The 57,671-nt window shown below is 40.1% G+C and carries 48 protein-coding genes and 2 pseudogenes (2 of these 50 cut by a window edge); 39 read left to right on the forward strand and 11 right to left on the reverse strand.

Features of this window, described 5'->3' with window-relative positions:
- Nucleotides 1–450 carry the end of a UDP-glucose--hexose-1-phosphate uridylyltransferase gene (galT, locus tag BLW54_RS15755; RefSeq protein WP_074735749.1) on the forward strand. Its footprint begins 1,062 nt before the window's first position, so the window shows 450 of its 1,512 coding nt (coding positions 1,063–1,512); the start codon falls outside the window, past its left edge; its stop codon occupies nt 448–450.
- 759 nt (nt 451–1,209) lie between these two features.
- Here galT and BLW54_RS15760 read toward each other — a convergent pair.
- Nucleotides 1,210–1,392 carry a hypothetical protein gene (locus BLW54_RS15760; RefSeq protein ID WP_074735751.1) on the reverse strand — a complete coding sequence of 61 codons (183 nt, stop codon included), beginning with the start codon at nt 1,390–1,392 and terminating at the stop codon, nt 1,210–1,212.
- Nucleotides 1,393–1,845: 453 nt separating this feature from the next.
- Between BLW54_RS15760 and BLW54_RS15765 the strand changes: the two genes are divergently transcribed.
- From BLW54_RS15765 to BLW54_RS15780, 5 genes and pseudogenes are all read left to right on the forward strand, one after another.
- The gene (locus BLW54_RS15765) at nt 1,846–2,859 is read left to right on the forward strand and encodes a DUF3231 family protein (RefSeq protein WP_074735753.1); all 1,014 of its coding nucleotides are present in this window, start codon (nt 1,846–1,848) and stop codon (nt 2,857–2,859) included.
- Nucleotides 2,840–3,327, forward strand: a pseudogene (locus BLW54_RS15770) (hypothetical protein). Before BLW54_RS15765 ends, BLW54_RS15770 begins: the two are co-directional and overlap by 20 nt.
- Nucleotides 3,328–3,661: 334 nt before the next feature.
- Nucleotides 3,662–4,093 (forward strand): hypothetical protein, encoded by a 432-nt coding sequence (locus BLW54_RS15775; protein WP_074735755.1) that lies wholly within the window; start codon nt 3,662–3,664, stop codon nt 4,091–4,093.
- Between the two features lie 498 nt (nt 4,094–4,591).
- Entirely contained in the window at nt 4,592–4,714 is a 123-nt protein-coding gene (gene tnpA, locus BLW54_RS21210; protein ID WP_279626562.1) for an IS66 family insertion sequence element accessory protein TnpA, read from the forward strand.
- Between the two features lie 1,089 nt (nt 4,715–5,803).
- Complete coding sequence (locus BLW54_RS15780) at nt 5,804–6,025, forward strand: YczF family membrane protein (RefSeq protein WP_035508074.1); 222 nt, start codon at nt 5,804–5,806, stop codon at nt 6,023–6,025.
- Here the strand turns inward: BLW54_RS15780 and BLW54_RS15785 are convergent.
- From BLW54_RS15785 to BLW54_RS15800, 4 genes are all read right to left on the reverse strand, one after another.
- Nucleotides 6,022–7,116, reverse strand: coding sequence for a GerAB/ArcD/ProY family transporter (locus BLW54_RS15785; protein ID WP_074735756.1), 1,095 nt, complete (start codon nt 7,114–7,116; stop codon nt 6,022–6,024). The genes BLW54_RS15780 and BLW54_RS15785 overlap by 4 nt on opposite strands.
- Nucleotides 7,117–7,204: 88 nt before the next feature.
- Complete coding sequence (locus tag BLW54_RS15790) at nt 7,205–8,410, reverse strand: Ger(x)C family spore germination protein (RefSeq protein WP_074735757.1); 1,206 nt, start codon at nt 8,408–8,410, stop codon at nt 7,205–7,207.
- Nucleotides 8,411–10,030, reverse strand: coding sequence for a spore germination protein (locus tag BLW54_RS15795; RefSeq protein ID WP_074735758.1), 1,620 nt, complete (start codon nt 10,028–10,030; stop codon nt 8,411–8,413).
- A 372-nt stretch (nt 10,031–10,402) separates the two neighbouring features.
- Nucleotides 10,403–11,521 (reverse strand): oxidoreductase, encoded by a 1,119-nt coding sequence (locus BLW54_RS15800; protein WP_341853315.1) that lies wholly within the window; start codon nt 11,519–11,521, stop codon nt 10,403–10,405.
- A 399-nt stretch (nt 11,522–11,920) separates the two neighbouring features.
- On the opposite strand from BLW54_RS15800, the gene BLW54_RS15805 reads away from it, so the two are divergent.
- The 15 genes from BLW54_RS15805 (at nt 11,921) to BLW54_RS15885 (ending at nt 30,034) form a co-directional block, all read left to right on the forward strand.
- Nucleotides 11,921–12,376 carry a DUF420 domain-containing protein gene (locus tag BLW54_RS15805; protein WP_035508728.1) on the forward strand — a complete coding sequence of 152 codons (456 nt, stop codon included), beginning with the start codon at nt 11,921–11,923 and terminating at the stop codon, nt 12,374–12,376.
- 76 nt (nt 12,377–12,452) lie between these two features.
- Nucleotides 12,453–14,024 carry a spore germination protein gene (locus BLW54_RS15810; RefSeq protein ID WP_074735765.1) on the forward strand — a complete coding sequence of 524 codons (1,572 nt, stop codon included), beginning with the start codon at nt 12,453–12,455 and terminating at the stop codon, nt 14,022–14,024.
- On the forward strand, nt 14,005–15,297 hold the full coding sequence (locus BLW54_RS15815; RefSeq protein ID WP_074735767.1) for a Ger(x)C family spore germination protein: 1,293 nt from the start codon (nt 14,005–14,007) through the stop codon (nt 15,295–15,297). Before BLW54_RS15810 ends, BLW54_RS15815 begins: the two co-directional genes overlap by 20 nt.
- Nucleotides 15,298–15,533: 236 nt before the next feature.
- Nucleotides 15,534–16,175, forward strand: a complete 642-nt coding sequence (locus BLW54_RS15825; RefSeq protein WP_074735771.1) for a GerAB/ArcD/ProY family transporter — start codon at nt 15,534–15,536, stop codon at nt 16,173–16,175.
- Nucleotides 16,147–16,635, forward strand: a complete 489-nt coding sequence (locus BLW54_RS15830; RefSeq protein ID WP_074735773.1) for a GerAB/ArcD/ProY family transporter — start codon at nt 16,147–16,149, stop codon at nt 16,633–16,635. Before BLW54_RS15825 ends, BLW54_RS15830 begins: the two co-directional genes overlap by 29 nt.
- A gap of 445 nt (nt 16,636–17,080) precedes the next feature.
- Nucleotides 17,081–18,076 carry a polysaccharide deacetylase family protein gene (locus tag BLW54_RS15840; RefSeq protein ID WP_083391563.1) on the forward strand — a complete coding sequence of 332 codons (996 nt, stop codon included), beginning with the start codon at nt 17,081–17,083 and terminating at the stop codon, nt 18,074–18,076.
- Between the two features lie 114 nt (nt 18,077–18,190).
- Nucleotides 18,191–19,588: a glycosyltransferase family 2 protein gene (locus BLW54_RS15845; RefSeq protein WP_074735775.1), complete on the forward strand. Its 1,398-nt coding sequence runs from the start codon at nt 18,191–18,193 to the stop codon at nt 19,586–19,588.
- A gap of 59 nt (nt 19,589–19,647) precedes the next feature.
- Nucleotides 19,648–21,174, forward strand: coding sequence for a DUF1510 family protein (locus tag BLW54_RS15850; RefSeq protein ID WP_074735778.1), 1,527 nt, complete (start codon nt 19,648–19,650; stop codon nt 21,172–21,174).
- 323 nt (nt 21,175–21,497) lie between these two features.
- On the forward strand, nt 21,498–22,865 hold the full coding sequence (locus tag BLW54_RS15855) for a sodium/glutamate symporter (RefSeq protein WP_074735780.1): 1,368 nt from the start codon (nt 21,498–21,500) through the stop codon (nt 22,863–22,865).
- Nucleotides 22,866–22,885: 20 nt separating this feature from the next.
- Nucleotides 22,886–23,596, forward strand: coding sequence for a FadR/GntR family transcriptional regulator (locus tag BLW54_RS15860; RefSeq protein WP_074735782.1), 711 nt, complete (start codon nt 22,886–22,888; stop codon nt 23,594–23,596).
- 20 nt (nt 23,597–23,616) lie between these two features.
- The gene (locus BLW54_RS15865; protein WP_035508090.1) at nt 23,617–24,516 is read left to right on the forward strand and encodes an alpha/beta hydrolase; all 900 of its coding nucleotides are present in this window, start codon (nt 23,617–23,619) and stop codon (nt 24,514–24,516) included.
- Nucleotides 24,500–25,399, forward strand: coding sequence for a DUF6282 family protein (locus BLW54_RS15870; protein WP_074735784.1), 900 nt, complete (start codon nt 24,500–24,502; stop codon nt 25,397–25,399). The genes BLW54_RS15865 and BLW54_RS15870 overlap by 17 nt, the downstream gene beginning before the upstream one ends.
- 42 nt (nt 25,400–25,441) lie before the next feature.
- Nucleotides 25,442–26,833, forward strand: coding sequence for an FAD-binding oxidoreductase (locus tag BLW54_RS15875; RefSeq protein WP_208598927.1), 1,392 nt, complete (start codon nt 25,442–25,444; stop codon nt 26,831–26,833).
- Nucleotides 26,826–28,124 (forward strand): (Fe-S)-binding protein, encoded by a 1,299-nt coding sequence (locus BLW54_RS15880; protein ID WP_074735786.1) that lies wholly within the window; start codon nt 26,826–26,828, stop codon nt 28,122–28,124. The genes BLW54_RS15875 and BLW54_RS15880 overlap by 8 nt, the downstream gene beginning before the upstream one ends.
- Before the next feature lie 32 nt (nt 28,125–28,156).
- Complete coding sequence (locus tag BLW54_RS15885; RefSeq protein WP_244153532.1) at nt 28,157–30,034, forward strand: nitrilase-related carbon-nitrogen hydrolase; 1,878 nt, start codon at nt 28,157–28,159, stop codon at nt 30,032–30,034.
- Between the two features lie 249 nt (nt 30,035–30,283).
- Here BLW54_RS15885 and BLW54_RS15890 read toward each other — a convergent pair whose 3' ends face one another.
- Nucleotides 30,284–31,354: an N-acetylmuramoyl-L-alanine amidase family protein gene (locus BLW54_RS15890; RefSeq protein WP_074735787.1), complete on the reverse strand. Its 1,071-nt coding sequence runs from the start codon at nt 31,352–31,354 to the stop codon at nt 30,284–30,286.
- 1,202 nt (nt 31,355–32,556) lie between these two features.
- Here BLW54_RS15890 and BLW54_RS15895 point away from each other — a divergent pair.
- On the forward strand, nt 32,557–33,315 hold the full coding sequence (locus BLW54_RS15895; RefSeq protein ID WP_074735788.1) for a helix-turn-helix transcriptional regulator: 759 nt from the start codon (nt 32,557–32,559) through the stop codon (nt 33,313–33,315).
- 121 nt (nt 33,316–33,436) lie between these two features.
- Here BLW54_RS15895 and BLW54_RS15900 read toward each other — a convergent pair.
- Nucleotides 33,437–33,677 (reverse strand): annotated as a pseudogene (locus BLW54_RS15900) (tautomerase family protein); the annotation flags it as partial.
- Nucleotides 33,678–33,949: 272 nt separating this feature from the next.
- On the opposite strand from BLW54_RS15900, the gene BLW54_RS15905 reads away from it, so the two are divergent.
- The 14 genes from BLW54_RS15905 to iolE all read left to right on the forward strand — a co-directional run bounded on the left by BLW54_RS15905 (nt 33,950) and on the right by iolE (nt 49,370).
- Nucleotides 33,950–34,702: a DeoR/GlpR family DNA-binding transcription regulator gene (locus BLW54_RS15905; protein WP_035508105.1), complete on the forward strand. Its 753-nt coding sequence runs from the start codon at nt 33,950–33,952 to the stop codon at nt 34,700–34,702.
- 228 nt (nt 34,703–34,930) lie between these two features.
- The gene (gene iolB, locus BLW54_RS15910) at nt 34,931–35,749 is read left to right on the forward strand and encodes a 5-deoxy-glucuronate isomerase (protein WP_074735789.1); all 819 of its coding nucleotides are present in this window, start codon (nt 34,931–34,933) and stop codon (nt 35,747–35,749) included.
- 46 nt (nt 35,750–35,795) lie between these two features.
- A complete protein-coding gene (gene iolD, locus BLW54_RS15915; RefSeq protein ID WP_074735791.1) occupies nt 35,796–37,709 on the forward strand; it encodes a 3D-(3,5/4)-trihydroxycyclohexane-1,2-dione acylhydrolase (decyclizing) in 1,914 nt (637 codons plus the stop codon).
- A gap of 131 nt (nt 37,710–37,840) precedes the next feature.
- Nucleotides 37,841–39,253 (forward strand): sugar porter family MFS transporter, encoded by a 1,413-nt coding sequence (locus BLW54_RS15920; protein ID WP_074735797.1) that lies wholly within the window; start codon nt 37,841–37,843, stop codon nt 39,251–39,253.
- Nucleotides 39,254–39,274: 21 nt separating this feature from the next.
- Complete coding sequence (gene iolG, locus BLW54_RS15925; protein ID WP_035508112.1) at nt 39,275–40,309, forward strand: bifunctional inositol 2-dehydrogenase/D-chiro-inositol 1-dehydrogenase; 1,035 nt, start codon at nt 39,275–39,277, stop codon at nt 40,307–40,309.
- 122 nt (nt 40,310–40,431) lie between these two features.
- Complete coding sequence (locus BLW54_RS15930) at nt 40,432–41,295, forward strand: sugar phosphate isomerase/epimerase family protein (RefSeq protein WP_074735799.1); 864 nt, start codon at nt 40,432–40,434, stop codon at nt 41,293–41,295.
- Nucleotides 41,296–41,458: 163 nt separating this feature from the next.
- Nucleotides 41,459–42,301 (forward strand): sugar phosphate isomerase/epimerase family protein, encoded by an 843-nt coding sequence (locus BLW54_RS15935; protein WP_074735801.1) that lies wholly within the window; start codon nt 41,459–41,461, stop codon nt 42,299–42,301.
- 18 nt (nt 42,302–42,319) lie between these two features.
- A complete protein-coding gene (gene fba / locus BLW54_RS15940) occupies nt 42,320–43,198 on the forward strand; it encodes a class II fructose-1,6-bisphosphate aldolase (protein WP_074735803.1) in 879 nt (292 codons plus the stop codon).
- 73 nt (nt 43,199–43,271) lie between these two features.
- Complete coding sequence (locus BLW54_RS15945) at nt 43,272–44,210, forward strand: aldo/keto reductase (RefSeq protein WP_074735805.1); 939 nt, start codon at nt 43,272–43,274, stop codon at nt 44,208–44,210.
- A gap of 83 nt (nt 44,211–44,293) precedes the next feature.
- A complete protein-coding gene (locus tag BLW54_RS20275) occupies nt 44,294–44,644 on the forward strand; it encodes a hypothetical protein (protein ID WP_083391564.1) in 351 nt (116 codons plus the stop codon).
- 62 nt (nt 44,645–44,706) lie between these two features.
- Nucleotides 44,707–45,663 (forward strand): hypothetical protein, encoded by a 957-nt coding sequence (locus BLW54_RS15950; RefSeq protein WP_083391565.1) that lies wholly within the window; start codon nt 44,707–44,709, stop codon nt 45,661–45,663.
- A gap of 200 nt (nt 45,664–45,863) precedes the next feature.
- Entirely contained in the window at nt 45,864–46,865 is a 1,002-nt protein-coding gene (gene iolC, locus BLW54_RS15955; protein WP_051744108.1) for a 5-dehydro-2-deoxygluconokinase, read from the forward strand.
- A 62-nt stretch (nt 46,866–46,927) separates the two neighbouring features.
- The gene (locus BLW54_RS15960) at nt 46,928–48,394 is read left to right on the forward strand and encodes a CoA-acylating methylmalonate-semialdehyde dehydrogenase (RefSeq protein ID WP_074735808.1); all 1,467 of its coding nucleotides are present in this window, start codon (nt 46,928–46,930) and stop codon (nt 48,392–48,394) included.
- A gap of 82 nt (nt 48,395–48,476) precedes the next feature.
- On the forward strand, nt 48,477–49,370 hold the full coding sequence (iolE, locus tag BLW54_RS15965; RefSeq protein WP_074735810.1) for a myo-inosose-2 dehydratase: 894 nt from the start codon (nt 48,477–48,479) through the stop codon (nt 49,368–49,370).
- A gap of 314 nt (nt 49,371–49,684) precedes the next feature.
- Here the strand turns inward: iolE and BLW54_RS15975 are convergent, their stop codons facing one another.
- The 4 genes from BLW54_RS15975 to BLW54_RS15990 all read right to left on the reverse strand — a co-directional run bounded on the left by BLW54_RS15975 (nt 49,685) and on the right by BLW54_RS15990 (nt 54,030).
- Nucleotides 49,685–51,085 (reverse strand): YjiH family protein, encoded by a 1,401-nt coding sequence (locus BLW54_RS15975; RefSeq protein ID WP_074735814.1) that lies wholly within the window; start codon nt 51,083–51,085, stop codon nt 49,685–49,687.
- A gap of 111 nt (nt 51,086–51,196) precedes the next feature.
- Nucleotides 51,197–51,451 (reverse strand): biotin/lipoyl attachment domain-containing protein, encoded by a 255-nt coding sequence (locus BLW54_RS15980; protein WP_074735816.1) that lies wholly within the window; start codon nt 51,449–51,451, stop codon nt 51,197–51,199.
- Nucleotides 51,452–51,498: 47 nt separating this feature from the next.
- Nucleotides 51,499–52,791 carry a Glu/Leu/Phe/Val family dehydrogenase gene (locus BLW54_RS15985; RefSeq protein ID WP_074735818.1) on the reverse strand — a complete coding sequence of 431 codons (1,293 nt, stop codon included), beginning with the start codon at nt 52,789–52,791 and terminating at the stop codon, nt 51,499–51,501.
- A gap of 36 nt (nt 52,792–52,827) precedes the next feature.
- Nucleotides 52,828–54,030, reverse strand: coding sequence for an ornithine--oxo-acid transaminase (locus tag BLW54_RS15990; RefSeq protein WP_074735820.1), 1,203 nt, complete (start codon nt 54,028–54,030; stop codon nt 52,828–52,830).
- Between the two features lie 218 nt (nt 54,031–54,248).
- On the opposite strand from BLW54_RS15990, the gene BLW54_RS15995 reads away from it, so the two are divergent.
- The 3 genes from BLW54_RS15995 to nirB all read left to right on the forward strand — a co-directional run.
- Nucleotides 54,249–55,649: a sigma-54 interaction domain-containing protein gene (locus BLW54_RS15995; protein ID WP_392387204.1), complete on the forward strand. Its 1,401-nt coding sequence runs from the start codon at nt 54,249–54,251 to the stop codon at nt 55,647–55,649.
- A gap of 412 nt (nt 55,650–56,061) precedes the next feature.
- Nucleotides 56,062–57,114 (forward strand): M14 family metallopeptidase, encoded by a 1,053-nt coding sequence (locus tag BLW54_RS16000; RefSeq protein ID WP_074735822.1) that lies wholly within the window; start codon nt 56,062–56,064, stop codon nt 57,112–57,114.
- Nucleotides 57,115–57,456: 342 nt separating this feature from the next.
- A protein-coding gene (gene nirB / locus BLW54_RS16005) for a nitrite reductase large subunit NirB (protein WP_074735824.1) crosses the window boundary here: on the forward strand, nt 57,457–57,671 show its 5' end (the start). 2,155 nt of this gene lie beyond the right edge of the window; only the first 215 of its 2,370 coding nucleotides appear in the window; it begins with the start codon at nt 57,457–57,459; the stop codon falls past the right edge of the window.

The raw sequence follows: 57,671 nt of genomic DNA on the forward strand, positions 1-57,671 counted from the left end.
AATACAATTACACCGATCGCTCGTTACCGAAAAGGTCATTATGAGTTGGATCTTGTATTGAGAAACAACCGCACGAGTGAGGAGCATCCGATGGGTATATTCCATCCTCATGAAGAAGTTCATCATATAAAAAAAGAGAACATCGGCTTAATTGAAGTTATGGGACTTGCCGTCTTACCAGGGCGTTTAATCGATGAAATGGAACAGCTCACCGAGTATATCCTTGCTGCTCAACTGGATACATATGCCCTTGAAGATGAGCACACAGCAAAACACGTGTCATGGGCAAAAAAAATCGATTGGAATCTATCGTCAGAAAAGGACTTATGGAATGATGTACAACATCAAATAGGCAAACGCTTTTCCACGGTGTTGGAACATGCAGGAGTCTTTAAAAGGAACCAAGAGGGCCAAGCAGCCTTCCAGCGTTTTATTGAACAAATAGGATAAGGCTACGAAAGTTCCAAATAAATAATAACCAAAAGACCACCTCATTTTCTGGTTGTCTTGAGGTGGTCTTGTTTCCTCGCCCGATATCAGGCCTGAAATATTGTTATAGTAGTAAGTGAGATAGATACCTCAGATTAGCCAGAGGGGACCACTTTGAGTTCATTGAACTTTTGGGGGCTTTAATTTTATGATGGAATAATACCCCTTGTTTTTCAGTAATTGGAATACCTCTTCGTGAATATGTTGTCTTATATAACTGCTATGGCCGGCTTTCGGTGGTACTTCCGCTGGATAATGACTGGATTTTGTTTATTAAACTGATATCTTATTTTTTATTAATTAGTTAATACAGTGAATGGGCGGCATGATGTGATAATATTTATAGCTCTTTAAGGGTTTATTACCTTGGGGATTGAGAAGACTCATATTTATTGAATTTGATACTTCCGCGGAAAAAGTTTCTGTTGTATATAATATTATGGCATAGCTTAATTGATTTAGTTTTAAAGGTTTTTGTTAAAGTTTTGGATATGCTATTGGAATTTTTGTACATTTGTGAAATAATTCTTTGTAGCAAGTGATCTCCCCTTAAAAATAATCCATTTGCTAAACAAAAAGACTCTGTGGTGATCGAAGCATCCGTTGTCTAAAAGATACCTTAAAAGTATTACTTGGCCATCAAAGATAAAGACGTAAGAGGCAAAAAGGATATAAAGTTTGAAGGTAGGCCCCGGGTTAAGACTGGGGCCTTTTCTTTGTTTAATGAGTTGTGAATGATTTACCTCCAATCATTTTTTCTTCCAATCGATCAATTTTGCTCTGTAGGATGCCAGAATATCCAGCCATATCTAAATATAACTCCAATAATTCATTATCCATATCGTTATGATGCTTCCTTAAAATTGCTCCCCATTCTTCTAACTTGGTCATAAGGTCTTCCAAATTGAACACTCCTTTTCTTTTTCACCTTGTTATTCGACAAGTAGTCTAAAAGTCCTTCGTAAAAATTGTAAAATAAATTACTTATTTACTTTGTAATAATATAGGAACGAACGTTTGTGATAGAGGTGTAATTAATGGATGGATGTAATCGGGATTGAGGGACTATTAAATGGACCTCGTTAATAAAAGAACAGTAGGGGATTGCCCTTTTTAATTATCACGTATTATTTTCTTTCTTCAAGTTTTAATCAAGATTTCCATACAGTTTTTTGTATATACCTACACTTTTTCAATCCACATAGGAATTTTCCTTCTTAACATCAAAATCAAATATTAGTTCACTATACTTGATTTGACTAAATTTCAAATCGACAACACTAAATAGATTTACATATATAGTTATTTATTGGAGAAACTGAAGGTTAAGGAATATCCTATTTTGGAGGGATGAAAATGGATTCTACTCAACCATACGATATCAAATTAACATCGGCGGAGATAACAAATTTATGGGCTACATACATGAATGACAGTGGTACCATCTGCCATTTAAAATATTACCTAAATACAGTGGAAGATACGGAAATTAAATCTGTAATTCAATATGCATTAGACATTTCACAATTGCACGTTAACACAATAACCGAGATATTTACTCGGGAAGGTTACCCTGTTCCTCATGGTTTTAAATTAAATGAAGATGTTGATGTGACTGCACCAAGGTTGTTTTCTGATACTTATTATTTAAATAACGTTAATCAATTGGGAAAGATTAGTTTAAATGCATATAGCATGGCTTTACCTGTTGCAGTAAGAGAAGATGTTTATAGCTTTTTTAGTCAATGTTTAAGTGAATCAGATGCCCTTATCAAACAAACGAATGATATATTATTGGCAAAGGGTCTGTTTATCAGGTCACCATATCTCCCAATACCTGAATCATATGATTTTGTAGAACAGAAAAGTTTTTTGGCAGGCTTTTTTGGAGAAAAAAGACCCCTTACAGGTACCGAAATTACAAACCTATATACCAACTTTCAAAGGAACGCATTAGGGGCAGCCACCCTGATTGGCTATAGCCAAGTTGCCCAGGATGAAGAAGTAAAACAGTTTCTATTAAGAGGAAAGGAAATGGCAAATAAGCATTGTGAAATATTTGGTTCACTCTTAAAGCAAAGTGATTTACCCTGTCCTATGACATGGGACACAGAGGCTACTGACTCTACTACGTACACTTTTTCTGACAGGAAAATGATGTTTTATACAACAAGTTTAATTGCACTTAGTGTAGGATACTACGGAGGAAGCATGTCCATGAGTCCAAGAAGGGATATTGGCGTTATGTATAGCAGATTAGTTGCGGAAATATTAAAATACGCTGATGACGGGGCTAAAATCATGATTAAAAATGGGTGGATGGAAGAACCGCCACGGGCATTAGACCGTGATGAACTATCCAAAAAATGAAATAGTAGAGGAAAAAAGCAAAGTTCTTGAAGCAATTTTTTGGAGTGTTGCATTGCCTGGCTTTGCACAAATCCTAAACGGAAAGATATTAAAGGGTTTCGTGTTTATTGTTTTGGAAATTTTCATTAATGTTAAATCAAACTTTAATGAAGTTATTTATTTAAGTTTTCATGGAAGAATTGAGGAAGCCATTGTACAAACAGATTATCAGTGGCTAATGTTTTATCCCTGCTTGTACATGTTTGCAGTGTGGGATGCACATAAAGATGCTGGTGGTGGAAAAGAACCCTTTTCATTATGCCATTTGTATTTTCTGCATTTTTTTTAACAGTTGGTTTAATATTTTCATCAACGTTTAAAATTGGTGGGCTTCTTTTAGGTTCAGTGTGGCTACCTATAATTTTTTTGCCTGTTGGGATAGTGTTAGGGTGTTTAATTAAGTCAATCTTGCTAAAGATTGTTAAATAAATTGGATGTTTTTGCTTATTAGTGAACGATACAGACTACATTAAAAATCCACTAACTTAAATTTAGTGAAAAAGAATTAGTTAATAATGTTTATTTCTCAGAATATCACGGGTATACAAATAAAGACACAGGATTGGATTGGGGGCTTTCATGCCCCCTTTTGTTATGATTAAGATTGTTCTTCCCCCTAGTTTCATTATAAACACTACCTTCGTTCTGAATGACAAGAACGCCTTTATTGGGGATGCTTTCATAGCTTATAATAATGTTAAATAGAAAGAAACCACCTTAGCTTCTTTTTAGATATAATTTATTTTTTTAAGGGTGTTAAATTGTGACTCATGAGTTTCCAAGAACTAAAGAAGATAAACTATTGAACAAGTATTTTGAAGACGAGGGAGGTCATTTATTTTTAGAGGTCCCTGTTGGATCTAATAGAAGAAATCATATTTGGCCAAAGGGATCAAAGACAAGAAGATTTGATGGCGTGATCTTTCCTAATGATAAGAGTAAAATATATAATTATAGGAATTATGAGCACACATTTAATTCATTAATTACTTCTAATTATGAATTAGAAGTAATAGAGGTTAAGAACAGGCTCAATAGGTTAGTAATAGGTCAAATTATAGCTGGATATGATATGTTCAAAAGAGAGTATGCGGATAAACTCATCAATTGTAGGATAATATGTTCTGAAGGTGATCCGGCTCTTGAGTGGGTATGTGAACAGAGAAATATCAAAGTAAGTATCTATGAGAATTAGAGAAGCTGTTATGGGAAGCCAATTTTAATTCTTAATTGTGTATCCCTGAAGATTATATTGTGAATAAAATAAACACACCTACTGAACGTGGCACTATCGAGGATATGCAATTACTAGCGGTGTCACGTTAACATTTTTATGAACTATCGGGGGCAACCCTGCTGGGAGTGTGCTTAACCCAGGGCCTTGGAATTTTACTTACAGCCTTAATAGTTTTAGCTTTAATAAGATACTTTAGCTATCTGTTGGTTTCAACTTTTAAGGGAGAGATGCGTATGATAAATATCGCTTATCAAGTAAAATTAACTGCTTCATCAGTACTTGAAACATTATGGGCTGTAGGAGTTAGTTACTTGGTCGGGACTAGCTTGTCCCCGATAGTTCATAAAGAATATTTATATTAAATATCGAAAAAATGTAAGCGCCAAATATTGCCCACCTTCTAACCTTCAAAAGTCTATGAGATACTAACCTCATAACTTTTTAGGAGGAGTGTTGATGACTAAACAGGACAAAAAATCGCTTTGGGAAGACCGATTGGTTCACTTTCATGAATCAGGTCAAACGGCTAAGGAATGGTGTTCAGAGCATCAAATTAATATTCATACCTTCCGGTACTGAAAAAGAAGATACAGGCGCCCCTTCATCAAGATTCTTCGTGGGTAGCTGTAGAAGTAGAAGACATTTCCCGACGCTCATCAGTACATATTTCGATCGGACGAGCGACGAAAGCGTCCGAGGATATCCATCCTGATCATCTAGCCAACGTGCTGAAAGTGGTTCAAGCGACATGTTGAATGATGCCTCTGTTGAAAAGGTATATCTAGCACAGGGTTGTATAGATTTATGAAAGTCGATTGATGGGCTAGCGATCCTGGTTCAGGAACCTTTGACTACATTACATGAATACCCGATACTCCTTCAATTGGTAATATATAATGAAGAAACTCAAGTAATTAAGAATATGTTCCTTTGGGGCAGAAATGGGGCAGAATTTCATAATTATTGCCCCATTTCTATTTGGATCCATCAGATTTAATCCCCAAAGAGCTTAATTTGCTGGTATTACAACCTTACTTGTAAAGTTTTATCATATGCACTCCAACAGCCTTCTAAGCTGTTGGTCTTTTTTTGACGGCATTCTAAACCAATTCGTCAAGGAGAATGTGACTTTTAAAAAGTCACAAGAAAAGTAACGAGGGAAAATAATCACTCGATGTGTATGGTGGAGTGATTGTGGTTTTGCTTCATTAATAAATTCTAAGTGGAGATACTTGTGAGGTTTTAGAACCTCACAGAAAACCTCACGAATCGGAAAAGTTCTCTGAAATTACACGAACATATGTTCCCTTTTTTGCCTGTGTGGTTAACTCGAATTTAAGGTGAATCACGGAGGTGAAAAGTGGGGGAAAACTCTTTCAAGTATGGGCGGCATGATGTAAGGTTTCTCTTACACTTCGCCCCTTATATAACAAAGCTATCAAACGAAAGAGGACTACTACCTTTATTGGAAAGTAGTCTTTTTTTTTTCATCCTTTAATCTTAATGATTGTTTCCTTTAGCAGGATAATGTGGCTGAGGGAGGTGCCGAAATTAGATAATGATAAGGCTGGAAGGGAATTTACTGAGTCGTACCAACATCATATATGGTTCAAAGGGATAGGATCTTATCCATATACACATACTAGGAAAAAACGAAGGTGTGTCTCCATGAAAATTATTCTTATCTTCCTTTTTATAAGTATTGGCATGGCCTTGATTAATTACGGAATAGACCTATTATTGGTGAACGATACAAAAGTAGCGACCACCAACCTTTTCAATCCTTTTTGGGTGATGAAACCTTTTGAGTACTTACTTTTAATTCTCTTGATTTTATTGGCTATAGCCGTCCTCATCATTCGAGCCATTAAAAATAGGAACAAAGCTTAATTTGATTTAATGTGTCTGCGAATCAGGGCGATCGCGAGCAGGATGAATGGGATCCCCACTTGAAAAGGAAGGTGTATATAATAGGGGACGAGTTCCACCCCTTTTTTAATGTGATCGACTGAATTACTGGCCACACTCATGGATGATAATAAAACCACGATACTTAGTGGAAAGATTAATGATGTATATTTTTTAACTTTAAATAATTCTGTAGCGCTTACGAGAGCGGCATAAAAAAAGATGGCGATCTTAAAAAAACCTCCAATGATGAGCGTCAACACTACGGCAACATCCAGCCGTTGAAATAGCCCTGCCATATCAATCAAACCGATGGCCGATAATAATGGGAAGGCGGATCGGCTGGCTACATAAATTCCGAGGACTGCTATATCCATAGCTACCACCCAGGTTAGCAAGATGCCGCCAAAACTCATAGCTGATAAACCAGCCCTCAAGCATAATCGGGGCTGGTTCAAATAAGGGAGCAGCATGGTAAAAACAATGATTTCTCCAAAAGGAAAGGTAGCGGTGAGAGGGAGGATACTCAACACAGGCTTCCATCCATTTTCCAAAATGGGACGTAATTGGTTGATATCAATCTGTCCTGAGCCAAGTACTAAAGTTGTTCCTACCACCCCGACCATCATCAAAATAACAAAGAAAAATTCTCCTGTTCTTGCTAACACTTCTAACCCGTGCCACAGTACAAAAGCGACCGAAAGGATCATGATGGTGTTTATTACGAAAATCGGAGTATAGATATACGTCGATGCGGTCAATAGTTCGCCAAAGTCACGTAAATCTCTTACTGCGATATATAGAAAGTAAAACAAGTACAGGACTCCAAGGACCGTTCCTGCATATTTGCCGAGAATTTTTTTCCCATATCCGATTAAGGAAAGGTCAGGGTATAGACGATAAAGAACAAAATATACTACAAAAAGGAGTAGACCGATGATCATCCCCAATAGGACTGTCAGCCAGGCGTCTTTTTTAGCACCGAGTCCCGGGTTGATCACGATTGCTGTTCCCAGCTCAAACAAAAGCATTAATACAAACAACTGCCAACCGCTGATTTTGGCTTTTTCCACGACGCCAGCACCTCCCTTAGTAGTTGATTCGATATGTTTTGAAAAAAAGCGTCTGGGGTGATGACTATCATTAATTCACCCACCCCTATTATTTTTTTTCTAAAATTAAAGGTTTTGTCCTTAACCCTGTACCACGAATGAAAAATTCAACATTGACCTCGACATCCATCTCACTGAAGGTGCTTGACCAGTCTTCCTTCATTTTTTTCCACTCTTTTGGATGCTTCTGATTCAATGTTTCACCGAATCCAAAAACGTCGGTTTCTTCTTCTTGAAGGGTCTTTACAGAGGTATTAACTTCTTCTTCTATGGCTTTGGCAAGTTTTTTATTTAGTTCAATAATGACGTTAGGGTCGGTAAGGTCGACCGGGCATGTGACCTCTTGCAAAGACCCTTCACTTTTAATGTTGACTGTGATTTTCGGTTCACCTTTTTTTATAGTCGGCTTCAGTTTGGTATTGACATTTCGTACTTCAACAGCTAATATTCCTTCGTTTTCCTTACAGGTAGACGTGACCACTGTCTTTTGGATATTATTTCTAACCCAGGAAACCCCTCGAGCTTCCTTGTCCTCCAGCCACCCTTTCAGCTTTCCATCCTGGAAAATGGCTAATCCATTGATTTCAATATAAGTGGACGGTGCTGCTTGTTCATTTATGCTTGAATGTTGACCCTCTTGCATATCCCCGACGAGGGCTATTCCGCTCAATGAGACTTCCTTGCTTTTAGTTGTTAGGGTTTGAATCAAATCATTGATATTTTGATCAGGAGTCTCCCCCCACACTTCCGCTGTTTTTTTTGAAGCTTCCTGAATCTTCATGGCCGGGATTTTTTCTATGGGATTAAGAATACTTAAAATGGATTGTGCGGGACTGCCTCTGGAAATGAGAACAGTTGCTGTTGAACGAAATCCATAAAACCTTTCCGTGAAATCCATTACTTCAAAAAGTCCTTCATCCTCTGCTAAGCTTTCCCCGATGATAAGCACAACCATATGCGAGAAACTAAGCTTACGAGGTACTTCTTTTGATATCTTCCGTATCGTCTCAAATAAAGTCTGCCCCTTATCTCTGTATGTAGTGACCGCTGTGCCTTTAGAAGATTGAGACATTTCTCCACCACTTACTTGCTCTGGGTTCACAATCTGGAAAGAAACATCATATAAGCCATCCTCGGTTTTATCGATCCCCATTCCCATGACTAGGGCTACATCCTCCAATTCATTCTGATCCCAGCAGCCCGTTAAAAGAATCAGCACCAAGAACAGCCATATGAATCCTATCCTCTGTCTCATCTAATCACCCTTTTCATTCTTTGAGTAAGAGTCAGCAGGATCAGACGGAACTGGCTTTTGACTTTTGGCTTGCCGTTGAACATTTTGCTGGTTGATCAAACGCGGGCGGGAATTCATTGACCATAAAGGCTGGCGAATAATGGAATCTTTGATATCCGACCAAATAAACGGTGCAAAAGGACTTAAATAAGGAATCCCAAGAGAGCGGAGGCTGCTCATATGAGCGATGAGAATAAACAAAGCCATAAGTACACCGTACAAACCGAAGCTTCCAGCTATGATCATCAACGAAAAACGAAGGATACGCGGAGCTACCGCGATGTTGTAAGAAGGGACTGCAAAGCTTGCGATTCCTGTAAGTGCGACGACAATAATAGTCGTAGCCGAAACAATCCCCGCTTGAACGGCAGCCTGTCCAAGCACAAGTCCACCAACAATAGAAACCGCTTGCCCCACGGCTCGCGGCATACGAAGCCCAGCTTCCCGTATGATTTCAAAAGTGAACTCCATGAGCAGTACCTCCATAAAAAGTGGAAATGGTACACCTTCTTGTTGGGCGGCCAAGCTAACTAAGAGAGGCGTAGGGATCATTTGTGGATGAAAAGTCGTCAATGCAATGTAGAGAGATGGCGTCAGCAAAGAAATGGTAAAAGAAATCACTCGCAATAACCGTAAAAATGAGCTGATGACAAAGTTTTGATAATAATCGGATGGGGTTTGAAAAAACTGTATGAATAGGGCAGGTGCCACTAATACAAAAGGGGTACCATCCACTATAATCGCAATTCGCCCTTCCATAAGGTTGCCTACTACGGAATCCGGACGCTCGGTATTATAAATAGTCGGAAAGAGTGTTAAGGAGGTATCCTGAATATACTGTTCAATATAACCGGAATCGATTATATCATCGACTTCAATCTTGTTCAGACGTGTTTTGATTTCACGTAACACTTTCTCACTAGCTATTCCTTTCATATACATGACGGCGACATCGGTCTTGCTTATACTTCCGACTTGCATGGTTTCAAATCGTAAATCCGGGCTTTTTAGATAACGTCGGATCAAGGCCACATTTGTACCAATGGATTCTGTAAACGCAACCTTCGGACCACGAATTATTAGTTGAGTGCTGGGCTCATTGACACCTCGCGTTTCTCCACCTTTTGTATCCCCAGTGATTGCTTCATCATAACCATCTACTAAAATGACCGTGTAACCGGACAAAACAGCTAATAACAATTTATCCCACTCTGAAACTACGGTGACTTTTTCAACCGAATGGGCATGACCTTTAATAAAATCAAAACTATTGACTACACTTGATTCCTGGGTCATCTTTTCAATAGAAGCTTCAACTTTCAATGCCCCCGAAACAAATTCATTCACGTTTTTTTCATTTACTAACCCACTTATATAAATCGCTGCAGTTTTTATTAAAGGTTCTCCGCCCATCTCAAAATGGCGAATAACTAAATCACTGCTATCGCCTAGGTCCTGCTTCAAATGATTTATATTCACTAATAAGTTTTTATCCAGAGAATTTTTACCTTCATTAGAGGTTTCTTGCTCTTTTCTCTTTCTTCCTTGCATTCTTTCCTTAAATCTATTCCAAATATTCATCGGGACCCCTCACCACAAGACTTATTGTTTCTATCATGGCCAGGGGAAATGACTTATAAACGTATGGTCTGTTACTATGCTAGTGATAGGGGGAAAGGCTAAACTTCGGAGAACCGTCGAGTTCACAATTAACCTAGGGGATACTTCACGCAATTAACAACTATTTAGATGACAATGTTATCTAAATCATAATGGAATATGACAGAAGGATGTTGGATAGGACTTTAGCTTTCTAAAGAACTTTTACTTTTACAAAAAATAAAATGATCTTATTCATCATTCGCCTAAATGCGAATGAAATGGCAAGAAAGAATAAAAAGGTACTTCTCAACTAGGAGAAGTACCTTTTTGATTTTGCTTATAAATGCCTGATTATTGGACGATCTCCATTTGTAACTCCAAGTCTTTTACTTTTGCTTGAGGCAAGAGGATTTTCTCAAAGTTAAAGTCATTCAGCTCCATCCCTTTTTTTACCTTATTAGGTAAGTCTGGGTTGGCTAAAGCGCTTGTCCCTAAGGAGATGAAATCTGCATACTCATCCTTTAATAATTTTTCAGCCTTATCAGGATCCCCTAATTTACCATTCGCAATGACAGGAAGTTTTCCATAGTCTCTTGCAGCCTGAGCCAACGTTCGTGAATCCTCTCCGAATGCAGGATGTGTCGCGTCTCCATCGGTGACGTGAATATAGTCTAAAGAAGTCTCGCCAAGTTGGGAGAAGATATATTCTGCTTCTTTTTCCCCTTCCGCCCATTTATGGTCTGGGTCAGCCACTTTAATTTGTGAGATACGAATACCGACAATGTAATCTGAACCTACGGCTTCTCGGATATTTTGAATAATCTCAAGAATAATTCGTAATCTGTTTTCTTTAGAGCCACCATATGGGTCTTCCCGATGATTTAGATAGTCTGTTAAGAATTGGTCTAATAAATAACCATTTGCTCCATGGATTTCAATGCCATCGAATCCGGCTTCTTTTGCACGAATTGCACTTTGAGCAAATGCGTCTTTCACTTGTTCGATATCTTGTTCAGTCATCGCTTTAGGAGTTTGGAATGGTCCGGATCCACCATAGAATCCTAGTTGTTCACCCTTCGGAGGAATATCGGAAGGGGCAATGGTTTCATTCGTGTACGCATTCCCTTGACTCTGTCCACCCGCATGCATGAGTTGGGCAAGGATTAGAGAGTCATGTTTATGAACGGCATCTACTACAGGTTTCCATGCCTGGACATGATCTTCTCTTACTAGTCCCGGTTGATCATTATAACCCTGGCTGTAACGTTCGTCTAAATAAATGCCTTCTGAAATAATGGCGCTGAAGCCGCCTTTAGCATAACGCTCGTAATATTTTTTCATCGTCTCATTGGCTCGACCATCTTCTTCTGCACTTATGCGGGTCATTGGAGCGACGACGCAGCGGTTCTTAAATGTTTTATTTTTTAACCTTGTATTTGAAAAAAGCTTTTCTTGATTCAACCTATCCACCCTTTCTTATAGATAACTTAGACGTATGATAACATGGGGTAAATCTCGAATTCAGTCTTTTTGCTTACTCTCAAACGAGACGTGTCTTGTTTGTTTTACTGGAAGTATGTGTGATTTTACTTAAACAACAGCCGCTCAACAAGATTCGCCTATGGTTTCCTAACAAATGGATCAATGTGTGAGAAGGTTGAAAAATACCGTCAGCTTCAAAGTATTATTTTCCTTTAGGAAGGGGAAATATGTTGTAGAAGAAGTATCGATAGGGAAAGGGTTCAAAATTGCTTGAGGATCAATGGGGAGAAATAAGTGTAAACAAAATCCTTTATCTTGAATGGAGTATAAAAAAAGAGGAATTCTTAGAGGACTTTAATTTTATAGAGGGAGAGGCAATAAACCATGATGAAGGTTCTTCCGTTGTTAAGTACCTTATGTATTTTGACAAGTGCAGCTTTTGTTGCCTTAGGTTGGTATTTTATTTTAAAAGGAAAACGATTATGGCATCAAAGAATGATGACGATTGCTGCAATGTTGGCTGTATTATTTTTGATGATTTATCTTTCCAGAACCATTTTTATTGGAAATACATCATTTGGCGGGCCGGATAGTGTAAAGACTTACTATACCATGTTCCTTATTTTTCATATTTTTTTAGCGGTCTCAGGACTTTTTTTGGGTGTAGTAACCATAACTTTTGCTTGGAGAGGAAAGTTTATACGACATAAAAGGATAGGCCCAGTAACAGCTGTGATATGGTTTTGTTCTGCAGCCACAGGGGTTTTGGTCTACCTGATTCTTTATATCTTTTGGGAACCTGGCCCGACAACAAGTGTGTGGAAGGCCATTTTAGGTTTGTAATGGTATTAAAACTTTTACCTCCATACATAATTCACCTCCTTTAAGAAAAGCTAAATGACATACGGAGGTGTCATGTATGAGTAAGTCTCTTCCAAACAATAAGCAATGGGACACTGAACGTTCTAGCATACCGCAATCTTCATCTCTCGAGACAAATCTTTCTATGTTAAAAGAAACCTTTGATGTATGTGATGATATCGTTTTTCAACAAGCACAGTTCGGTAATCAATCGGGATGTTTAGTTTATCTGTCTGAAATGATTAACAAGGAGACATTAATTGAAATTGAGCAAGGTCTCTCTTCTTTAATACCTCAAAACCAACAGGAATCAAAGGAATCTGTTATTACGCTTATTCATCGGCACTATCCATTTCAAAGTGAAAATGAAACGCAAGATCTTGCAATCATTGTTAAAAAAATCTTGTCTGGACATATCATTCTTCTTGTCGATGGAATAGAGCAAGTGTTTTTATTCTCTTCGGACAATCAAACCAATAGAACATGGACGGAATCAGATAGGGAACGCACCGTCCGTGGCCCTCAAGCAGGTTTTAGTGAAAGCATTCAAACAAATTTGAAGTTAATCCGCCAGAAAATACAAAATCCTAATTTAAAGGTTCGATATGTAACTCTTGGAAAACAAACCAATACGAAAATCAGTGTAGTATATATGGAGGGAATCGCTGATGAGGAAATCGTCCATGAGGTACATCAGCGATTATCGAACATTGACATTGACGGTGTTTTGGACAGCCATTATGTAGAATCGATGATCAAGGATTCTCCCCGTTCGCCTTTTCCGACTGTTTTTAATACCGCACGTCCTGATCGTGTCTGTGGCGGGTTATTAGATGGTAAAGTGGCGGTCCTTATCGATGGTACGCCTTCTGCTTTAACGGCCCCTGCTATGTTTGTTGAGTTCCTTCATTCCAGTGAAGATTATTATGATACCTCTTTAATTTCGACTATTATTCGCTGGGTCCGCTTTTTGGGGCTTTTTGTTACTTTAATTCTTCCGGCCTTTTATGTGGGGATGATCATGTACCATCAGGACTTATTACAATCCCCTTTCTTAATGCGTATTGTGGCCAATCGAGAAGCCTTACCGTATCCAGCTTTAGTTGAAGCTCTTTTTATGCTGCTGACGTATGAATTACTTCGTGAAGCAGGGTTACGAATGCCGAAAATATTCGGTGGTCCTGTGGTAACTATTTTGGGACTCGTGCTTATAGGTCAGGCTGCTGTACAGGCAGGAATTGTTGGCCCTGTTATGGCTATTGTTGTTTCGGTAACAGCGTTAACGGCCTTTATTTTACCGAATTATGAATTCCATCAGGTTATCCGCTTTTGCGGGATTCCATTACTTTTATTGGCAGGATTTTTCGGTTTTATGGGGATTATTGTTGGTCTGATGTTTGGGTTAACCCATCTTGTCAGCCTGCGTTCCTTTGGTGTCCCTTACTTCTCTCCCGTTTCTCCTGCAAGAAAAGAAGGATGGAAAGATGTGTTCATAAGGGCACCATGGTGGGCCATGGAGACACGTGCTCCGGGAATCGGAGTGGAGAATATGAACCGTTCAGGTGAAAATAATAGCGCTACCCCTCCCAAAACCGGCAAGGAGAATCGAGATGAAGAAAATGAAGGCTAATAAACGGATTCGTCTATTCCATTCGATGATACTGCTTGTTGCTCTTTTAACCCTTACTGGGTGTTGGAGTTCAGATGAAATCAATAATCTATCCACGATCACCCTCATCGGAATAGATGAAAATGATACCGGAGAAGTGGAGGTCACAGCAGTTATCGTCAAACCGCATACCCTTTTTGCTGAAACCGCTGTTGATGGCAGTGAACAAAGCAAATTTCTGATTGAAACCACAACAGGTGAGAGCATTTTTGACGCGGTTAGTGATTTATCAAGCACGACTTCAGAGAGAATTTATTTTGGGCATGTCAATGCGATTGTGTTTGGAGAGCGAGCAGCACGCAAAAGAATGGTATCTTCCTTAGATTTCTTTAAAAGAGAAACTGATTTTCGGCCTAATACTAATGTATTGGTGGCCCGAGGAAAGGCATCCCAATTGGTTCAAGCAACGCCTCACCTTAACGTGACATTAGGAATGGAATTGGAAGACTTGGTGCTTTCTAATAAATATTCGGAAACGGATATGGTGGAGGATGTTACTCAATTTATGAAAGACCTTTCCAGTGATACCAAAGATCCGACAACAGGTATCATTAGTTCCGCAAAGCGACAAGGCGTCGATATTCATCTTACGGGGGCAAAAAATCATTCAGATACAAAAAAGAAAGAAGAAGAACCCTCAACAAACACGCAAGAAAATAGTCAACTACAAATACCCGAAGCCATCAGTTTAAAAGAAACCGCTGTGTTTAAGGACGGTAAACTTAAAGGTATTCTCGATGAACGGGAAACACGCGGAGCCTTATTGGTAAAAGGGAAACTTAAAAATGAGGTTGTGGTTTTGAGTTGCGGATCAAGCCCTGAGGAAACCATCAGCTTGAATATCACTAACTCAGCATCGAAACTTACTCCTCAATTCTCTGCAGGAGCTCCTCATATGGCTATAGGTATTCAAGTGGAAGCTGAAATTGGTCAATTGGCTTGTCCAGATTTTAATGTAGATCCCGGTCAAATCGACCGTTTAAACCAACAGCTTGAAAGCCTTGTTAAACAAGAAGTTACCCGTGTGCTGAACAAGGCTAAAAACCAATGGCAAACAGACATTTTTGGGTTTGGTCAAGAATTTTACCGAAAGTACCCGAAAGAGTGGAAGCAAATGGCTCCTGTTTGGAGAAATGGCATGCTTAAAAACATGAAAGTTGATCTCAGCGTCTCAGCAAATATATCACGTCACGGATTGCTCAAAGATCCTATAAAAGATAAGGAAGGAAAATAACAGATGGATCTTTTATTAAGTTTGCTTCTTATTATATTAATTGTGCTTACCACAGGTACACACGTCTACTTTGTATGGAAAAGACATCAAAGAAAAATGTTATGTGCGCAACTTGGGATCATCGGTCTTGCGATAATTTTAGGGGTGTGGACGATTTATGATCCTGCAAATCCTTCTATCTCCAAATGGTTAACTACATGGAGTCCCTTGAAGTAAATAAAACGGAGGTACCAATCATGATTGAAAAAGGAAGAATAAGTAATATTCAGGCAGCTATGCTGGCCATCACATCCTTAACGATCGTTGGCCATCTAATCTTGCTAACAGTGGTCTTCCAACACAGTAAACAGGATGCCTGGATTGCTGCTATAATGGGCACTATACTAGGGTTGGTTGGAATAATAACCTTAATTAAACTGTCTCAGCACTTTCCGGGTCTTACGTTAATTGAGATTTTATTTCAACACTTTTCATGGCCGGGAAAAATCATAGGTATCCTGTATCTGATTTATTTTTTTATCATGGTTACGTTAGGGGCACGATTGTTTGCGGAAGCTTACAAATTGATTTTTGAAGAGACACCGATGTGGGCGCTGGTTACCGTTATCGTGTTATTAACGACCTATATCGTGTACTTAGGGTTAGAAACCTTAGGTCGACTGAACCAAATCATGCTCCCTGTTTTAGTGATCATCGCGATAGCGGTCGTTTTCCTCACGATGGGCGAAAAAAAAGATTATACCAACTTGCTGCCAATAATGGGGAATGGAATGCTTCCTGTTACGCTCGGTTCTCTTTCAGTTATGGCTTGGTTTGGTGAATTTGTCATTTTGGGAATGGTTCTCCCTTATGTACAACAGCCAAAAAAAATTAGTTAAAACAGGGATAGGTGTCGCCCTAGTTACACTCATTTTCTTTCTTGGGCCGGTTACAGGTCCCATTGCTTTATTCGGTGCCGAACAAGCTGCAAAAATGGCCTTTCCAACGTTTTCTGAGGTCCGTTATATTGAATCAGGGGAAGTTATCAATCGTTTTGATGCGATCGCGGTTCTTTTTTGGACGGTCGGTTTAATGATTCGAATCGCTCTGTTTTTTTACGGGTTAAGCTTAGGATTAGCGCAAGCTTTAAGGCTAACTACATACCAGCCCTTGGTCATTCCATTAGCTTGGCTGATTGGGATATGCACTATTATATATGCTGCCAATTACGCGGAGCTTAATGAATTTCTCTTTAAATCCTACGTTCCCCTGAATATTTTGATGGGGGCTATCATTCCAACTTTACTACTTTTGGTTTCAAAAGTATTTTTCCGTAATAATAAAGGGGACATCCGTTAAGAGAATTGCTCCCCATTACATGATGTAAGAAAGAGCTTGAAATAGATATACTGTCATTCATTTTTTTATTTTATTCACCTTCCCAAAGTTTCAGGATATGAATGATTTTTTGGGGGTGAATGATAGAAATAACTTTAAATGACTAGGTATACCGGAAAAGTGTGCCATAACGTAAATAGGTAGAACTATATCCGGTGAGTTTTTATTAGACCATTCGAATGTGTTGTCCTGCCCTGCTAGTGTGCTATCATTTTAAAGACGATGATTGTTCGCCCTCCAAATATGGTGGGCGTTTTCTATTTCCGTGAAATAGGATGGCTTTTATTTTCAATGTGAGGGTGAACATTGATAGTGATTCATAGCTTGAAGTTTAGTGATCGTTTTTATATTTCATTAAATAGGGAGTCCTTCGAACATTATGATAATCAGGATGTGGTAGAAAATCATGCTTAAAAAAATAGCTGGATTCATAGTATTTATTTCAATATGTGCACTCCTATCGGGAAAAACGGCAATGGCAGAAGTGTATGAAGTTAAACCGGAGGATACACTTGCGACAATTTCAGATGAGTATGGAATCCCAGAAGATAAGATCGTGAATAAAAACAAATTGCTATCAACTGCTCTTTGGCCAGGGCAACAGTTGGAAATACCTAGTAAGTCTGGGTTTGATGAAATAAAAGCCCCTTTTTTGACTACGAGTAAACTTAGTAGTTCTTTACCTGAGTTATTCATCGGTCCGAGGGTTTCTTTAGCGAAATTAATTAGTAATTCTTTAGATAATGAAATGATTTATATGGGGAATACCGATAAGAAAAGGATCGCTCTTACTTTTGATGATGGTCCAGAAGATACCTATACGCCACAAATTTTAGAAATCTTAAAGCAAAAAAATGTGAAAGCTACATTCTTTGTGATGGGAGAACGTGTGACAGAGTATCCTGAACGATTGAAACAGATTCATGAGGAGGGTCACGTCATTGGGAATCACACATGGGATCACCCGCATTTGCCCGAATTATCGGATCAGCAAATGCATGAGAATATAAAGGCTACCAGCGCTGAAATTGAGAAGGTCACCGGGGTTAAGCCAGACTTGTTCCGACCACCATTTGGTGAAATAGAAGATCGACAAGCAGCCCTTTTAAGTGGGCAGGGCTACCGCTCCATTCTATGGACAGCCGATTCAAGAGACTGGGAAGGGCTGCCCGCTGAAGAGATTGTATCAAGAGTGAAGCAAGATGCTCGCCCTGGAGTTATAGCCCTTCAACATAACTACCATGCATCGGGGCCATTTGAAACGGTGGAAGCCTTGCCTCAAATCATTGATGAATTACGGGCAGAGGGCTATGAGTTTGTTACCGTTCCAAAACTCTTAGATGCAAAAGGTTCCCATTCAAAAATAAATGCTTTCCAAAAAATAAACGCAATGAATCATTAAGATACGTTTGGAAAAGCGTTCGATCTATGGTGTAGGGAAAACCTTCACTTACGAGCACTTATTTTAGTAGCCGAAGGTTGGGTGAGGTTTGTTACTTATTAAAGGAGTGTTCTTTTGGAAATATTAATCATGGTTTTTTTCATATTAAGTGTTACGTTTCCGGTGTTGCATTTATACCATTCTTTACCTTGGTTCCGTGAACCTAATGAAAGGTCTAATAACCGGGAGGCTGAACTGAAAAAGTGGATGATGGATCATGAGCAGGAAGATGAAAAGGGGATAAGTATTTTAGTTCCTTGTTTTAATGAAACGGGGATTTTAGAAACGTCAATAGAGAATATGAAATCGTTACCTTATTCTCAACTAGAGGTGCTCTATATCAATGATGGTTCAACAGATGATACATTGAGGTATTTAGATGAAATGCTGCAGCTGAAACCATGTAAACTGTCTACGGACGGGCAACTGTCTTATGAGCAGGTCAAAGAAACTTATCAATCTGAGCTTTACCCTAACATTTATGTTATAGATAAGGAAAATGGAGGAAAAGCCGATGCCTTAAATGCTGGTGTCGACTATTCCAGGAATGAAATTACGATCACATTAGATGCAGACACTATTTTGGAAGATATGGCATTACCTGCGGTCAACGACACTTTTAATGATGATGATGTGGTAGCTGCAGGGGGCATGGTTCATGTGTTGCAAGCAAAGTCCAAACATTCTTCGAATCGGTTGTCTTTACGTAAGACAAACATGTTGCTGCGCGTTCAAGTTCTGGATTTCCTAAAAGCCTTCTATATCTCAAAATTGTCACTGGTCCGCTTTAAAGGCTTGGCGGTGATCTCAGGTGCATTCGGTATTTTCAGAAAACAAGTGCTTCAGGATGTAGGGGGGTATCGAAAGACAATCGGAGAAGATATTGATATTACTCTGCGTATTCATGAATTTATAGCGAAACATAAAAATTTCAAAATCTGCTTTATCTCCGATGCTGTCGGTTATACTGAATTGCCTGAAACATGGAAGGACTTAACGAAGCAGCGTTTACGCTGGCAGAAGGCCTATATTGATTGTATTATTCATTTTCGATCCTTCTTTGGGAAGACGATATTTTCAAAAGCCGTCTCCTTTTTTTATGTATTTGAGGCATTCTTAATAGGTACCCTTGCTTCCTATATCATGACCGTAATCGTTATCGTAAATATGATAAATTCACCTCAAGATTTATTTTTGAGTTATGTGTTTTTCTATATGTTCTGGATATTTCTATTCGGGGTGATCTATGATGTGGTAGCGATTAAGCAAGGGAAGCATTACGGGTTTACATTTAACCGGAAAGATGGATTCCGTCTATTTTCTGTCGTCATTTTTGATATTTTCGTTTATCGATTTGTCACTATGTATTTTGTCATGTACGGGAGTATTTCCTATTTCTTCAACAAAAAATGGAACAAAGTTTCTCGGACAGGGCGGAAATATCATCATAAGGACAGTAAAAATGCGGCTTAAGCAAGGGAACACACCAACTACAAAGACAGGTTATAGGCTTGATAGTGGAGGACTGGTTAATGGGTAAAAAAGTTGTGCTTTTTATTTTAACCGCTTGTACAGTGTTAATTTTAGGGATCATCAGTTATGTCTTTCAGTTTACTACTACGACCACCTCGAATATTGTTAAAGAGATCGACAGAAATGGGAAATTCGGAGATCGACAGGAAGAAATCAGCCTTATGGATGGGGATCCGGTATCTGTGTTAGTCATGGGGATGGATACGCGAGCAGGAAAACAAGGTGGACAGACGGATACATTAGTACTATTGACCATTAACCCTGACTCCAAGTCCGTTAAAATGGTTAGTATTCCTCGCGATACGTATACAAAGATTGAAGGAGGAATAGACAAAATCAATAGTGCTTATGGGATTGGAAATGTAGAGATGACCATGAATTCTGTTGAAAATCTTTTAAATGTTCCGGTTGATTATTATATAGAAATAGATATGAAAGGCTTCACAGGGATTGTTGATTCTCTAGGTGGAGTGGAAGTAAACAATGATTTTGAGTTTCGCACGGATCATTCAGATTTCACGGATGAAAATGTCCACTTTCCTAAAGGGAAACTTACGTTGGATGGGAAAGAAGCTTTATTGTATGCTCGAATGAGGAAGCTGGATCCAAGAGGAGACTTTGGTCGGCAAAAACGCCAGCGGCAAGTCATAGAATCTATATTGCATAAAGGATCCAATCTATCTTCTGTTACAAAATTTGGCGAAATAGCTCAAGTGGTTGGAAAAAATGTAAACACAAACTTCAATCTTTTTGAACTTTGGATGCTTCAATCAAATTATAAAGAAGCGCAAGAAAATATAACCAGTTATGAAATCGCCGGAGAAGATAAAACGATAAAGGGAACGTACTATTATATGCCCGATAAGAAAGAACTCGATAGAATTTCTACGGCCATGAAAAATCATTTAGAGATGAATGATCAGGATCCATATGCTGGAGAAGAAAAGAAACAAGATTCTGAGTCAAGAGAATCCAAAGAAGGAACATCAGAAGAAGCGGAAGAAATGGATGGAGAAGAATCCCGTAACGATCAAGAAGAATCGAATGAAGATAAAGAAAAAGAAGAGACAGATTCAATAAAGGGAGAAAACTCGAAGGGAGCGGAAGAAAGAAATACAGAGGGTTCTCAGGAAAAGCATGATCCACCCAATGAACAAAAGGAAACGGAAACCTTTGATTCAGAGGAAAAACCCGTTGAGAATAGCGGGGATCCGAATGTCGCTCAGGTCATTACCAAAAATTGGTCCCCAGTACCTACAAGCCAGGAGAACTATTCAGGAGTAAGTTTTGAAAAAGGTTCTCTCGATTGGGAAGAAATGACTGCAGCTATTTCAAAAGGGGCAGGATTACAGAAAAATGATATGATTGTATGGTGGGTAAGCGGGGAAGGTTTAAAGAAAGTGATTGGTACAGTGACTGATAAAGCACAAACCAATAACTATCGTGTTTATGTTTCATGGGTAGATGGTGCAGGATACAAACCGACCAAAGTAGAAGTCCTTCATGAGAATGATCAGAAACGGTAAGGTACAGACTTAGATAAGGTAGTTTTTACAAGGGATAGTCTGGGAATTTATTCCTGCCTTTTGGAGAAGAATGCCCTCTCCTGGTCATTACCCCTATTCGCTTGTGTGCTCTAAATTTAATAGTACTGGAATTTCAATAAAAAACTTCTCCATAGTCCAAAGAACTATGGAGAAGTTTTTTATTGGATAGGTTGCTTGAAGAGGGACTAAAAACGGATTTTTTTGAAATTTAACAATATTTAATCTTTACACGATCGATTATCATGTTGTATAGTTATCATACAAATCATGATAACGCTTTCTTTTTCGAGTGTTAAGGAGGTATGAAATTGTCTGCATGGGATTTAGCCATTGATGTAGGACTTATTTCGGTTTTATTGTTATTTGGTGTCGTATTACGGGCAAAGGTGAAAATGGTCCAAAAATTATTTATCCCCGCTAGTATCATTGCTGGAATTGCAGGATTGATCTTAGGGCCGAATGGATTTGATTTGCTCCCTTTTTCCGAGTTGGTTAGTGCCTATCCAACTGTCCTGATTGCCGTGATTTTTGGAGCAATACCGATAGGAGCGGCAAAGGTGAACTGGAAACAAACTTTTGGACGAGTAAGAAACATGTGGGTGTACTCGATGCTTCTTACGATGCTTATGTGGGGTGGGGGAGCTGCGATTGCCTACATACTTTTAGCGAATATTTGGGATATCCCTACTGGGTTTGGCTTAATTCTTGGTGCAGGATTCCTCGGAGGACATGGGACAGCTGCGGCTGTAGGTGAAGCTTTCAGCGGTCTAGGCTGGGAAGAAGCCACAGCACTCGGCTACACATCCGCTACCATTGGTTTGATTTGTGCTATTCTTGGCGGTCTGCTGCTCATTAAGGTGAACGCACGCAAAAACCAAACGAATTTTATTTCAGATTTTGGAGAATTACCGAATGAATTACGAACAGGTCTAGTCCCTTATAAACTTCGTAAGTCATCAGGTAGTGATACCGTTTCGAGCAATACGGTAGATCCTTTATTTTTTCACATTGCTATCCTCGCTGTAGTCGTCATGATCAGTTATTTTTTACAAACAGGGGTGGAAGCATTATTTCCGCAAATCAGCATCCCGTTGTTAAGCCTTTCATTTGTTGTCGGGTTATTAGTGCAATTGACATTAAATGCTACTAAGGCAAACGATTATGTGGACAAAAGGGTGATTGACCGCTTGAGCGGAACCGCCACGGATTTAATTGTCGCCTTTGGGATTACCTCTATTAATCTTGCTGTTGTAGCTGCTTACGCCTGGCCTCTTATAGCCCTATTTCTTTTTGGTGTCATATGGGCGTACTGTATTTTCCATTTTATTGCACCACGTGTCTTCCATCGCCATTGGTTTGAAAATGCTATTTTTGGCTGGGGATGGAGTACAGGAACAGTCGCAATGGGGATTGCTTTGTTGCGAATTGTAGATCCAAAAACCAAAAGTACAACCTTAGACGACTATGCTTTAGGATATGTAGGAATGGTGCCTGTCGAAATTCTGATCATTACTTTCGGTCCAATAATGATGATGGCAGGGGCTGGAGGCCTATTCTCCCTGATTTTATTAGGAGCAAGTGCCATACTGATAATCATTGCTGCGAAGTCAGGTTGGCTGAATTCTGTTCAGAAGGCCAACAATTTCAGGAGTGATTCTAATGTCTCGTAAGGAGAGAGGGATAAACTTATATGAAAATAGAACGAAAAAAAGTGTCCATGCAAGTATTTGATCGTATCAAAGAATACATCCATGAAGAGAAAATGAAACCTGGTGATCGATTGCCTACAGAAAAGCAGCTTTCAGAGATGTTTGGTGTCAGTCGTACGCCAGTCCGAGAAGCCCTGAGTGTGCTGGAGGCGAGCGGGCTAACTGTTTCCAAACAAGGAGGCGGAAGTATTGTACAAGAGACTTCTTTGACAAATTTAATAGAAGAAACACAATTCGAATTTGTAGATTCAAAGGAAGTATTGAACCTTCTGGAGACCCGTATCATTCTTGAAACAGAAGCTGCCCGATTGGCTGCCGAACGTGGAACCCCTGATGATAAATCACAAATTAAGCGAAATTTGGAAGAGATTCGCAAGGCTCAGGATGATAACAGGGTAGGGTATAAAGAGGATATTGCCTTTCACAACGCTATTGCAAAAGCTTCTCAAAATCCAATACTCGTGCATAGCGTTGAAAATCTAACCACTCTGTATGAGAAAGCTATCCGTTTTTCGCTGAAGAAGAATATGGGAGTCTCAGAAAAGCGTGCTCAGGTGCTTAGTGAGCACGAACGGATCTATACGGCTATCCGAATGGGGAATGGAGACCAAGCCAAAGATGAAATGGATCAACATTTAAGGAATGCATGTAAAAAATTCAAACATTCATTTGATCAAGCATTAAATTCTTAATATAAAGGGAGAGACAACAAATGATCGAAAAATCGATTCAATTTTATAGTGAAGGTTATAAGCTAAAGGGCGTATTGTATTTTCCGGATGATTATGAGAGTGAAAAAAAGTATCCAGCTATTATTGCGAACTCTGGGTATCAAGGAGTAAATGAATTTTATCCAAGAATGTTTGCCCAAGCTCTTACGCAAAAAGGATATGTTTGTTTCGGTTTCGATTATCGCGGTTTTGCTGATAGCGAAGGGGATCCTGCTCGTGTCATTCTAGAAGAACAGGTAGCGGATATTCGTAATGCATTGACTTTCTTACGTACACAAAGTGAAGTCGATCATGAACGAATTGGTCTCATTGGATGGGGAATGGGCGGATCTAATGTGGTCCGTGTAGCGGAGAAAGAGGATGTTCCAGCTGTTGCTGCTTTAAACGGGTTTTATAATGGGGAACGTTGGTTGAAAACCATCCATTCCTATGAAGATTGGTTGAGAGTGTTAGAAGTGGTGTATGAAGATCGAATACGACGTGTGACCACTGGAGAATCCAAGCCGGCAGACCCGTTTTTACATTATCCTTTAGATGCTCCTACACGTGATTATGTAGAAAAAGAATTGGCTTCTAAGAAAGGGTTTGGAGGGAAGACCCGTATTCAATTTACGGACTCGATTCTTGAATTAGATACGGAGAGGGCCGCTAAAAATTTAGGCGACACCTCACTGTTTGTAGCTCATGGAAAAAATAATGTCCTCCACCCGGTGGAAGAATCTCTTTCTTTATATAATAGTGCGACATGTTCAAAGGTTTATTACGAGATAAACGGTATGCATAACGATTTCATGTACAGTGATCACCCTGAATTCCAGGCATTAGTGGAAGAACTCTATCTGTTTTTTGAAGAGGTACTTAGTTATGAATTATCTAAGTGAAGCACAAAGCCTCTATCATCCATTACTCAAGGGAGCTTATGAACTTCATGTTCATAGCTCTCCTAGTGCTTTTCCAAGGAAACAGACGGATTGGGAACTCGTTGAGGAAGCAAAGGAAGCTGGCATGAAAGGGCTAGTGATTAAAGCTCATGAGGGGGCTACCTATGATCGAGCTGCCCTTATTCGTCAGCAAATGCCCGATATGAACGTGTATGGAGGTTTAGTTTGTAATCTTTTTACCGGGGGATTGTCTTCTCATTCTGTAGATATGGCTTTACGCATGGGAGCAAAAGTCATTTGGATGCCTACGATTTCGGCAGAACAGCACGCTAAGTATTTTGCTGAATATCGTCAGGAACGTTTTTTCAACAGTGAAACATCCCTGGATGATTCTAGCTCCAATTTAACCATTTTGAATGAAAAGAACAAAGTAAAAGATGAAGTAAAGAAAATCTTGTATCTCATAGCATCTTATGATGCCATACTTGCTACGGGACATCTTTCCCCCTATGAAGTAGATATTTTGGTAGAAGAAGCACGAGCATTTGGAGTCAAGCGCATTTTAATACAACATGCCGATTTAGGCATTGCTAAGATTCCCATGGATTTGCAGGAAAAATTAGCTGGCCAAGGATGCTACATTGAAAAATGTTATTTAGCTTGTGGGGAAGATTTTAATAATATTACGGTTCCTCAGATGGCCGATTCTATTCAAACGCTGGGGTCTGAGTCTTGTATTCTAGTTACGGACTACGGGCAGCCCCACAATCCACCCCCCGTACAGGGATTAAGTGAATTTGTCACTGAGTTAATAAATGAAGGAATAAGTGAAGAGATGATAAGAGAGATGATAACAACGAACCCTGAATCGTTATTATTTTAGTGAAATGATGATGAAAAGGAGCGCAAATAAGTGAGTAATTGGATGGAAGCTCTAAAAAAAGAAATCCCCGATCATCAAATCATGACTGGGATTGCAGATCGATATAGTTATAGCTTTGATGCTTCCTTCGGTGAACATCTTCCTGACGCAGCTATTCAAGCAAAAAGTAAGCAGGAAGTCGTCCATATCGTGAAAGTAGCCAATCAATTCAATATCCCTATTTATCCTCGTGGACAAGGGACATGTTTAAGCGGCGGTCCCCTGCCAGTCTGCGGTGGAATTGTACTTGATCTTTCACAATGGCCAGAACAAATCGATATGAATGCGGACGATTTGACTGTTCAAGTATCCCCTAGTGTTCTTACTGCTCGGATAAACGAAGAAGCTGAAAAACACGGCCTTATGTATGCACCAGACCCGAGCAGTGCCCATGTAGCGACGATAGGCGGGAATCTTGCTGAAAATTCAGGGGGGCCGCGCGGTCTAAAATACGGGGTGACCAAAGACTTCGTATTAGGTCTTGAACTTGTGACTCCTGAAGGGGAAGTGATTCGCACAGGGGGACAAACGATTAAAAATGTGACAGGGTTTGACCTGACGAAGCTGATCGTAGGTTCTGAGGGTACGCTTGGTGTCATCACGGAAGCGACGTTGAAGCTTGTGCCAAAGCCCCCAGCCGTTCAAACCATAATGGTCGAGTTTAATGATGTACGTACCGCTGGAAAGGCTATATCACGCACATTGACTTCTGGTATACTCCCTTCAAAAATGGAGTTTATGGATCAAGCATGTATCCAAGCAGTCGAAAATTTCAAACCATCTGGCCTTCCTGTTGATGCAGAAGCGATTGTCATCATTGAGTTAGATGGACACCTAGAAACGCTCAATGTGGAAACGATCTTGGTCGAAAATATTATGCTGGAAATCGGAGCCGCAAATGTCAGCATTCCTGCTACAAGCGAAGATGCTGCTAGGATTTGGCATGCGAGAAAGCAGGTATCTCCTGCAATTGCTAAAATCAAGCCGACAAAGGTTTCGGAGGACGCAACTGTGCCGCGAAGTAAAATTCCTGACATGATGGATCGCCTTCATATCATTAAAGAAAAATACCAGGTGGAGGTGGTTGTGTTCGGCCATGCAGGTGACGGCAATCTCCATCCTAACATTTTATGTGATAAGCGTGATCAAGAAGAGATGGCTCGCGTCGAACAAGCGGTTGAAGAAATTTTTCAGGCAGCCATTGACCTTGGCGGAACATTATCTGGCGAGCATGGGATCGGTACAATGAAAGCTCCGTTTATGGAACAGGAGTTGGGGACGGTAGGATTAGAAATGATGAAGCGGATAAAGGATAGCTGGGACCCGAAAGGAATTATGAATCCGGGAAAAATATTCCCTGAAAAAGGTCAAAAGCTGGTGTTGCGAAATGGGTGAACTTCAAACCTTACAACAGAAAATCAACTATGATAAGACCTTTGACTGTGTCCAATGTGGTTATTGTCTACCCGCCTGTCCAACATATGAAACGTTGGAGAAAGAGACTCATTCACCAAGAGGGCGCATCAATTTGGTCAAAATGGTGGCAGAAGGGAAAGCATCGGTAGAGGATTTGGAAAAACCTATGGAAAAGTGTCTGGGGTGTATGGCCTGCACAACTGTTTGTCCAACCAATGTCCAATATGGACAAATATTAGAAGGTGCAAAAGAAGTCATCGAAGACCATCGAGTAAAATCGGCATCCCGAAATAGAATAGAAGATTTTCTTTTCGGTTCCTTTTTCCCTTCCGAAAAATGGATGAACACCCTTGGAAATTTAACCTGGTTTTATCAAAGGACGGGAATCCAGGCCTTGGCCAATATCTCGCGTCTGACAAAATTAGCCCCACTCCATTTGGATAAATTTGAAAAAGTGATTCCGAAGCAGCCTTCTCCAAAAGAACGGGCTCAACGCATGAAACGTTATATACGGAAAAGGCCAGCGCAAGCAAAGGTAGCCTTCTTTACGGGGTGTGTGATGGATGGTGTATTCTTCCAAACCAATCAGAATACGCTGGAATTACTGTTGCGGTTCGGTTTTGAAGTTGTGATTCCTGAACAGCAAACCTGTTGTGGTGCGCTGCATGCACATTCCGGGAAAGTGAATGATTCTATCGATCTTGCTAAACGGAACATTGTAGCTTTTGAGGAAGAAGAGGTCGATTATATTGTCAACAATGCAGGGGGATGCGGTGCCCGTATGGTCGAGTATCATCATTTGTTTAAAGAGGGAACTTCCTGGCATAAGCGAGCTAAACAATTTGTCTCCAAAATCAGAGATATTTCGGAAGTTCTTGTCGAGGCTGACGGCATGTTTTTCAATAAATCTGTTGATAAAACAGTAACCTATCAACCCTCCTGCCATATGACTAACGTCCAAAAGGTGAAAACTCCACCGCTTCAATTAATGAAAAAGGTTCCCGGCGTGAAGTTGAAAGAATTAGCCCGCCCTGATTTTTGCTGCGGATCAGCTGGAATCTATAATATTGTGAATTACGAAGACTCTATGGATATATTAGATTTGAAAATGAACGATGTATGCGGAACCGGTTCAGAATCGGTGGTAACTACAAACCCTGGATGTCTATTGCAGATGAAGCTGGGAATAGAACGAGAGGGTGTTTCCCACACCATGAATGCTGTGCATCTCGTTGACCTGCTTTTGGAGGCAGATCCTCAGCAACAATAAGGGTTTCGAATATTATTCTTTGAGGTGATAGGTTGAACTATAGAGGCTTTTTTGTTGTTTTGTTTCTTTTATCCTTGGTTTTACTTCCTTTTCAGACAAATGCGGTTACAACGAAGGTAGTTGAAATAAACGATCAGAAACAAGAAGAAGGGGTCGATCATTCACCGATTAAAGTTGCTTCGATTCAATATAATCCTACATCCAAAAAACCTAATAAAAATATAAAGGAACTGTATAGAGAATTTGAAAAAGCCTTTAAGAATGGGGCCAAATTAGCCGTAGCTCCAGAAATGGCGACCACAGGGTATATGTTTGAAAATCGCGAAGATATCGCCCCTTTTGTTGAGCAGATTCCCGGACCGACGACCAAAATATTCAGGAAGCTGGCCGCTGAATATGACAGTTACATCGTCTTCGGGATGCCCGAGAAAGACGCAGATTCCAATCTCTACTATAATTCGTCTGTGCTTATCGGGCCGGAAGGGTTAGTGGGGAAGTATCGGAAAATGCACCTGTGGGAAACCGATGCCTACTGGGCAGCTAGAGGGGATGCTGAGGTAGAAGTTTACGATACAGAACTTGGGAAAGTGGCAATGAATATATGTATGGATTCTGCTTACTATGAAACAGCGAGGACAGCGGCTGTCAAAGGGGCAGATATCTTAGCCTTTCCTACGAATTCGTCAGCCCAGACTATATCCGCTTTGCCTGCCAGAGCTCAACAAAATGGATTATATATCCTTAGTGCTAATCGATCGAATACAGAAAAAGGCTTTCATATGGTAGGGGCTAGTGCCATTTGGTCGCCCCATGGTGAAAAGTTGGCTGAAGCCCCTTATTCGCCTGATGCAGAAAACGATATAAACGAAACAAAAACCATTTATGGCTACGTGAATCCTGATCATTACCGAAATGAAAATAAAGAGATGTTAGGGGAAAGACGTCCTGAGCTTTATAAAGAATTAAGCCAATTTATTCAACCTTGGGACAGTAGAGCAAGCACAGAATCTCAAAGAGTGAATGCCATGGCCTTGCAGTATTCCCCGATTCTTGGAGATAAAAAGGCAAATCAAAAGAAGGTTCATAGGCTGATAGAAGAGGAGATTTCAAAAGCTAAGGATACTGATTTGATCGTCTTACCTGAGCTTTCTTTTACTGGGCCAGTCACAGGGAAAAGTATAAACACCATTTATTCCCTATCAGAAAGAGATAAAGGAAAAACTTTTAGTTTTATGTCGAAGCTAGCAAAGAAACATAAGGTCAATATCGTTTATGGAGTGATTGAAAGAGAAAATAACCAATTATACAATTCAGCCATATTATTAAATGAAAAAGGTGAATGGAAAGGGAAGTATCGTAAAACTCATCTTGATAATGAAGAAAAACGCTGGGCAACACCCGGGGACAGCCTGCCTGTATTTAATGTAGAAGGTCTCGGTAAAATAGGTCTATTAATAGGGGATGATGTTCGGTTTCCTGAATCATCCGGAGTGTTAAGTAGTAAAAGGGCGGACATGATTGCGGTGCCCGTATCTTGGAGTGGAGAATATAGTGGCTATATGGAAATTAACCCAAATCTCTCGGAAAACCAATACCCGGATAACGCAGTTGTGCTTTGGGATGCTGTGGCGATAGGAGCACAGGCCTATACGATTTTCGCTAATTTTGTTGGATCAGAACAGGGGTTTAAAGGAAGCAGCGGCCTGTATACATTAGACCCATTATACGGTTTGGACCAGCCTGTAACAGGCTCCTCCAAACATGAAGAAGCGGTCACTTTTGAATTGAATACGATACAAGCGGAACATTGGTTTAATCAAGAGAAACTATTGCAGTCAAGGCATCCTCTCTACTATGAACCATTGATTCAAAACCAAAACATCATTCAAAATTCAGCGGAAGCCAAATGAGAATTTCGGTATGTCCCAAAGCAAGCCAGCTATTAAGAAGTAAAATCGCCATGTGACCGAATCACATGGCGATTTTACTTTATTTTCAATGCTTCTTAATGTATGGAATGATTTTCCTTAAATTCTTTAACGTGAGGCCGTTCCGAAGGGGCTTGTTTGTCTTATCTCCATTATATTCTTAGATTGACCATAAAAAGAGCCCTATCAAACCTTATAAGTTGATTAGGTTTGATAGGGGGAATATCACTTTTAATTCGAAAACTGATTGATAACACCCGAGGAAATAGCTTTGGCTACTCTATTTGTATAATCATTGCTTTGTATGGCCCTTAAATCTGAAGAGGTGGAAAGAAAACCTAACTCCAGTAGGACTGAATGTCCTATGTTTTCCCTTAGGACGTGAAAGTTCCCAAATTGTACGCCATCATTTTCCAAGGGAACTTTTTGGGATAGTTGATGTTGGATATTAGTAGCAAGTTCCTTGCCAGAGTCATGATAATAGAAGGAACTCATCCCTTCGGCGTACGGGGTATCGGCAGAATTAAAATGAATACTAATAAAAGCATCGGTGTGGTAAGAGCGAGTGATTTGTACACGATCCTGTAAAGAAAGATACCGGTCCCTTTCACGTGTCATTATCACAGTAGCTCCTGCCTGACGTAGTTCCTGTGCGATACGCTTTGTTGTTTTTAGAGTAGGATGCTTTTCAAACAGACCATTCAGTCCTATAGCACCAGGGTCATATCCCCCATGGCCCGCATCCAAAACAACGTTAACCCCTTTTAATGGTAGGTTAGAAGAAGGGGGTGTAAAGGAATTTGCTACTAACCAACCGGCAATCCACCCTACTTTCTCACCATTCCATCGAACTTTAAACCACTCGCCTTCTTCCGCGATCTTCTCTAATGAGTCTCCAGAAAAACTACTTCCGATAATGTCGTGGTTTTCGCTTGGTCCAGATCTTATGTAGGCACTCTCTACATCTACCATAACTTCCTCTGGAGAAGAAGTTTGAATACCTTGGGTTTTATATAGATATTGGGAAGCTACCCAGCCCTCTTTTCCTGCATGGTTAACATGTGCCCACCCATATCTTATTTCGTTTACTTTGACTACGGTGTTTTCCGAAAGGGAACCAGTAATAGGCGATTGGAAATCAGGCCCACTTCGTATATTTAGAGAGTGTACACCAACGCGATAGCTTTCCTCTTGCTGGGCGGATACATGAATTGATGTGGAGAAAAAGGTACAAGTTGCTAAAAATAGAACGAAAAATGGAATAAACCAACGGCTTCCTACACGATTATTTTCCAAAAACATAAAAACCTCCTCAGTCGCTGCTTCATTGTAATGGTTGATGACAAGTTTTTCAGGGATTGAACGACTTCTTTATTAAATAAGAAAAATCATGACCTTATTTATAATCTTTTAGATTCTGTAGTCGCTTCAGGGCAGGGGTTAAATCGCATCCATTTATCCAATTATCAATATAGATATCAAAACTAATTTGTGGTGCTGAAAAGGAGCGATTATTCGGTTCTTCTTCACCGTAGATACCGTAGGTATGGTAGACAAAAGTGACACCTAATTTTTCTAAGTATTCATCTGTTAATACCCTTTTAATTTCAACTCCTCCTCCTCCTAAAACTCCGTGGTATTTATCATCTGAATCCTCTTCATTATCTATTTGACCTAATGGTTATTCGTTCAAGAGACAAACGGGTTTCTTTCATACATTTCTTGGACATTTCTTAAAAATTTAATCCATGTACTAATCAAAAGAGGTAAACATCCTGGATCGCTTCTCCTATTTGAATTAAAACGGATAAGTATAAGAACTCTAGTGATTCTATAATAAAGAAGGTAAGGATAACGAACTTAACGGCTGTTCCTCATCCATTTGCGATCTCGCTCTTAGAGAATTTGGTTGGCCTTTGGTCCGAAATTCTCCGCTCTCTTTTTCAAAGGGGTCTGTGTTAAAATGTTCACTGATAATTGGGAGACGAATTTTGCGATATAGAACCCTGCCACTAGAAAAGAATAGCGGGAACAAAAATTAGTTGGTGCCATATTTAAGATCGTTTTTAGCATAGAGACAATGGGGTCTGATCAGGAGGATATTTCTAATGCTTGTAAGGCCATGGTTACTCATCTGCTCCATATGTCTACACCACCTTCCAATTATTTTATAGGAGCATAGCTGATAAGGAGGGGAATCTATGTTTAAAAACTCCTATATTTTAAAACTAACATCCTCTAAACTAAGGAAAAATAGTCAATCATAATAAAGGTTTAATATTCGACATCTATGTTGCTTTTTTTACATAAATGGAAAAATTCCACAGATCATACCCCGCTCCGCTGCAACAAAACATAAGACTCAGTCTTAAAGTTACACATATAAATAATTTTTTGCTCTAAATACAAAAAAAACAATATAGATTCCAAGATTTCCTTTAAAAGTGATGTTGGCCTTTGATTTTTTCTGCTAACATCGAGAAAATGAGGTGGTAAAGTCTATTATGGTGAACAATGAAGAGTTATTCCAGAATCTATTTAACAAAGAATTAGGAATTTTAAGAGGGTTAGGGGAGGAAAGTTTTGCTACCTTAGTTCACGAACAAGATCATTTCTTTAATGATTTATTTAATGGGTTATATACTTCAGCAAAGAGAAGATTTGAGTTAATGTTCGATATCATGGTTTTAGAAGAAGATGAAGAGGAACGCCTAAAGGATTTATATAAATATTTTATCTACATAGCTGGAGCATTTACAGATAAGTTCACGATTAAGTTTTCTTTTAGATGGAATATCATAGCTACTTCTACTTCCTTAATGAAAGTCATCGACCGCTGGGAGACGGAAGATGACTATAGGGAAGGGATGGATTTTATAATCCACACGTTTATGAATGCCATAAATTCCAGGGACACAGAACCTTCTCTCCATCCCCATGTCTTGAGGTTCATGACCTATGTGAAGGAAAACATCTATACAAATTTAAACCTTTACACCATTAGTAAAGATTTAAATCTTTCTTGTGGTCACTTATCCCGATTGGTGAACAAAGAACTTAATTCCACCATCCCTTCTTATATAGCCAATAAGAAAATGGAATGCGCTGCGAAACATTTAAGAGATACGGAATTACCGATAAGTGAAATCTCAGAGATGTTAGGGTACACAAGTACAAGTTATTTTACGACATTATTTAAAAATAGATTTGATATCACACCTTCTCATTATCGTATAAAAGCTTTATATGAGTATCGGCTCTAGGGTATAAAGTTGAAAAAGCGGAATTAAAAAAAGCCCTCAAAAGTAATTTGGACCTTTTGAGGGCTTTTTTTATCTAAAATCATCAGGATGGCTCGGAGAAAAGGATTGGTCATCTTTATATTTATAATCGTCCGGTTAGAAATGGAGATTCTCCATTTCTGAAGCTCCAATCTGCATCCCCATTATTCGTTATAGATACCATGAGGTCTTCAGGGGAGATATAGCAACGTTCTTCAAGATAGATGTTAAATTTCGATAAAGCTTTTCTTTTTGTTTTCTGTTCTAGGTCGACTTGTTAAGGAAATTACTATTGCATCCTTGCTCCGCTCAAATCCAAGGCCTGTGTCTTGGATGATCATCTCATGGGCTGGGTGCTAATGGACAATTTGATAACGGTCACTGTCTGGACCTTCGAAAGCTTCTACCATCCCTGCATGTGAAGCGTCTAATAAATCTTGCACTTCTTTTAAATTTATCAAGAATATATCATAAAATTGGAAAAATAAATACGATTTATCAAAAATAACGCAAAAAGTGGTGAAGTTTTGGTTGTATTTTGGTATTATAGAGTAAAAGAATTTATCCCATTATGATATGGATGAACGAAAAACACAAAGGATTGGGGTCATTTGAGATGATAAAAATTAAGCGAATTAATGAGCTGCTTCAGTATGTGCAAAAGATGGAAACAGTCTCACTGGATGATTTAGTCCAAGAATTTAATGTATCTAAAAACACGATTCGGAGGGATGTCCAAGAATTAGTGGACCAAGGGAAACTTAAAAAGGTTTATGGGGGAGTGTCAGCTAATAGATCTTCTACGGTACCTTATCATGATCGGAAGGTGCAAAACCAGGATGGGAAAATTAAGATTGCTGAAATGGCAGCGTCCTATGTAGAGGATGGAGATATTATTTTTCTAGATTCCGGTACAACAACAGTCGAGATGCTGGAATATATAAAGGATAAAAATCTGATAATCGTTACAAATAACCTTGATTTTACACTTGAAGCCACTCCTTACAGCAATCTAAGGATTTATTCAACGGGGGGGATGTATGAGAGGTCTACCAAGTCTTATGCAGGACTGGAAAGTGCAGAAGCGGTGAAAAGTTATAATTTTAGTAAAGCATTTATGGCTTCTACAGGTATTTCTTTAACGAATGGAATAACGAATTCTTCACCACAAGAAACTCAAATTAAAAGCACGGTGGTCGAAAGAAGTGGAGAGGTTTTCCTTTTAGTAGATCATAGTAAGTTCGATCATTACTCATTAACTACTTATTGTGATATGGAAGATATCGATTACCTTGTCACAAATGAAAGGCCAGAAGATAAATACAAACAGTTTGCTGAAAAAAATAATGTAACGTTGATTTTTCCTTAAGCGTTAGGGGTTCAATAAATTTAAGGAGAAATATTCTGAAAACGGTTGACTGAAAACGACATTAATAATATGATTGAATCATAAATTAACAATAAGTTAACCAAAAGTTAACATTATAGGTGTCGTAAAGGGTGTTAATCTCTTATTTCAATCTATTTTAGGATAACTGTTGGGTAATTATTTTTGTAAGCGTTTATCGATAAAATTGGAACTAATGGAGGGATGAAAATGAGCCATTTGCTTAGAAAGCCCCAACATGTGATGAAATCTGAGGGTGTAACCATAGTTCACGACATTACAGGAGAGCAAACCAATTTAGAATATGTAGGGTTTAAAGTAGTGGACTTGGAAAGAGGTTCATTTTATGGTGAACAATTAAATGGTTTGGAGTGCTGTATTGTTGCACTAATCGGTAAAGTGAATATCCAAGAAGGAGAAGAAACCTTTGAGAATCTCGGTACCCGTGAAAGTGTGTTTGAGCAGAAGCCTACGGATAGTGTGTATGTCTCAAATAATCGTAACTTTAATGTGAAAGCGGTTACGGACGCTCGTATCGCTTTATGCTATTCTCCTTCTGAAGAACAGCTTCCCACGAAACTGATTAAAGCTGACTCAGTCGGTGTAGAGCATAGAGGAAAATACAACAATGAACGAAAAGTGCACAATATTCTTCCGGACGATGATCCTACAGCCAACAGTCTTCTCGTGGTTGAGGTTTATACAGAGAGCGGAAACTGGTCATCCTATCCACCGCATAAGCATGACCAAGATCATTTACCTGAAGAATCCTTTTTAGAGGAAACCTATTACCATGAGATGGATCCTCAGCAAGGTTTTGTGTTCCAGCGGGTGTACACGGATGATCGTTCATTAGATGAAACGATGACAGCGGAAAACGGGGATGTTGTTATTGTTCCCAAAGGTTATCATCCAGTAGGAGTGCCTGATGGATATACCTCTTATTATTTAAATGTAATGGCTGGACCTGTCCGGAAATGGAAGTTTAATAATGATAAAGACCACGAATGGATTGTCAATCGTGATTAAGAATCTATAAAAATATGAACCTAAAGAATGTAAAGGTGGACCGTATATGAAAGAAACGATTCGTTTAACAACCTCTCAAGCATTAATTAAATTTATAAATAATCAATATATCCATGTGGATGGAGAAGAATTTCCTTTTGTAGAAGGGATTTTTAATATTTTCGGTCATGGGAACGTTCTCGGCATTGGACAGGCCCTTGAACAAGACTCTGGAGATTTAAAGGTCATCCAAGGAAAGAATGAACAGGGGATGTCGCTTGCCGCCATTGCTTACAGCAAAGAGAAACTTAGACAAAAAATCTATGCTGTAACCACCTCCGTAGGACCAGGTTCGGCTAATACGGTCACAGCAGCAGCAACAGCGCTTGCGAATAACATTCCCGTTTTATTTCTGCCAGGTGATACATTTGCTACAAGGCAGCCAGACCCTGTTCTTCAGCAGTTCGAACAGGAAAACAGTATATCAACAACAACCAATGATGCCCTGAAGCCTGTTTCAAGGTATTGGGACCGTGTGACGCGGCCAGAACAGCTGATGAGCAGCTTAATTCGGGCTTTTGAAGTTATGACAGATCCTGCAAAGGCAGGACCAGCGACAATCTCAATCTCTCAGGACGTTGAGGGAGAAGCGTATGACTTCGATGCAGACTTTTTCAAGAAGCGGGTTCATTATATGGATCGCCCGATTCCGCGAGAACGTGAGTTAAAAGGGGCGGAAGAGTTGATCCGCAATAGTAAAAAGCCTGTCATTGTAGTCGGAGGAGGCGCCAAATATTCTCAAGCCCGTGAAATTTTAATGGATCTATCTATAAAACATAATATTCCGTTGGTGGAAACACAGGCAGGAAAGTCAACCGTAGAATCAGGATTTAAAAATAATTTAGGCGGTCTGGGTATTACAGGAACCCTAGCTGCTAATAAAGCAGCTAAGCAATCGGACCTTATTATTGGGGTAGGGACAAGGTATACAGACTTTGCCACTTCTTCAAAAACCGCTTTTGACTTCGAGAATACTCGCTTCCTCAATATAAATGTCAATCGAATGCAGTCCTATAAAATGGATGGATTCCAAGTTGTGGCCGATGCGAAACTTACTTTAGAGCAACTGCAGCCGTTGTTAGATGGCTATGAAACGGAATTTGGCTCAGAAATCCAAGAGCTAAAATCAGAATGGTTAAAAGAACGGGACCGTTTGAGCGAAGTGGTGTTCAGTAGAGAGGATTTTGATCCTGAGATAAAAAGTCATTTTTCACAAGAAATCCTGAACGAATATGCGGATGCCTTGAATACAGAGCTCCCTCAGACAACGGCCCTATTAAAGGTAAATGAAACGATTGACCCTAGCAGTGTGATTATTTGTTCAGCGGGTTCTCTCCCAGGAGACTTGCAGAGACTTTGGCATTCAACTGTACCCAATACCTATCATTTGGAGTATGGCTATTCCTGCATGGGATACGAAATTTCCGGAACACTTGGCTTGAAGCTTGCTAACCCGGATAAAGAAGTATATTCCATTGTTGGAGATGGAAGTTTTCTAATGCTGCATTCAGAATTGATTACTTCTCTTCAATATAATAAAAAAATCAATATTTTACTGTTTGATAACTCTGGCTATGGCTGTATCAATAATTTACAAATGGACCATGGAAGCGGCAGTTATTATTGTGAATTTAGAACAGGCGACAACGAGGTTATGAATATTGACTATGCCAAAGTGGCTGAAGGTTATGGTGCAAAAACCTATAAAGTCCATTCACTGGAAGAGTTAGAAAAGGCTCTAGAAGATGCGAAAAAACAAGATGTTTCCACACTGATCGACATAAAGGTGCTGCCAAAGACTATGACGGACGGCTATCAAAGCTGGTGGAATGTTGGAGTAGCGGAAGTTTCTGAGAAGGAAAGTGTTCAAAAAGCACACGAGTATCGAATGAAAATGCTTGAGGAAGCGAAGCAGTATTAGAGATTTAGGTGAGCAGGAAAGCTGGGAGGGTGGAGAATTCTCCATTCTCCTGTATCCATAAGGGTTTTAGGAAGCGATTACATCTTTATTTTTCTGAATTATCCAAAAATAACACCCTGGAGGCCGAGGGAATGAAAAAAAATATGAACCCACGCAAGTTTTTATTTATCATTATTATTTGTTCGACGTTCGGCGGGCTTTTGTTTGGTTATGATACAGGCGTCATTAATGGGGCACTCCCATACATGTCTAAGGAAAGCCAGCTTAACTTAACCCCATTCCTTGAAGGGTTAGTTACGAGCTCTCTCTTATTCGGGGCTGCTATCGGAGCAATTATTGGAGGCAGGTTCTCGGATAGGATTGGGCGGAAGAAAACGATTATCTTCTTAGCTGTACTTTTCTTTTTTGCCACATTAGGGGTTTCTTTTACGCCTAGTGTAACTCTGATGATTATCTTCCGGTTCTTGCTTGGACTTGCCGTTGGTGGAGCATCTGTTACAGTACCGACTTACTTAGCGGAAATGGCTCCTTCCGAAAGCCGCGGTCGTATGGTCACTCAAAACGAATTGATGATTGTGACAGGACAGTTGCTAGCCTTTACCATCAATGCGATTTTAGGAAACACAATGGACGGGAATGACAGCGTCTGGAGAATTATGTTATTAATTGCAGCTGTTCCCGCTGTCGTTTTATTCTTTGGTATGCTCCCGCTGCCGGAAAGCCCGAGATGGTTGATGAAAAATGAGAAAAAGGACCATGCCATGGGCGTGCTGCACAAGATCCGCGAAAAATCGAACGTACGTGGTGAATATAACCAAATCGATGCCACCGTTATTATGGAAGAAAAATTAGATAAGGCCACGTACAAGGATCTTACTGTTCCATGGGTTCGACATATCCTTTTCCTCGGTATAGGGATAGCGATTGTACAGCAAATTACAGGGGTTAACTCCATTATGTACTATGGAACAGAAATTTTACGTGATGCCGGTTTTAGTACGAATGCGGCATTAACAGCCAATATTTCCAATGGGGTTATATCCGTTCTTGCTACATTTGTGGGGATTTGGCTGCTAGGAAAGGTCGGGCGCAAGCCGATGCTGCTCGTAGGCCAGTTTGGAACATTAACGGCATTACTCTTGATTGGTACTTCATCTCTAGTCTTGGAAGGGACCGCCGCTTTGCCATACATCGTTATTTGTTTGACTGTTATGTTTTTAGGTTTTCAACAAGGGGCGATTTCTCCTGTTACCTGGCTGATGCTTGCAGAGATTTTTCCGCTGCGTCTCCGTGGGCTGGGGATGGGGATCTCCGTATTCTGCTTATGGATGGTTAACTTCGGGGTCAGCTTTATCTTCCCTATTTTGCTTGCTGGGATTGGGCTTTCTTTTACCTTCTTTATATTCGCAGTCCTTGGAGTTGGAGCAATCGCGTTTGTAATGAAGTTCTTGCCTGAAACGAAAGGAAAAACATTAGAAGAGATAGAATCGTATTTCAAGAAACGAGAAAATCAAAAAGAGGATATAAAAACAAAAGCTTTATAAACTTAGAGAGGATGGATGGTTATGACAATCAAAGTAGGAGTTATTGGAACAGGTGCGATTGGAAGAGAGCATATTGATCGAATTGAGAATATTTTATCTGGCGGAGAAGTGAAAGCGGTGACAGATGTGAATCAAGCGTCCGCCTATAAAGCTGTCGAAGACTATCATTTGGATGCGACTGTCTATCCTGATGATGTGGCTCTTGTAGGAGATCCAAACATTGATGCGGTTTTTGTAACAAGCTGGGGACCTGCTCATGAACAAAGTGTTCTTCTAGCTATTGAAGCGGGGAAATATGTCTTCTGCGAAAAGCCTTTAGCGACAACAGCTGAAGGGTGTATGAGAATAGTCGAGGCGGAACAAAAGCATGGGAAACGTCTTGTTCAAGTTGGGTTTATGCGCCGTTACGATGAAGGGTATGTGCAACTAAAAGAAGCGCTTGACAATAACGAAATTGGCGATCCGCTGATGATTCACTGTTCGCACAGAAACCCGGGGGTGGATGAAAATTACAAAACCGATATGGCTGTAACAGAAACATTGATCCATGAAATTGATGCCCTGCACTGGCTTATCCATGACAATTATGAATCGGTAAGGGTAGATTTCCCTAAAAAAACAAAGTATTCCCATGCGGAATTACAGGACCCCCAGGTATTCACACTGAAAACGCAAGGAGGAGTGCTGATTAAAGCAGAAGTCTTTGTTAATTGTAAATACGGTTATGATATTCAGTGTGAAGTTATGGGAGAAGAAGGGATCGCTAAACTGCCAGAAGTAGCTAGTGTAGTGGTTCGTAAAGAATCCAAGCTGAGCTCAAACATCCTAAACGATTGGAAAGTAAGATTTATGGATGCTTACAATAAAGAACTGCAAAACTTCCTTGATTCACTGGTGAAATATGAGGAACCACAAGGACCTACTTCATGGGATGGATACATTGCAGCGGTAACGGCTGATGCTTGCTTAAAAGCCCAGGAAACAGGAGAAGAAGTAGAGATTAAACTTCAGGATACCCCAGATTTTTATAAAAATGAAACGCTTGTCCGAAATTAAATGATAACTCGAGCCAGCGCTTGTAGAATCTGACAAAACAGGCGGGATTTCTATACCAGAAAAATGGCTGGATATGCAGCAGAGAACAGTTAAATTCAAACAGTAAAAGGGAGAGGTTTACATTGCGTTTAGCTTATGATCCGTCACATTATCGTGATAATACAAACTTAAAAGATACGATCGATACAGTTGCTAGATTAGGATATGAATATGTAGAGTTATCGCCGCGTAAGGATTTCATTTGGTTTTATGAATATCCGAAGGTTGATAAGCAGCTCATCAAAGATTTAAAAAGATATTGTTCAGACGCTGGTGTCAAAATCTCTTCTGTCCTTCCTGTGCAACAATGGTCCTCACCCAATGAGGAAGAACGTCAAGCAGCGGTGAGAAACTGGAAGCGTTGTATAGAGATCACTTCTGAATTAGGCGTAGGCTTAATGAACAGCGAATTTTCCGGCGATAAAAGCCGACCGGTTCAAAGTGAAGCGGCTTTTGTGAAATCCATGGATGAGCTCATGCCCCTTTTTGAAAAAGAGGGGATTAAACTGAATTTACAATCCCATCCTCATGATTTTATTGAGTTAAATACAGAAGCGATCAAAATGATTCGTGCACTGGACAAAGAGTGGATTAAGTTGGTTTATTCTGTTCCTCATGCTTTCTTTTATGATGATGGCATTGGTGATGTAGAACAACATTTGGAAGAGGCAGGAGATTTACTTGATCATGTTTTAATTGCGGATACGCTTAATCATAAAGCTGCATTCGGGCTGCGTTACATTGTGAATCCTCCTGATGCAAACGTAACGGTCCATCAGCATTTAAACCCTGGGGAAGGGGAAGTAAACTTTGACGCACTCTATCGGAAATTAAGAGAAATGGAATTTGATGGAATCGTAACAAATGCCGTATTCTCCTACCCTGATAAACCAGAATGGTCGAATGACGTAACATTGAAATCTATTAAAGAGGGATTAAATATTTAATCTCTTTGTTAAGGCACAGGATCTAAAAGAATTTTAATAGATGAAGAAATATGAAGTTTGATGGAATCATAATCAACATTGTTGAGTTATGAGGAGAAAGCCATGCGCCATATAGGAATCACTATGTGGCGCAGCTCTTTTAATGATGAAGGAGGAATAGAAGATGAAATTATGCTTTAATCAGGCGACAACACTTGAAAACTCAAACCTCGAGAAAGACTTAAACTATTGTGACAAGCACGGATATGATTATATCGAAATACGCTCCATGGATAAGCTGCCGGAGTATCTTGAAACACACTCTTTAGAAGAGTTAAAAGCCTTCTTTCAGGAACATCATATTAAACCGTTAGCTTTAAATGCTTTGGTCTTTTTTAATAATCGTGAAAATGAAGATGATGTGTTAGCGGAGTTTAAACAAATGGTCGAAACGGGCAGTGAACTTGGTGTTCAGTATATCGTCGCCGTTCCTCTTGTAACCGAAGAGAAAATTTTGCTGAAGGACATTGAAGAAAGTGCTGTAAATATGCTGAGAGAATTCTCGAACATTGCAGAACCTTATGGTATCAAAGTCGCTGTGGAGTTTGTCGGCCATCCGGAATGCACGATTAATACATTTGAGCAGGCTTACGAGATTGTGCAAAAGGTGGATCGTGAAAATGTGGGATTGGTCTTCGACTGCTTTCATTTTCATGCTATGGGGTCAAGCTATGAAGCGTTGAAACAAGCAGATGGACAGAAGATTTTCATTCTTCATATTGATGATACAGAAGATTTTCCAATTGGTTCATTAAGAGACGAAGACCGTGTCTGGCCTGGGGAAGGGGCCATTGATTTAGATGGTCTATTAACTACCTTGAAAGAGATTGGTTATGAAGATGGAGTCGTATCTGTAGAGTTGTTCAGACCTGAATATTACCAAATGGATGCAGAAGAAGTGATTACGAAGGCAAAGGATACTACCTTAGCCATCGTTTCCAAGCACTATGACACTCAACCAATTTAAATAAGAGGATTGATACATATGAAAACGAAAGAAAATGTGCTGACGCCCCTGGTATCTATGAAGGACATGCTGATAACAGCAAAACGCGAGCAATATGCTGTTGGGCAATTTAATATTAACCATCTGGAATCCATTCAAGCCTTTTTAACTGCGGGGGAGGAAGAGGAATCTCCATTAATATTGGGAGCGTCTGATCGATTGATCGATTATCTCGGCGGGTTTCAGACCATTGTTTCTATGGTGGAAAGCCTAGTAAAAGCGATGTCTATTTCCGTGCCTGTCACTTTGCATCTTGATCATGGCAAGAGCGTGGAGCGCTGTAAAGCTGCTGTGGATGCCGGTTTCACTTCTGTCATGATTGACGGCTCCCAATATTCCATTGATGAAAACATCCAAATGACAAAAGAAGTAGTGGATTACGCCCATTCTAAAGGGGTTTCTGTTGAGGCGGAGGTTGGGTCAGTAGGTGGAACAGAAGATGGTGTTGTCGGTGGTGTCAAATATGCGGATCCTGATGAATGCTTGAAGCTGGTCGAGGAAACAAATGTTGATGCCTTGGCGGCAGCTCTAGGATCTGTGCATGGCCCTTACCAGGGAGAGCCGAAGTTAGGCTTTGTAGAGATGAAACAGATCTCTGAAATGACCCAAGTGCCGCTTGTGCTCCACGGAGGATCTGGTATTCCCATTTATCAATTACAAAAAGCAATCCAGCTTGGACACGCCAAGATAAATGTCAACACAGAGTGTATTCAAGCATGGACAAATGCTGTGAGAGAAGTTCTGAATGCTGATGCTCACGTCTATGAACCTAGAATTATTCATACTCCGGCTAAAGAGGCGATGAAAGAAATGGCTAAAAGCAAGATGAAAGAGTTTATGAGCAGTAAGAAAGCATAAAGAGAGAGGGGGCTTCATAGGTCGCCCTTTTCAAATGAACCAATATACGTCCGCAAGAAAGGAGAAAATGGAAATGGAAGAAAAGATTAGAATTGGAAAAACAGACTTATATGTTAACCCTATTGGTCTTGGAACCAACGCAGTCGGAGGTCATAACTTATATCCAAATCTTGATGAGCAGCAAGGAGTGGATATGGTCAAAGAAGCTGTTAAAAATGGGGTGGACTTTTTAGATACCGCTTATATATATGGACCTGGCCATTCCGAAGAGTTAGTAGGAAAGGCGATAAAAGAAATGGGCAATCGCAGTGATGTTGTCTTAGCGACGAAAGGAGCGCAAAAGTTCGACAATGGTAAGGAAGTTTTGGATAACTCCCCTGCCTTTCTTAAACAGTCAGTGGAAGATAGTCTCAAGCGTTTGCAGACCGATTATATTGATCTGTATTACATTCATTTTCCTGATGAAAACACTCCGAAAAATGAAGCGGTAGGTGCCCTTAAGGAACTAAAAGACGAAGGTAAAATACGTTCCATCGGTGTTTCTAATATGAGCCTAGCTCAGCTGAAAGAAGCCAATCAGGATGGGTATGTAGATGTGTTTCAGGGTTTATACAATTTGTTCCAGAGAGATTCGGAAAAAGAGTTCTTCCCTTATACCCTTGAACATGAAATTTCTTTTGTGCCGTTTTTCCCATTAGCCTCAGGTCTTCTTGCTGGGAAGTACGATAAACATACGACGTTCCCTGCGTCTGATTTACGCTCGAGTATGCCTCATTTTCAGGGGGATGCGTTCGTTCAAAACCTGGAAAAAGTTGAACAATTGCGAACAATCGCGAATCAAAAAGGTGTCGAAGTCCCTCATTTAGTACTTGCCTGGTACCTGGCTCATGAGGCCATAGATACTATTATTCCGGGAGCAAAGAATGGAGAACAAGTAAAAAGCAACTTAAAAACGCTTGAAGTGAATATAAGTAAACAAGAATTCGATAAGATTGACAAACTATTTGCCTAGCTTCTAATAGAAGGCGAGGGGAGATATTCCCCTCCTTTGTGAGTATTTGTCATTCATACTCCTGACCTGTTGGAGAGATCTTTATGAAGCAATGGCTGTCTGACCGACTGTTTATTCTATATTCCATAGTTTTAGCTTTGTACTTGTTCCATGTGTTTTTGGACAACTCCTATCTTGAATGGACAGTGGAGATCTTAGCTGTTCCAACCCTTTTGATTTCCTTTTACTATGCAACTCGTTTGTTTCAAGTCCTGGGAGGTCTATTTCTAGCTGCTGGAAGTTTGATGTTTCTTTCAGCTGACACCCCTGTGCACGCCTTTCCTTTGGACCTGATATCCAACATGAATCTCCTTGTTTTTTTAAGCATGCTGCCATGGATCAACAGTGCTGCCTATATCGGGTTTGTTATGAGAAGAGTATTAAAAGGCTTATGAAGGTCAATGTTCGACATCTAGGTGATTTGTATCCTAAAAGTATAGTGACAAGTGGAACGTTAATGACGTTCTTAAATTTGTCTGCTGTAAATTTGTCCCAAGGGATTTTGATTGATTCATTAAAAACAGTGAAAAAGAGAATCCGTGATCGGTTTATTACGAGATCCACTATACACGCTTATGCATTAACAATGATATGGAGTCCGATGGAAATCATGGTGGGGATTGTTGTTGATGCTACAGGGGTCAGTTATTTGAGCTACCTTCCTTGGCTTTTACTGGTATCGTTCGCAGTTTTAATCATTGACTTGTATCTGGAAAAACACTCCTTTCGGTCCATCCCATATAAGGGCCAGGGGATGGCGCATAGGCACAAGGTTAAGAAGGAAATCTATCTGAAAATGGTCAAATTACTGATGGTATTAGGGTTGTTTTTGGTTATGGTGATGATCACAAGCCACTGGTTTCAACTTAGTTTTATTCTGGCTGTTACCCTCGTTATTTTTCCGTTTTCTTTCGTTTGGTCGCTTTTTATGAAAAAAGCTTTCCTTTTCTTAAGAGTTGGGTACAAAACCTGGCGTCAGAAAACAAATCACTTACAGAACTTTGTCGTTCTTTTTGTTTCTTTATCTATTTTTTCAAACTGTCTTAATCAGACAGAAGCCCTTACGTGGATTCAATATCCATTTATTATATTTCAAGAATACCCTGTGATCATTCTTGGCCTCATTTTATTTACGTACATAGGGCTGGGCCTTTTTGGGGTACATCCGATTGCCACGGTTGGTGTATTGCTTGAAATCTTGCGGCCGTTTTTTGAAGTTTTCAACCCTATGGGAATCGGAGTGATGTTGATTGTAGGAGCTTTGGCAACGGCAAGCTCAGGACCCTATGGTGTTGTGGTTACAATGACATCCATAAATACCCGCCAAAACCCATACGCCATTACAATCACCAATTTGCCTTTTACTTTAATCTTCGGGTCTATCGGAATAGCCGCTGCCTACTTGCTATTATGAGTAAGTTTAGAGAGGAAAAGTTTTATTAATGGTTTTTATGGGTAATTTAAGGTTAATTTTTGATCATATATTGTAACTTTGTGTTGCAATTATGCTCAGAGTGTTATATTGTATGGTTAAGTTAATTAAACGCTTTCAAATTATAGAAACTAAAGTAAATCTACTATTCTTAAAAGTTGAGATTTAATGGAGGGGATCATGTGTATAACTTGGATTTCAAAGAAGATCGACCCTTAGACCTTGTTGGAGTTGGGAGACTTTGCATTGATTTAAATGCAGATCAGTTCAATCGGCCGATGGAGGAAACAAAATCTTTCACAAAGTATGTAGGAGGTTCCCCGGCTAACATTACCATTGGGGCTGCAAGGCTTGGTCTTAAACCGGGTTTTATAGGGAAGGTCTCCGATGACCAAATGGGCCGCTTCATTGTGGAATACCTCGACGGGGATAACATTGATACAACGAATATAGCTGTTGATCATACTGGAGCTGTAACAGGACTTGCTTTTACTGAGATTAAAAGTCCAGAAGATTGCAGCATCCTTATGTATCGGGATAATGTAGCGGATCTTAAACTTAGCACAGATGATGTATCTGAAGATTACATTAAAAACGCAAAGGCCTTGCATATCTCTGGTACGGCACTGGCGGCAAGTCCATCAAGAGAAGCTGTATTCCTAGCGCTAGAATATGCTAGAAAACATGAAGTAGTGGTTATTTTTGATATAGACTACCGTCCTTACACTTGGAACAACGACAAGGAAACAGCGACGTATTATAACCTTGCTGCGGAAAAATGTGATGTCATTATTGGTACAAGAGATGAGTTCGACATGATGGAACAGTTCGAAAAAGAGAAGAAATCAGATGAAGAAACCGCTTCGAAGTGGTTTAGTCATCACGCTGAGATTGTGGTGATTAAACATGGAGCTAAAGGTTCTTTCGCTTATACCAAAGACGGAAATTCACATACGAGCGGTACCTTTAAAACAAAAGTGCTGAAAACCTTTGGTGCCGGTGATTCCTATGCCTCCGCTTTTATATATGGGCTATTTAAACAGTGGGATTTATCAAAAGCGATGGAATACGGGAGTGCTTCAGCTGCTATTGTCATTTCAAGACACAGCTGTTCAGACGCCATGCCGACAACGAATGAAATTGAGGATTTTATGTCAAAAGCCGAACGACAGGGGATTTCCTGATTGACCTGTAATGGAAGGCATCTTATTTAACTCTCATCACTATTTTTAAGGAGGAAAATGAAATGAGTCATGTGACAAGTGAAGTAAAAACACTAAAAAATTATATTGGCGGCGAATGGGTTGAGGCGAAAAGCGATCAAACAGAAGAGGTTTATAACCCTGCCACAGGAGAGGTCATTGCTAATGTACCTATTTCTTCAAAAGAAGATGTAGATTATGCAGTTAACGTTGCTAAGGCAGCTTTCCAGGATTGGAAGGAAGTACCTGTACCGAAAAGAGCGCGTATCTTGTTCAAATACCAGCAACTGCTTGTTGAACACTGGGATGAGCTAGCAGAATTGATTACGATTGAAAATGGTAAAAATTTAAAAGAAGCCAAAGGTGAAGTACAGCGGGGAATTGAAAATGTTGAGTTTGCGACAGGTGCCCCAACGCTTATGATGGGCGATCAATTGCCGTCGATTGCTACAGGCCTTGAATCTGGAATGCATCGCTATCCAATCGGTGTTATTGGAGGAATAACCCCATTTAACTTCCCGATGATGGTTCCATGCTGGATGTTCCCTATGGCCATTGCGACAGGAAATACTTTTGTCATGAAGCCGTCTGAGCGTACACCACTCTTGGCCAATCGCTTAGCTGGGCTTTTAGAAGAAGCGGGACTGCCAAAAGGCGTATTTAATATCGTCCATGGGGCACACGATGTTGTAAATGGACTGCTTGATCATAAGAAGGTGGCAGCTATTTCTTTTGTTGGGTCTCAGCCAGTAGCAGAATATGTATATAAACGCGGTACAGAAAATCTGAAGCGTGTACAAGCTCTTGCTGGAGCAAAAAACCATTCAATCGTTTTAAATGACGCTAACTTGGACAATGCTTCCACCCAAATTTTTAATGCAGCATTTGGTTCAGCCGGAGAACGCTGCATGGCTGCCTCCGTAGTTGCTGTTGAAGAGTCTGTAGCTGATGAGTTTATTGAGCAGCTTAAGAAGAAAGCGGATGAGGTGAAGATCGGAAACGGCCTTGAGGATGATGTCTTCTTGGGTCCAGTTATTCGTGAACAACATAAAGAACGTACGCTCGGTTATATTGAAAAGGGCGAACAAGAAGGTGCCAAGCTTATAAGAGATGGCCGCCAAGATAAGGCCTCTCAAGAAAAAGGTTATTTTGTCGGACCGACAATTTTCGATAATGTAACAACAGAAATGAAGATCTGGCAAGATGAAATTTTTGCACCTGTGCTTTCTATTGTACGTGTTAAGAATTTAGATGAAGCTGTAGAAGTCACGAATGAATCTCCATTTGCTAACGGCGCCTGCATTTTTACGAGAGATGGCGGCAGTGTTCGTCAGTTTCGTGAAACCATTGATGCAGGGATGCTCGGTGTCAATATTGGAGTCCCAGCACCGATGGCATTCTTCCCGTTCTCCGGATGGAAAAACTCTTTCTATGGAGACTTACATGCCAATGGCAAAGATGGGGTAGAATTCTTTACTCGTAAAAAAGTTATGACCACCCGCTGGGTATAAGTTAACGGAAAAAGGGAGAGGGATCTCCCTTTTTTCTACATAAAATTTGTAAGCGTTTTAAAGGGTAGGAGGCTAATGGAAGATGTTTAAAGATCAGACGGTTAAACTGGGGATTTGTCCAATCGGCTGGACCAACGATGATATGCCTGAATTAGGGAGTTGGAATACTTTTGAACAGTGCGTCAGCGAAATGGCCCTAGCTGGATTTGAGGGGACAGAAGTAGGTAATAAATATCCCAAGGATAGACAAGAGTTAAAGAAAGCGCTTGAATTACGGCAGATGCAAATTGCCAGTGCATGGTTCAGTTCATTTCTCACGACTCTCCCTTTTAAGGAGACAGAGGAAGCTTTCATAAAACATCGCGATTTTCTTTATGAAATGGGTGCTAAGGTTATTGTAGTATCCGAACAGGGCCGCAGTATTCAAAAAGAAGATGTTCCTTTATTTGAAGCTAAGCCTCATTTCACTGAAGAAGAATGGGAGCTTTTAGCGGAAGGTTTAAACCTTCTGGGTGAGCTTGCTCACGAGAAAGGGATGGAAATTGTATTCCATCATCACATGGGTACAGGTGTGCAGACAAAAGAGGAAATTGATAAGCTGATGAACATCACAGATGAAGACAAGGTTTCTCTTCTTTTTGACACGGGGCACCTTTATTTATCTGGCGAAGATCCTCTGGAGGTATTAAAGCTGCATTTGCCCCGGATAAAACATGTCCATTTAAAAGATGTTAGAGGTGATGTTGCAGCACAGGTCCGCCAGCAAAAGACGGCCTTTCTTGATGGTGTAAAAGAAGGGATGTTTACCGTTCCAGGAAACGGAGATATAGAGTTTGGGCCAATTTTTGAAACGTTGGCCAATTTCGATTACAGAGGATGGGTGCTGGTTGAAGCGGAACAAGACCCAGCCAAAGCTAATCCTCTAGAACAAGCGATTATAGCTCGAAATTATATCCGTGAAACTGCGAAGATTTAGTGTTATTTTAGTTAAATCCTTATGGCTCTTAAAAATGATGAACTGGAAAAGTTTCTCTTTAGATAGGGAAGCTTTTTTATTTTTTTAGAATATGCGGAGGAGAGTTGAAGGGCGATTTAACGATTGATAGCCCTTCTTTTATTCAGCATATGGGTCACTTATATGGTTCTCTGTATGAATCGGGGAAGGTTCAATATTTTGAAAAAGGCGTAATCCCATGGGTAGGATTACGCCTCATCATTCTCATTCGTATGTCCATTCTTCCTGAGCCATCAAGTTTGTCCTAAAAAGAAACATTTTTCGTTCCGCCTGCGTTAAAAGAATAAATGGGCCATAAGCACAATAATTGGTAAGGTAATAAGTGTTCGCTCTAAAAAGATGATAACGAGATCTTTGAAAGTCACGGGAAGTTTCGAGCCAAGTAGAAGACCCCCTACCTCAGACATATAAATTAGTTGCGTAACGGATACGCAGGCGATGACAAACCTTGTTAGTGGACTCTCAATGCCACTTCCTATCACAGCTGGAAGAAACATATCTGCGAATCCAACGACCATGGTTGGAGCTGCAGCAGCCGCCTCGGGAACTTGCATCAAATGAAGGAGAGGAATAAACGGAGCGCCAATCCACTCAAATACTGGTGAATATTCAGCAATAATTAACGCCATTGTCCCAATTGCCATAACAATTGGAATGACACCTATCCACATATCCAGAACGTTTTGAACGCCCCCTTTTATTACATGCCTCCATTTTGTATTTTTTGCCTTTCCAACGGCCTGGTTGATTCCCCACTTAAATGAGGACGTGTGTCTTGGGATCTTTTCATCCCAATGATTTTCTGCGTGTTCAAAGTATTGATTTGGTTTTTTTGATAAGGGGGGAATCCGTGGACAGATCAGAGCAGCGGCTAACCCTGCAAGGACGATTGTTAGGTAGTATTGGAAAAACATGTGTTGCAGATCAACTAATGTTAAAACAACAATCGTGAATGTGATAGAGACAACGGAAAAGGTCGTTCCTATAACCGCCGCTTCTCTTTTGGTATAAAAACCACCTTCGTATTGTTTACTGGTTAGGAGGATACCTATTGTCCCATCCCCTAACCAGGAAGCTAGACAATCGATGGAGGATCGGCCTGGTAAGGTGAAAATGGGCTTTATAATTTTTGTTAATAAAGCCCCGCATAATTCGAGAAGTCCGAAATCCAAAAGCAGGGGTAGGAGTAAACCGGCAAATAGGAATACGGCCAACAAGGCTGGGATAAGGTCACTAAAAAGTAAACCGCCCGTCTCGCCTGACCATATGAATTTGGGACCGCTTTCATAAAAGGTTAAAACAGCAAAAAATGCGGCAACTATTCTTGCCAAAAACCAGAACGTCGATACACCAAAAAGGCCTTTTAAAAAGGGCTTCTCAAGGATCCACACGGGTTTGAACACTTTCGTAATCGCCGTCATTACAGCTGTTAGCATAAGGATAACCGTTATAAAGATTGGTAACACACCAGCGAATGCACTTTGGACCCAGTTCGCGAGTAAGGCGACTGGAATTGTGATTTCTCCTTGGATGCTTAAAGGGATCATGAATAAGAGGATTCCAACCAAGGAAGGAATCATAAATTTTAGAACGTCCATACGGTTAGAACGTTCTATTGGTTCGGTGTGATAACTTTGTGAATGATTTTGTTCATTACTTTGGGCAGGATCGCTCATATACAAACTCTCTCCCTACTGAAATTTCCTTCATTTTTGCTTTGAATTTACAGGACCTTTGAGAAAAGGAAACAGGGGAGTAAGAGGGTGACTCCCCTATATATCTTGGAATCAATCGCTTCCGGTAATTTCTAAATCATCTTTTAGTGTTGTTAACACCATGTTTTGGGTCACGTTCTGCCCCTGGGAAATTTCCACTGAAGTAATATGTCCGCTAATCCCTATAGAGACTTCAACTTCTTTTTTTTCATTTGTTTCGATGACAAACAACGTTTCCCACTCATACACATAAGCCGAAGGGGTAACCAAAACATTTTTGACAAAGCCATCACAAGGACTATAGACATTTTGAAGCGATTTTTTCATGATTACTCTCCTTTTTTAAAAAAATTCGGTCAATTAAAGATGAACCCTTACACCCATCCCCGAAAACGAGAGGCCTCCGCCATCTCTCGAACTCCGATTATATAGGCGGCTAAGCGCATATCAACTTGATGTTTGGCAGCTGCCGAATAAACCTTCTCGAAGGAATCCACGATTACTTGACGCAGTTTTGTTGAGACTTCTTGTTCCGTCCAGTAGTATCCTTGATTGTTCTGGACCCATTCAAAATAGGAGACCGTTACACCGCCTGCGCTTGCAAGGACGTCTGGGATAAGCAGGATTCCTCGCTTGCTTAATATTTTGGTTGCCTCAAGGGTTGTTGGTCCATTCGCAGCTTCTACAATAATAGAAGCTTTTATGTTTTTGGCATTTTCCATTGTGATCTGATTGGAAATTGCTGCAGGGACAAGGATATCGCACTCTTTTTCGAGGAGTTCTTTATTTGTAATGGTTTGATCAAACAAATTGGTGACCGTACCGAAACTATCACGGCGATCGAGTAAGTAATCAATGTCGAGTCCGTTTGAATGATAGATCGCACCATGGGCATCTGAAATGCCCACAACCTTTGCACCAGCCTCATGCATAAATTTAGCTAAGAAGCTGCCGGCATTCCCAAAACCTTGGATGATTACTTGGGCTCCTTCCAACTGAATTCCTTTTTTCTTCGCGGCTTCTTCTACGCAAATGGTTACACCGCTTGCTGTGGCGGTTTCCCGACCATGGGAACCGCCTAGGACCACTGGTTTTCCTGTAATAAATCCTGGGGAATCGAATTCACGAATCCTGCTGTATTCGTCCAACATCCAAGCCATGATTTGAGAATTGGTAAAAACATCGGGAGCTGGAATATCTTTAGTTGGCCCAACTACCTGGCTGATGGCCCGAACGTAACCGCGGCTCAAACCTTCAAGCTCACGAAAAGACATTTCTCTCGGGTCACAGATAATTCCACCCTTGCCTCCACCGTATGGCAAACCGGCAATCCCGCATTTTAAACTCATCCACATTGATAAGGCTTTTACCTCATTTTCATTAACCTCTGGGTGGAAACGCACACCCCCTTTTGTGGGTCCGACGGCATCGTTGTGTTGAGAACGATAGCCAGTGAAGATTTTAATTTTCCCATCGTCCATTCGAACAGGGATGCGTACAGTGAGCATTCTCATCGGCTCTTTCAACAATTCAAAGGTTTCTGCTGGATAACCTAAGTTGTCTATCGCCTCTTTTATTACAATTTGTGTGGATGTAAAGAGATCAATCGCCTCTTCTTCTTGAGAATGTTTTCGCTGTTGGGCACTTAATAGATTGGTTGCCGCCATTTTTATACCTCCATGGGATTATAGAAGTCATCCTCGTTATTTTGATAGGACACTAGTAATCTTTTCAATCGCCCATTCAAGATCTTTTTCCTTAATCACCAGTGGAGGGGCAAAACGGATAACATTTTCGTGAGTCTCTTTACAAAGCAATCCTTCTTCTTTTAATTTTTCACAGTATGGGCGCGCATGTTCATGTAATTCGACACCGACAAACAAGCCTTTCCCGCGAACTTCTTTAATCATTGGGTTATCGATTTTCTTAAGTTTCTCTTTAAAATAGTGCCCAAGCTGAAGAGAACGACCGGCTAATTTTTCCTCTTCAATCACATCTAATGAAGCTATAGCTACAGCACTTGCGAGCGGGTTTCCGCCGAAAGTAGAACCGTGTGACCCTGGGGTGAAGACTCCTAAAATATCTTCATTTGCGGCAACGCAGGAAATGGGCATCACACCGCCTCCAAGTGCCTTACCAAGAATATACATGTCTGGCTTCACACCTTCCCAATCACAGGCAAACATTTTTCCGGAGCGAGCTAGACCTGACTGAATTTCATCGGCTACAAATAGGACATTCTCGTTCTTACATACTTCATAGGCCTCTTTTAGGAATCCTTCTGGTGGGATGACAATTCCTGCTTCCCCCTGGATCGGTTCGAGTAAAAAGCCGGCAGTATTTGGTGTGATGGCCTTTTTTAAAGCATCGATATCTCCATAAGGAATCAGCTTTATACCTGGCAGGACTGGCCCGTAACTGCGTTTCCCGCCCGATTCAGACGATAGGGAAACGGCTGTCATCGTTCTGCCGTGGAAGTTGCCTTCACAAGCAATGATCTCAGCTTTGTTTTCGGAAACTCCTTTCTTATCATAAGCCCAGCGCCGTACTGCTTTTACCGCTGTTTCAACAGCTTCAGCACCTGTGTTCATTGGAAGGACCATGTCTTTTCCGGTCAACTCGGATACTTTTTTGTAAAATGGCGCAAGTTGGTCATTATGGAAGGCGCGTGAAGTTAAGGTCACACGGTTTGCCTGTGCTGTTAACGCTTCAATAATCTTAGGATGTCTATGACCTTGGTTTACAGCAGAATAGGCACTTAACATATCCATATAGGTGTTTCCTTCGGGGTCCTTAACCCAGACGCCCTCAGCTTCTGAAATAACGATGGGAAGGGGGTGGTAGTTATTTGCTCCATATTGTTCCGTTTGACTTATAATCTCATTTGATTTCATTGTTGTATTCATTTTATTCCTCCTTTTTTGCTTTCACCTCTTTATATGCAAGATTTATGCCAACTTAAAAAACTTTGTTTTAGAGCCTTTATATAAAAAAGAAAACGACATTCGAAAAATAATTTTGCGGATAATAGAAAAATGGTTGAAACAACCGCTTAATTTTTTTGCGGTTAGGCTGTTATTCTATTAATATAAACATAGCGAGATTATAAGGGTGTGACAGAATGGTGAATAAGAACGCAGGAGATATCCAGTCATTGACCAGAATGAATCAGTTATATGAAAAGTTACTTAATGAAGTGGATGTCGGAATTCACGTGATAAATGAAAAGGGAAAGACGATCATTTACAACAAAAAAATGATGGAGATTGAAGCAATGGCCAGCGAGGATGTGCTCGACAAAAATCTACTGGATGTCTTTATGTTCAGAGAAAGTCAAAATAGTACGCTTGTTAAAGCATTAAAAACGGGGAAAACGACCAAAAACATCAAACAAACGTATTTTAATAATAAAGGGAAAGAAATTACCACAATTAATCATTCCTTTCCTATTAAGGAAGAGGGGAGAATTACCGGGGCCATTGAAATCGCGAAAGATGTGACCCAATTGGAAAGAGTAATGAAGGAAAACATGCTCAATAAGCAAAATGGGAAAATTACGTTTGATACGATTATTGGCCGAAGCCAGTTGATGGAGACGGTTGTGGATGAGGCGAAAAGAGCGACTAGGACATCTTCCTCTGTGCTGGTAGTTGGGGAGACAGGTACAGGAAAAGAGTTATTTGCTCAGAGTATCCATAATGGCAGTAATCGATCAAGGGCACCTTTTATCTCCCAAAACTGTGCAGCCATTCCAGACGGCTTAATGGAAAGTTTATTGTTTGGTACAAAAAAGGGGGCATTTACAGGGGCGGTAGATCGACCTGGTCTGTTTGAACAAGCGGATGGAGGCACACTGCTGTTAGACGAAATCAACTCTTTAGAACCTTCGCTTCAGGCAAAACTTTTAAGAGTCATTCAAGATAAATCGATTAGAAGAGTTGGGGATACGAAAGATAAAGAGGTAGATGTTCGTATCATCGCTACCATTAATGAGGATCCCCTTGACGCGGTTGCGAACAACCGATTAAGGAAGGACTTGTACTATCGACTTAGTGTAGTCACCTTGTTTATTCCGCCACTTCGTGAAAGAAAGGAAGACATTTTGTTACTGACTCAGGCCTTTATCGATAAATATAGTACTTTGTTTAATATGGATGTAAAAGGGATAAGCGAAGGAGTCAAAACATTGCTTCAACAACATAATTGGCCGGGAAATGTAAGGGAACTGGAACATACAATCGAAGGAACAATGAATCTAATTATGGGGGAAGATGTTATAACCATTCAAAACCTACCAGGAAGGTTTCGTAGTAGATACCAAGCAGAGGAAGAACCATTGGTTCAGGGGGATGAGGGAGATCTCTCTGAAAGCAATCAAACGCTACATGAGAAAATGACAAAGGTTGAAAAAATGTATATTCAACGAGTTCTTAAAAATAACGGCCATAATATCACAAGGGCTGCAAAAATTCTTGGCATTAGCAGACAAAGCTTACAGTACAGGTTAAAGAAGTTTGGACTCTAGCTCATTTAGTAGATTTTACGTTTATTTAATAGAATTACAATTAGATGAAAGGGACCTATGAAGAGTATTTTACCTCTATCTTTTTTGTTATAAAAGAGAAGGAACTTAGCGACTACGGATTTTTCCAGTGAACGGAGCTGTTTGTGTCACTTAGGATGGTAACCGCTGTTTGCTTCTTAGGGGCTTTATTAGCCAGCTTCTTTTGGTTGTTCTCCTTTATATAGTCTTTTGAATTTGCGTGCAACTATTTAGTGCGCGCTTAAGCTGCCTTCACTCATTTGTTCCGTATAAATCCGAGAGTGCTGTACGACGTACGGAGGCTGGTTATTTCGGATCATTTTTTTAATAGATAGGAGGTTTTTTCATATGGTGTCAGAATTTAGTATATAATCTATTATTTAGGAGGATGACTTTGAAGAAGAAACTATTAACGGCAGCAGTAACTGGAGCTCTATTCACTTTTGGATCATTTTATGCGGGAACCGGAACAATTTTGGCAGGGGACAACGGCCCGAATGGACCGAATTATAATGGCAATGAAACGATAAAAAATGAACGTCTGCACTCATACGAAGAAATGGTCAGTTACTTAGAAAAATTGGATCAGCGTTCAGAAGCCCTCCAGCTAGAGGTGTATGGCGAATCTGTTAAAAAAAGGGATCTATACTTAGCTAAATTCGGTATGAATGAAGACAACCCTACCATTTTGTTCCTCACTCAGCAGCATGGTAATGAAACGTTAACGACAGAAGGTGCGCTGGAAGTCATTAAATACTTGTCCTCAAACGGAAAAAATGTAAAAGAAATACTTGAAAATGTGAATGTCTTGATAGCACCAAGGCTTAATGTTGATGGAGCTGAAGGGGACGTGAATTTTTCCTTGGAGGATTACGTCTCGGGGACTCACACCCGCTATAATGCGAACGAGGTCGATTTAAACCGCGATCATGTGGACCGCAATCAACCTGAAACCAAAGCGTTGCATGAAAATGTTTTACAGAAGTATCAACCAGATTATATGATCGACCTCCATCATCAGGGTACCCAAACTACTTTGGGGGATACGGGAGAGCTTGTCTCAGGTTCCATTCTGTATCCTACAAATGATGAGGTAGATTCAGTAGTCCGGGAACAATCGAAAAAACTGGGAGCTGTCGTATATAATGCTGTACAGTCCAAAGGCTATGGTCTTTTATCTAAATATCCTGGAGGAAGTGCGCAAACGATCAGCAGAAATGGGTTGGCTGCCGAGTACGGAATTTCTACGCTTTTACTAGAAATGAGAGGCATGGCTGATCATTATCGAGAAGATTATGTGTTAGGGCAAAAGAGTAATGGTTATTTGATTCAACAAGCCGTTACAGCTATGAAAGCTTCATTAAATGCGTTAGCTGACGGTTCTATTGAATCTGCAGACACTTCTTTTTGGGATACGTTACCCGAAAGCAATTATGATGGAGAATAAAGATAGGTGCTAAAGTTGGAGAATTATGTATATAGACGCAATCCCTTATAAGGGATTGCGTCTTTTCATTTCAGGGGCTGGATCATGACGAGCTTCATTTATTTTATAACTAGAATCGAAAGAACCTCCCATGAGTTGAAAGCACTCTTGGGGGGTCTTTTTTATCCATAGATTCTATTCCCTTCAGTAACACGAACTTCTTTTTCACTGAAAAACTTTGTTAGGTTTCCTTACATAGTGTGTGATATATAGAAATGGTAATGTTAAACTTTGAATCTAATAGCAATATTTTCATTCAATATATGCTGCTTTTAAAGCTTTACAACTGCTGGAGGTTTAAAAATGGGAAAGCAAAAACTAGTGGTCATTGGAAACGGAATGGCTGGCGTACGTTGCGTGCAAAACATTCTGAATGAAAATGCAAATCTCTTTAAAATCACTATTTTTGGGAGAGAGCCACATTCAAATTATAGTCGAATTATGCTCTCTTCTGTCTTGCAAGGGGAAACTTCGTTTGACGATATAGTGATCCATCCAAAAAGTTGGTATGAAGAAAA

Origin of the sequence: Halobacillus karajensis (assembly GCF_900108515.1) — a bacterium.
Taxonomy (GTDB): Bacteria; Bacillota; Bacilli; order Bacillales; family Halobacillaceae; genus Halobacillus; species Halobacillus karajensis.

Bases quoted from the DNA above. Each gene is read 5' to 3' on its own strand.
- BLW54_RS15985 (WP_074735818.1), bottom strand. From the start codon at position 52,791: ATGGCGGCAACCAATCTATTAAGTGCCCAACAGCGAAAACATTCTCAA.
- BLW54_RS15935 (WP_074735801.1), top strand. From the start codon at position 41,459: ATGAAATTATGCTTTAATCAGGCGACAACACTTGAAAACTCAAACCTC.
- BLW54_RS15765 (WP_074735753.1), top strand. From the start codon at position 1,846: ATGGATTCTACTCAACCATACGATATCAAATTAACATCGGCGGAGATA.
- BLW54_RS15870 (WP_074735784.1), top strand. From the start codon at position 24,500: ATGAATTATCTAAGTGAAGCACAAAGCCTCTATCATCCATTACTCAAG.
- BLW54_RS15990 (WP_074735820.1), bottom strand. From the start codon at position 54,030: ATGAATACAACAATGAAATCAAATGAGATTATAAGTCAAACGGAACAA.
- BLW54_RS15855 (WP_074735780.1), top strand. From the start codon at position 21,498: ATGAAATTGTCTGCATGGGATTTAGCCATTGATGTAGGACTTATTTCG.
- iolE (WP_074735810.1), top strand. From the start codon at position 48,477: ATGTTTAAAGATCAGACGGTTAAACTGGGGATTTGTCCAATCGGCTGG.
- BLW54_RS15780 (WP_035508074.1), top strand. From the start codon at position 5,804: ATGAAAATTATTCTTATCTTCCTTTTTATAAGTATTGGCATGGCCTTG.
- BLW54_RS15920 (WP_074735797.1), top strand. From the start codon at position 37,841: ATGAAAAAAAATATGAACCCACGCAAGTTTTTATTTATCATTATTATT.
- BLW54_RS20275 (WP_083391564.1), top strand. From the start codon at position 44,294: ATGAAGCAATGGCTGTCTGACCGACTGTTTATTCTATATTCCATAGTT.
- BLW54_RS15890 (WP_074735787.1), bottom strand. From the start codon at position 31,354: ATGTTTTTGGAAAATAATCGTGTAGGAAGCCGTTGGTTTATTCCATTT.
- iolB (WP_074735789.1), top strand. From the start codon at position 34,931: ATGAGCCATTTGCTTAGAAAGCCCCAACATGTGATGAAATCTGAGGGT.
- BLW54_RS15830 (WP_074735773.1), top strand. From the start codon at position 16,147: ATGTACAACAGCCAAAAAAAATTAGTTAAAACAGGGATAGGTGTCGCC.
- BLW54_RS15795 (WP_074735758.1), bottom strand. From the start codon at position 10,030: ATGAATATTTGGAATAGATTTAAGGAAAGAATGCAAGGAAGAAAGAGA.
- BLW54_RS15960 (WP_074735808.1), top strand. From the start codon at position 46,928: ATGAGTCATGTGACAAGTGAAGTAAAAACACTAAAAAATTATATTGGC.
- BLW54_RS15815 (WP_074735767.1), top strand. From the start codon at position 14,005: ATGAAGAAAATGAAGGCTAATAAACGGATTCGTCTATTCCATTCGATG.
- BLW54_RS15810 (WP_074735765.1), top strand. From the start codon at position 12,453: ATGAGTAAGTCTCTTCCAAACAATAAGCAATGGGACACTGAACGTTCT.
- BLW54_RS15945 (WP_074735805.1), top strand. From the start codon at position 43,272: ATGGAAGAAAAGATTAGAATTGGAAAAACAGACTTATATGTTAACCCT.
- BLW54_RS15875 (WP_208598927.1), top strand. From the start codon at position 25,442: ATGGAAGCTCTAAAAAAAGAAATCCCCGATCATCAAATCATGACTGGG.
- BLW54_RS15860 (WP_074735782.1), top strand. From the start codon at position 22,886: ATGAAAATAGAACGAAAAAAAGTGTCCATGCAAGTATTTGATCGTATC.
- BLW54_RS15805 (WP_035508728.1), top strand. From the start codon at position 11,921: ATGAAGGTTCTTCCGTTGTTAAGTACCTTATGTATTTTGACAAGTGCA.
- BLW54_RS15790 (WP_074735757.1), bottom strand. From the start codon at position 8,410: ATGAGACAGAGGATAGGATTCATATGGCTGTTCTTGGTGCTGATTCTT.
- BLW54_RS15840 (WP_083391563.1), top strand. From the start codon at position 17,081: ATGCTTAAAAAAATAGCTGGATTCATAGTATTTATTTCAATATGTGCA.
- BLW54_RS15980 (WP_074735816.1), bottom strand. From the start codon at position 51,451: ATGAAAAAATCGCTTCAAAATGTCTATAGTCCTTGTGATGGCTTTGTC.
- BLW54_RS15850 (WP_074735778.1), top strand. From the start codon at position 19,648: ATGGGTAAAAAAGTTGTGCTTTTTATTTTAACCGCTTGTACAGTGTTA.
- BLW54_RS15895 (WP_074735788.1), top strand. From the start codon at position 32,557: ATGGTGAACAATGAAGAGTTATTCCAGAATCTATTTAACAAAGAATTA.
- fba (WP_074735803.1), top strand. From the start codon at position 42,320: ATGAAAACGAAAGAAAATGTGCTGACGCCCCTGGTATCTATGAAGGAC.
- BLW54_RS15880 (WP_074735786.1), top strand. From the start codon at position 26,826: ATGGGTGAACTTCAAACCTTACAACAGAAAATCAACTATGATAAGACC.
- iolD (WP_074735791.1), top strand. From the start codon at position 35,796: ATGAAAGAAACGATTCGTTTAACAACCTCTCAAGCATTAATTAAATTT.
- BLW54_RS15825 (WP_074735771.1), top strand. From the start codon at position 15,534: ATGATTGAAAAAGGAAGAATAAGTAATATTCAGGCAGCTATGCTGGCC.
- iolG (WP_035508112.1), top strand. From the start codon at position 39,275: ATGACAATCAAAGTAGGAGTTATTGGAACAGGTGCGATTGGAAGAGAG.
- BLW54_RS15905 (WP_035508105.1), top strand. From the start codon at position 33,950: ATGATAAAAATTAAGCGAATTAATGAGCTGCTTCAGTATGTGCAAAAG.
- BLW54_RS15950 (WP_083391565.1), top strand. From the start codon at position 44,707: ATGACGTTCTTAAATTTGTCTGCTGTAAATTTGTCCCAAGGGATTTTG.
- BLW54_RS15865 (WP_035508090.1), top strand. From the start codon at position 23,617: ATGATCGAAAAATCGATTCAATTTTATAGTGAAGGTTATAAGCTAAAG.
- BLW54_RS15975 (WP_074735814.1), bottom strand. From the start codon at position 51,085: ATGAGCGATCCTGCCCAAAGTAATGAACAAAATCATTCACAAAGTTAT.
- tnpA (WP_279626562.1), top strand. From the start codon at position 4,592: ATGACTAAACAGGACAAAAAATCGCTTTGGGAAGACCGATTGGTTCAC.